This window comes from Dactylosporangium sp. NPDC049742, assembly GCF_040674675.1.
In the GTDB taxonomy this organism is placed as follows: domain Bacteria; phylum Actinomycetota; class Actinomycetes; order Mycobacteriales; family Micromonosporaceae; genus Dactylosporangium; species Dactylosporangium maewongense.
The window spans coordinates 1-54547 of record NZ_JBFANF010000052.1; the positions used below are offsets into that span (position 1 = coordinate 1).

A 54547-nucleotide genomic window follows, 5' to 3' on the forward strand; every position below is an offset into this window, starting at 1 on the left:
TCGCGGCGTTCGCCGGGGTGGCGGCCCAGGCGACGAACGTGGTGAGAGCCGCGGCCGCCGAGACGGCGACAGCGGTGGCGAGCAGACGGCTACGCGTGTTCATGGTGCGCGCGTTCCTCCTCATTTGGGCAGCGTGCGACGAACCGGTCGGCGTCCGGCTTTGACGGGTGTCGATGGCGCCAGTATTGGGCGACCTTCACGGCGGTGTCAAAGCTTTCGAAAAGCGCGTCGTCGACGGTGCCGGCTTCGCACGGGAACCGGTGACGGTCGCGGTGTACCTTTCCCGGCGCCATGGGGAAGCGGTGCTCAGCTGGGCGGCTCCGTCACCGCGTGCGGGCCGCGCACCGCCGGTTCGAGCAGCGACAATGTCCGCTGCCGCGCATCGAGAGCGACACGGATGCCGACCGGCATCGGCAGGTTCGGGCCGGCGTGTCCGAACTCGACGTTGCCGAGCACCGGGATGTCACGGTCGCCGAGCACGTCGAGGACGATCTCGGACAGCGTCGGGGACGCCTCGGGCGAGTCGAGTCCGGCGATCTCGCGCGGAACACCCACGACCATGCCGGCGATCCGATCGAGGATGCCGCCGTGCCGCATCACCTGCAGGTAGCTCCACACGTACGACGCCAGGCCGCCCATCTCCTCCCAGAACAACACGGCACCGTCGAACCGCTCGAGCGGCACCGCGAAGCGCGTCGCCTGCACCAGTGCGATGCGGTTGATCACCCCACCGATCAGCGTGCCTTCGACACGCCCGGCGCGCCAGCACTCCCACGACGAGCTCGCAGGTAACGGACCGATCGGCTCGGTGTCGGTCAGCAGCCTCGAGTACAGCGTCTCGAGCTCCGCCTGGCGCGTCGCCGGCACCGTCTGCCAGTTGCCGCCGAAGCCGGGCACGGCCATGTCGGCATGGAACCCGACCAGGCCCGTGCGCGCGTACAGCACCAGGTGCAGCAAGGAGATGTCGCTGTAGCCGAGGATCGGCTTCGGGTCGGCCCGGATCGCCTCGATGTCGATCAGGTCGAGGTAGCCGAACACCGTCTGGCCGCCGTCGCTCGCGATGATCGCACGCACCTCAGGATCCCGGAGAAGACCGTTGAGCTCCGCTGCGATCTCCGCCGGCGGCGCCGCGCTCCACCACCGGTGCCGCGCTGCTTCCAGCAGCGGGGCCCGGCGCACGCGGAACCCCATCCGCTCGAGCACGACCACCGCCTGCTCGACGTTGCGCTCGTACGCCGCGGGCAGCGGCCCGGACAGCGAGGCGATGACGACGAGGTCGCCGGATCTCAGCGCGCGAGGCCGGAGCAGCTGAGGCGATGCGGAGCCGGTCACCGACGCAGTATCCGCACCCGCACCACAACCCGCGACACGTTTCCAGCAGAAGCCGGCCGAGCGCCCGGCCCGCCGGGGTCTACCTGTACTGCAGCAAGTAACCGAACCGGCGCAACGGCCGCGGCCGCTCACGGTGTGGCGAGGGCGGACCGCGCGGCGGTGATCAGGATCTTCGACATCGGGGCAAACGCTATCCCGTCACGGGTGGGTGTTGGTGAGGACGGCGTCGAGGGGGTGGGGGACGCGGTCGAGGGCGACTGTCTCGACGAGCAGGCCGGCGTAGCGGAGCTTGCGACGGGAGCCGCTGGCGAAGAAGCGGCGCAGCTGCGCCTCGGGCGGGCGGTCGCGCCAGACCGGCTGGTGCTGCATGGTGCGGAACGGGCCGAGGTCGCCGTGCTCGTCCAGGAGGGTCTCGATCGCCGGTACGCCGATCGCGCGGATCAGCTCGTCCTCCAGATCGGCGACGCACACGTGGAACCCCAGCGCCGCCATCTCCGCGCGCGTCGCCGGGGTGCCGATACCCGCTCGGGCGAGGCCGCGGCGGAAGACGTGCTCCTCGCCGGCGTCGCACAGGCCCGCCAGTCGTACACCCTGCGGACCGAACGTCGCCAGGAACCTCGGGACCGCGTGCGCGCCGCCGGCCGGCAGCACCACGACCCGCTCGGCGTCGAGGTCCCGGCCCCGGCGCCTGGCCAGGGCCTCGAGGGCGATCTGGTCGCTGAGGCCCTCCACCAGCAGGATCACCGCGGCGCCCTCGACCTTCGCCAGCGCCCGGGCGGTCGCCACCACGCCGGCCTCAGGGCCGCTCAGCTCCGCGTCGTCCACCTGCTCGATGCAACGCCCGCGGGCGCGTTCCGCGCCACCGAATTTCCGGCGGCGCTCGGTCAGCCCGGCCAGCCGGGCAGGGTCGGCAGGATGCGCTCGGCGATCTGGGTGGCGCGGGCCTCGTCGCCCGGGTCGTGCGACTCGCGGATGATCGCGATCGAGGCGGTGCCGCCGGGGTCGGTGGGGTCCCAGGCGACGAGCAGCGACGCGCTCTTCAGCGGGATGTTCACGATCGGGACGGGGTCGAGGAGCCAGAGCGCCGGGCGGCCCAGCACGGTCCGCGGCTGCGCCTGCTCGAACAGTCCCTGGTAGTCGGCGACCCGCAGCCGGTCGTGCGCCACGTTCAGCCGCAGCGACGCGTACTGCAGCGACACGGTGCACTGGTGGGAGTCGCCGCCCGGGTCGTACGTGGTGCCGATGCCCTTGACCTTCGCCCCCGGCTCGAGGAGGTCCAGGAGCTCGCGGCGGTCGACGAACGGGCACAGCTCCTGCGACTTGCGCATCTCCGGGTCGGTCGAGTCGACCTTCGGCACCACGCCGGCGTCGGCGCGGGTGGGGTTCGGGTCCCAGCGGCCCGTCATGACGCCGCCCGCATAGACGGCGATCGCCACGGTGATGATGGCCGGCGGGATCCAGCCGATGAGGGCGCTGCGTCGCATGGCCGGTGAGCCTACTGGAGGGTAACCTTCAGCCGATCAGGCGGTTGATGATCTCATCCGGGTCGGCGTCCTCGGCCTCCGCCTGCACGTCGATCTCCCAGCTGCGGGCCTCGGCCCTCGCGCCGGGCGCCAGGAAGCGTGAACCGCCCGGCGTCAGCTCCATCATGACGCTGTCATCGCGCCAGTCGGCCGTCACCGTGACGACGCCGCGGTCGCCGTCCGCCATGCACGCCGCCATCCCGCGCAGCACCGTGCACGCCCACAGCAGCGTCGGCAGCCGGAAGTCGGCCCGCGACTCGAACTCGACGACGAGCGCGGCGGTGGCTTCGTCGTACCGCAGCAGCAAGCCATCCTGGACGAGGTCGAGCAGCACGTCGGCGTGGTCGCCGTCGAGCCACGAGTCGCACTCGGCGATCGCGGCGGGCAGCTCGTCCCGGTCCTCCTGCCCATCGGTGACGCCGGCCCACTCCGCCGGCGACCAGGCCGACGCCGGCTCGACCGGCGCGTTCAGGTACGCCCGCAGCCGGGAATGTTCGATCCTGACCGCCGCCGTCACGCAGACTGACTCTGACACGGCGACACTGTAGACCGTTAGGAGATCCCGGTTCGCAACCCCGCTGTCGAAGCCCTCGACGTGTTGGTCGGCCGATGGAAGCTGACGCTGACCGACGCCTGGTTCCTCGAGCCCGACTTCGACCTGACCTTGGACCGGCTGTAGCGTTCGACCGGCTGTAGCGTTTCATTGGCCGGCGTACGGGTCGGCCCAGTCGAACCGGTCGGCGGCATCGAGACGGGCCAGCTGGTCGGCGCTGAGCGTGAGCGCGACGCCGTCGAGCGCCGAGTCGAGCTGGTCGACCTTGCTGCCGCCCAGCATCGGCCGGAGCCCGTGGCTGAGCAGCCACGCCAGCACCACCTGACCGCGCGCGGCCCCGGTCTCGGCGGCCACCGCGTCCAGCACGGCGATTCTCGCGGTGTTGCCCGGGTGGTCGTACACATCGGGAATCGGCTTCATCGGGTTGTCATACGCACCGGACAACAGCGGCGTGTACGCCCACACGTCCATGCCGTGCTCCTTGGCGTAGTCCGCCTGCTCGTCGCTGAGCACCCCGAAACGGTGCACGACCCCCGGCGGCAGCGTGCCGGGCCGCGGCCGCAGGTAGGTCGCGTTGAGCTGCAGCGCGTCGAACGGCTTCCCGCCGGTCGCTTGTGCGTGCGCGCGACCGCGTTCCACCAGCCACGCCGGATGGTTGGAGACCCCGAACCGGTCCGCGGCCAGGCCCTGCAGCGCGTCGACGGTGTCCTCGATGCGCACCGACCGGTCCTCCTGGTGCAGCCACAACAGGTCGACCCGCTCCACGCCGAGCCGCTCCAGGCTCCCGTCGAACGCCTTGCGCACCGCGGCCGGCGACAGCCCCGCCCGCCGCTGCGGCCACGACCCGGGCTCGACCGGCTCGGCGCCGAGCTTCGTCGCGATCCGTACCGTCGTGCCGGGCCGCGCCTTCAACCACCGCCCGATGACCCGCTCACTGTCCCCGCCGTGCCCGCTCTCACTGGCCCAGAACGCGTAGCAGTCCGCCGTGTCGACCCACACCCCACCCCGCTCGACGAACCGGTCGAGCAGCGCGAACGAGGTCCGCTCGTCGATCGTCGTCCCGAACATCATAGCCCCGAGCACCAGCGGCACCTGCGTCACGTCGTCCATACCGCCGACCCTGACACCTGGAGCGCGCTCCAGGTCAAGCCTCGTGCGATCATGCCGCCGTGGGCTTCTTCGGTGGTTTCCTGTACGACGGCCAGTCCTGGACCGAGACCGACCGCTCCGCCGCGCGGGCGCTGACCGGCCCGTGGCTGCACGTCGACATCCACGACAGCGACTTCGCCGCGCTCACGTACCGCCCCGCGGGCCCGGGCACCGGCATCGCCTTCGTCGGCTACACGCCCGGCGTGTACTTCGGCATGCCCGACGCCGGCCCACCCACCGACGCTCCCCGCGAGGCCGCCGGACTGGCCGCCTGGTGGGCGGGTCTTCACCCGTCCGCCCCGGACGCCGACCGCGACACCATGGCCGGCACCCTGCTGCCGTACCTCGCCACCGACGAGCCCCAGGACGCCGACGACTCCCCGTTCGTCGAGGACAAGGTGGACGACTTCCTCACCGCCCTGGGCCTGCCCCCGTTCCGCGGCTGACTCCCGCGATGGCAACCCTGTGGGACGTGCTGACCGACCAGCAGCGCCTCGCCTGGCGTTCACTCCCCTCGAACGCGTGGGCCCGCTGGAGTTCGGCATGACGCATGAGCAGGCCACGGCGGCGCTACGAGGCGTGCTCGAAGTCGGCAGCTCACAGGGCTGGTGGAAGGGCACGCGCCAGGCGGAGTTCGGGTTCGAGAGGTTCATGGGCGCTGCGTTCAACGGGTCGGCCGTCACCGCCTACTACGACGAGACGATCGGTCTGGCGGCCGTCGCCGTCAACGCCCTCTTCGGTCCACAGGTGACGCTGGCCGGAATGCGGCTCGTGGGGCGGACGCCCTCGCAGCTGGAGGACGAGTTCGTCGCGCACGCCCAGGCTTGCGGCGCGCAGATCCGGTACTCGCAGTCCGCCGACCCGTGCTCGCCCCAGCTCGGCGTGGTACTCCGGGTGCAGCGGGCCGGAGATCTGGTCCTGAGCCGCCCTGTCCTGGTCGCGCCGGGGTGGACCGACCGGTGCTGGGACACGAGCGAGTGCCCCATCCCACGCGACGAGTGGACAAGGTTCGACTGGTGATTCCCGCCGCCCACACCTCCGCGTCCAGAGCGGGCCGGTAGCATGCCGCGGATGACGGACCAGCCGGCACCGCAGCACCTGCTGACCCTCGCCCGCGCCGGCGAACTCGAGCCGCTGCTCCACCTCTGCGACGGCGAAGGCGAGGGCGACGTCCTCGCGTACAAGTGGCTCACCATCGCTGCCGAGGCCGGCTACCCGAACGGCATTCAAGACGGCGAAGAACTCGTCGAACAGGCCCGCGGTTCGCTGACCCCGGCCCAGCGGGCCGTCTTCGCCACCGCCTACCCCGAGAAGGTCTGAGTCATGGGCGCGAAGACGGCGGCGCTCGCCTACAGCGACGGCGAGGTGGCGAAGGCGCTGCAAGGCGTGCGGACGGCCGATCCGGATGCGGCCGCCGCGCTGGTACGACGCCTGTGGCCGGACCTCAGCATCGAACCCGGCCCTGACGAGGAGCCGTGGACGTTGGCGGAGGCCATGTATCCGCCGGAGGGGACCGTGTGCGCGCTGGCGGTGCCCGGCCTCGACCTCGTCTGCGACCAGCGGATCGCGGTCGAACGGCCGTCGCTGCTCACCGAGCACCTGGTGGCCGCCGGTGCCGGCCGCCGCATGTACCTGCACGCGATGCACAGCGTCGTCGACTGGGTGGCGTTCGCGGTGTGGGATGACGGGCGGCTCGTGCGCTCCCTGAGCGTGGCACCCGACTTCGGCATCATCGAGGACATCGGCGACCGCCTGCCGTTCGAGGCGCCGTACTGGGCGGGCGCGTACCCGGTCGAGGACTATCCGCTGCCGTTCCACCCGCTCAACCTCGGCGAGCGGGCGCTGGTGGAGTTCTTCGGCTTCTACGCCGAGGGCCTCGAACCGGGCGAGGGCCCGGAGGCCACGGTCGACGAATGGGAGATCGAGGTGCCGGGCTTCCGGATCGTGCAGTAGCGTCGGCCGGCGTGGAGCCGGACTGGATGACAGACACGCGGGCGTCGTACGACACGGTCGCGGTCAGTTACGCGGAGATGCTGAAGGACGCGTTGGACGAGCAGCCCGTGGTGCGGCACGTGCTGGCGATGTTCGCGGAACTGGTGCTGAGCGCCGGAGGTGGCCCTGTTGTCGATGTCGGCTGCGGTACCGGCCGAGTCACCGCCCACCTGCGAACACTGGGCCTCGACGCGTCGGGTGTGGACCTGTCCCCGGGCATGGTCGAGGTCGCGCGGCGGGACCATCCTGGGATCAGGTTCGACGTGGGCTCGATGACGAGCCTCGACCTCGCCGACGGGTCGGTGCAGGGAGTCCTCGCCTTCTTCTCGATCATTCATGTGCCTGACGACGCGGTCCGGCAGGCGTTCAGCGAGTTCCGGCGCGTGCTGCGGGCCGGCGGGGTGGTGCTGGTCGGCTTCTACGTCGGCGACACCACGACACTCAAGACCGAGGGCTACGGCGGCCACCCGATGAAGGTGCACGTCCACCGCCGCCCGATCGAGCGAGTCGCCGCATGGCTGACCGAAGCGGGCCTCCACACCGACATCGAACTGCTGCACCACCTGAGCGACACCGTAACCGGCGGCATGCTCATCGCCCACACCTGACGGCGCACCGGTTGCGTCTGCGGCCGGCAGCGCTCAGCGGCGGCGGAAGAAGCTGCGCTTCGGCTGTACGAGGTTCTCGATGAGCGCGTGGATCGTGTCGAACGTCAGGACGGTCGGGTTCCGGTCGGCTGATTCGAGCAGGCCCAGGCAGCGCAGCACGAACTCGCGGTCGCCCCGCTGGTCGACGGTGAAGACGGGGCCGCCCGCGAACCCGTCGGGCAGCGTCCCCTGCCAGCGCACTACGCCGTCAGGGTCCCGGGCGATCCTGGACGTGGCGATCGCCAGCGGTCGCGCCTCGCCGGGCTCGCCCAGCTCCTGGGTGACGTGGCCCAGGGCGTACGCCCCGCGCGGCTGCGCATCGACGGCGCGGACGTGCTCGGCCTTGGCGACGGCGCCGTCGGTGATCTGCGTGGTCGACCAGGACCAGCCCTTCCTCGCCGCGTGTTCGTGGAGGAACGACGTGCTTGTCACCGCCACCCCGGCGCGCCGCGCCCACATCTGCTCGAAGTCGGGCACGGCAAGGTAGTCCGACGCGGCGCCGGTGGGCTCGACCAGCTCGGGCCGCAGCCGCACCTCGCCCACCTTGGTACGCGTCAACCGGTCGGCGGTCAGCCACCATTCACGGACCTGCTCACCGTCGGGCGTGGACGCCACCAGTTCGTTGTAGAAGAACGCCGTCCCCGGGCTCGTGCGCGACCCCACCGGGAGGGTGCTCGCGCTCCAGTGCTCCAGGACCAGGTCGGCGAGTGGATCATCCTCTGTCACGGCTGACATCCTGCCTGCCGCACGTCCGCGCCGGAACCCCGTGCACCGCGGCTGAAGGTCTGAAGCGGCGGCGCGGTCATGACGAGCGGAGTTGTTGTTCGATGCGGAGGAGCTTGTCGGCGTTGAAGTCGGTCTCGTAGCAGGTTGGTCCTGGGTCGGTGAAGAGCTCCGGGTACACGACGATCCGCCGCTCGCCGTTGAGGTTGGCCTCGATCGTGCCGATGACGAGGATCGCGCCGGGTGGGATGCGGTTGGGCTGGATGACGACGCTGTGCAGGGCTTCGGGGTGGGTGCGGCGGTACTCGAAGCTCTGCAACGCCGTGGCCAGCGTCGACCAGGTGCGGTCGTCGCGGGTGCCGCGCTGGTCGGTCGGGCATTCGCCGGGCTTGTGGCCGGGCAGGACGACGGCGTGGATGCCGGCCTTCCGCAGTGCCTCGGTGGCGCCGGCCGGGTCGCTGGTGTCGTTGATCGTGAACGTCACCGAGCCGTCACCGTTCGGGGTCAGCGCGTACGCGGGCTTCGCGGCGGGCTGGGCGACGACGAGCGCCACGGCGGTCGCGGCGACGGCGGCGGTGGCGACGCCGGTCAGGACCAGAGCCCGGCGCGGGCGCGGCGCGGCTGCGGGCAGGTCGAGAAAGGCGGTCATGACCTGCTCCTTCCGGGCGAGGAGCCGGTCGGTGGGGAAGGCGGGCGGTTCGGGCCTCATCGGAGTCCTCCAGAGATGTCAACAGGTTCGTGTCCGCGGGCGCCGTCCTCACCGATCTCGCGGCGCAGGCGGGCGCGGGCCCGCGACAGCCGGGAGTGGACGGTCCCGACGGGGATGCCCAGCGCCGTGGCCGCGTCCGGCGGGCTGAGCCCCATCCACGCGCACAGCTGCAACACCGCCAGCTCGCGTTCGGGCAGCCGAGCACAGGCCTGCCGTACGGCGGCCATGCGGCGCTCCGCGTCGATCCGGGCGGCGACGTCCTCGACGTGGTCGGGGCTGTCGCGCAGCGGGGGCAGCCGGGCCAGCGCGGCCCGCCGCCGCCGGTTGGAGCGCCACTGGTTGCGCACCAGGTTGTGCGCCACGCCGAGCAGCCACGGCAGCAGGCTGGCCTTGGTGAGCTCGGTCCGGCCGCGCGCCGCCCACACCTCGAGGAAGACCGCGGCGCTCAGGTCCTCGGCGAGCGCGGCGTCCCCGGTCCGCCAGAAGCAGAAGGTGTACACCTGCCGCGCGTGCCGCGTGTACAGGTCACCGAACGCGGCGGCGTCGCCGGCCCGCGCCCGGTCCCACAACAGTCGGTCGTCGTCATCCATCACCAACGTCGTGTCCGCCGCCGCCCTCCGCGTCCCGTTCCGGGATCACGGTCGCATAAACGCCGGGCGGCTGCGGTGTCACAGGGCGGCGGGCTGTCTCGTCCCAGTGAGGAGTACAGAGGAAAGCGGACGAGGAGGACGGTGTCATGCGAGTGTTCGTGGCAGGCGGGACCGGGGTCATGGGGCGGCGGCTGGTGCCGCTGCTGGTGGCGCGCGGGCATCAGGTGACCGCGACGACCACGACTGTGGCGAAGATCGGGCTGTTGGAAGGGCTCGGCGCGAAGGGGGTCGTGATGGACGGGCTCGACGCGGCGGCCGTCGGCGAGGCGGTGGCGGCGGCCGCGCCGGACGCGATCGTGCACCAGATGACCGCGCTGTCGCCCGGGCACTCCGGCAAGCCCAACCCGCGGCGGCCCGACCGGTTCTTCGCGCTCACCAACCGGCTGCGCAGCGAGGGCATCGACCATCTGCTCGCTGCGGCCGAGGCAGTCGGCGGCGCGCACATCGTGGCGCAGGGGCACGCGAGCATGAACGGCGGGCGCGACGGCGGCTGGGTGAAGACCGAGGACGACCCCCTCGTGGTCGTGGAGGGGACCAAGGCGATCAACCACCTCGAGTCGGCGGTCGTCGCGGCCGGCGGCGCGGTCCTGCGCTACGGCGGCTTCTACGGCGCAGGCTCCCACGACGACCAGGTCAACCTGGTCCGCAAGCGGCTCGTGCCGATCGTCGGGCGCGGCACCGGCCACTTCTCGTGGGTGCACGTCGACGACGCCGCGGCCGCCACCGTCCTCGCCGTCGAGCGGCGGGCGCACGGGATCTTCAACATCGTCGACGACGAGCCGGCCCCGGTCGCGGTGTGGCTGCCGTACCTGGCGGAGTGCGTCGGGGCCAAGCCGCCGCGGCGGGTACCGGTGTGGCTGGCGAAGCTCGTCGCCGGGGACATGGCCGTCGGCGCGCTCGTCGAGGGCCGCGGCTTCTCCAACGCCAAGGCGAAGCGGGAGCTCGGCTGGAAGCTGCGGTACCCGTCGTGGCGGCAGGGCTTCAAGGAGGCGGTGGCATGACGAAGGTGGCGGAGTTCGAGGAGCTGCGGCCGCTGCTGTTCTCGATCGCGTACCGGATCCTCGGCAGCGTCGCCGAGGCCGAGGACGCGGTCCAGGAGACCTGGCTGCGCTACGAGCAGACGGGCACCCGGCCCGCGTCGGCGAAGGCGTTCCTGTCGGCGGTGGTCACGCGGATCTCGATCGACGTGCTGCGCTCTGCGAGGGTGCGGCGGGAGGCGTACGTGGGGGAGTGGTTCCCCGAGCCGCTGCTCGCCGACCCGTACGACGACCCGGAACGCGCCGCCGAGCTCGCCGACTCCGTGTCGATGGCGGCGTTGCTGCTGCTGGAGCGCCTGACGCCGCTGGAACGGGCGGTGTTCGTGCTGCGGGAGGTGTTCGGGTTCGGCTTCGGTGAGGTGGCCGCCGCCGTCGGCCGGTCGGAGGCGGCGTGCCGGCAGCTCACCGTGCGGGCCCGCCGCCACATGGACGTCGGACGGCCCCGGTTCGAGGCCGACCGCCGCGAACGCGACGAGCTCGCCGCCCGGTTCTTCGACGCCCTCCACGACGGCGACGTCGACGCGCTGCGCGAGCTGCTCTCCGCCGACGTGCAGATGGTCGGCGACGGCGGCGGCAAGGCACCGGCCCTGGCCAACACGATCTTCGGCGCCGACAAGGTGGCGCGGCTGCTCGCCGCGTACTTCCCGGCGGTGTTCCGCGCCGACCTGGGCGTCGAGCAGTGCGAGATCAACGGGCAGCCCGGCGCCGTGTTCCGGGACCGGAACGGCAACGTCGCCGGCACGGTGTCGCTGGACGTGCTCGACGGCCGGATCCAGACGATCCGCTCGGTGGTCAACCCCGACAAGCTCACGCACCTGGGCCCGGTCGCGGACGTCTGGGCGCTTGCCCGCGAGGTGAAGCGGGCCCGGGCGGCTGGGGTGGAGCAGGCGCTCGACGAGGGCCGTTAGCCCAGTGCGCGCAGGACCATGTCGACCAGGGCGTCGACGTCGGTGGTGGTCATCGGCTCGCCGGTCATGCCCATGCGGTGCAGCAGGGTGCCGACGACGACGTCGATGAAGAACAGGACGCGGTGCTCCGGCTCGTCGAGGGCGTCCTGGAGCACCAGCCGGTACGGGTCCTGCAGGTGGGTGGACAGCACCTGCCGGAGCGCGGGGTCGTTGACGGCGTCGGTGAACACGCCCGCGAACGCGGCGCCGACGCCCGGCTCGCCGATCTTCGCCGCGATCCAGCGGATGGCGTTGGCGAGGACGGCGGACCGGTCGGCGCCGGTCAGCGGCACCGGGCCGAACGCGTCGACCAGGCAGGCGGTGATCAGCGCGCCCTTGGACGGCCAGCGGCGGTAGACGGTGGTCTTCGCGATGCCCGCCGCGGCGGCGATCCGGTCGACGGTCGCGTGCGCGTAGCCCAGCTCGTGGACCGTGCGCAGGGTCGCGGCGAAGACGGCGGCGTCGACGCCGGTGCGGGGGCGGCCGGGCGGTCTGGTGGAAGCGGGCATGGCCAAACCATACCCAGTTGTGCTACTCCTAGTATCGATACTTCGAGTAGCGTAATTGAGGGGGCGTGCCATGAGAGCACCGCTGGGCATCCGGGTGTTGCAGACGCTGCGCAAGGAGCCGGACTGGCTGGCGATGCCGGCCGAGGACCTGGACGCGTTCCGGACCGCGGAGAACCGGCGCCGGTCCGCGCCGCTGATCCGGGTCGTCACCGGCTTCCCCGCCCGCGGCGTGACGATCCACTGGCACCAGTTGCCGCTGCCCGGCAGGTCGCTGCGGATTCGCGTGTACCGGCCGGCGACCGACGACGCCGAGCGTGCGCTGCCGCTCGTGCTCCACGTGCACGGCGGCGGGTTCGTCGGCACCGCCGTCCAGAGCGACTGGATCAACAGCCACCTCGCCGCGCGGCTGCCCGCGGTCGTCGTGTCGGTCGAGCACCGCCTCGCCGCCGCCGGGGTGCCGTTCGAGGCCGCCGTCGACGACGGCTGGGACGCGCTGCGCCACGTCCTGGACCACCCGGCCGCGCTCGGCGTCGACCCCGCCCGCGCCGCCGTCTTCGGCGAGAGCGCCGGCGGGCTCGTGGCCGCCCTCGCCGCGATCCGCGCCCGCGACGCCGGCCTCGCCCTGCGGGCGCAGGTCCTGGTCAACCCGTGCGTCGACCTCACCGAGACCGCCCTGGACTACCCGTCGATGACCGAGCACGCGGACAGCCCCACGCTGACCGTGCCGCAGCTGCGGCTGTTCCGCCGGCTCGCCGTGCCCGAGGGCGCCGACGCCAGGGCCGTGTCGCCGCTGTACGCCGGAAGCCTCGCCGGCCTGCCCCCGGCACTCGTGGTCGTGCCGACCCTGGATCCCGTGGCGGACCAGGGCCGCGCGTACACCCGCCGCCTCCGCGAACAGGGCACCCCGGCGCAGCTCACCGAGCACGCCGGCGCCCCGCACGCGTTCCTCAGCATGCCGGGCGTCGTCCCGCACGCCAGGGCCGCCCGCGCCGAGATCACCGGCTTCCTCCACGGCCGCCTGACCTGACCGCCGTGCAGGAAGCCGGGCCTCACCTCACCACTTCTGGAACATCTGCTTCGTGTTGTTGGGCGCGTTGTTGGCCAGGACGAACCCGACACCGTTCGCATCCGCCCCGGTCTCGACCGCGAGCGACAGCCCGGAGAGGTCGTTGGTGATGCGCCAGATCTGCAGCCCGTTGTCGCGGGTCAGGACCCACCTCTGGCTCGTCGTCGAGTCGCACGGGTTCTGCACCACCGGCGTCCCGGCCGTCGTCGCGAGACCACCCTGCGTGTCGAGGCACTGGTTGCTGTACCGGTTCTGGATGGTGTACCTGTCGCTGCCGAGCGGCGTGAACATCCATCGCCCGTTGTAGGCCATGTCGTCGTACACCGCCGTCACGACCTGCTCGTCGTTCCTGGTGTACGGCGCCGGCACGGCGGCCACCCTGCCGGTGGCGAAACTGCTGAGGCGCTCCCAGTCCCCGTCCGCCGCGTGGGCCGGTGCCGATACCGCCACCACGCCACCGGCGGCGAGGGTCACGGCGTACACCAGTCGCATGCGCTTGCTGACGATCGTCATCGCTGACTTCCTTCCGTCATGCCCGCCTGCGGTGGCGGGTCATGACGGCCACTGTCGGCCGCCGACCTTCGCCGAACCTTCGGCAATCCTTCCGCCGACCCTTGCCCGGCCCGGCGGGATGGCATCATGCGGTGGTGGAGATCGAGGTGGTGCTCGGGGACATCGTCGAGGAGCAGGTGGACGCGATCGTGACCGCGGCCAACGAGTCGCTGCTCGGCGGAGGCGGCGTCGACTGGGCCGTGCACCAGGCAGCGGGGCCGCGGCTGGCGGAGGCGGGCGCGGCGATCGCCCCGTGCGACCCGGGCGACGCGAAGGCCACGCCGGCGTTCGCGCTCGACCCGCCCGTGCGGCACGTCATCCACACCGTCGGTCCGGTCTGGGACGGCGGCGCGTACGACGAGCCCGCCATCCTCGCCTCCTGCTACCGCCGCTGCCTGGCGGTCGCCGACGAGCTCGGGGTCCGCAGTCTCGCCTTCCCCGCCATCGCCACCGGCGTCTACGGCTTCCCGCCCGCCGCCGCGGCCAGGATCGCGGTCGACACGCTGCGCACCACCCGCACGTCGGTCGAGCGCGTGCGCCTGGTCGCGTTCGACGAGGAGGCCAGAGACCTCCTGACCGCCGCCCTCGCCCGGGAGCCGTCGTGACGATCGAGGTGCCCGCGTGGGCGGGGGAGGTCGCCCGCGGGCTGGCGCGGCCGCTGGTGTTCGCGACCGTCAGTGGGGCGCACCTGTACGGGTTCGCGTCCGTCGACTCCGATCTCGACCTGCGCGGCGCGCACCTGCTCGCCGCGGAGGAGGTCGTCGGGCTGCGGACCGGGCCGCAGACGCTGCAGCACGCCGGGGTCCGCGACGGCGTGGAGCTGGACGTCGTCAGCCACGACCTGCTGAAGGTCGCGAAGATGCTCACCAGCCGCAACGGTTACGTCCTGGAGCAGCTGCTGTCGCCGCTCGTGGTCGTGACGACCCCGGTGCACGCCGCGCTCAAGGCACTCGCGCCGGGCCTGGTCACCCGGCACCACGCGCACCACTACCTCGGCTTCGCCGCCACCCAGGAGCGGCTGCACGCGAGGACCGGTGAGCTCAAGCCCGCGCTGTACACGCTGCGGGTGCTGCTGACCGGCATCCACCTCATGCGCACCGGCGAGGTCGAGGCGGACCTGGGCGTGCTCGGCGCCGATCTGCCCTACGTGCCGGACCTGATCGCCGCGAAGCGCGAGGCCGAGCACGGGCCGCTGCCCGACGGTGCCGCCGCGCACCTGGCCGCGGACGTCCCGCGCCTGCGCGCCGAGCTGGAGGCCGCCCGCGACGCCTCACACCTGCCGGACCGCCCGGACCCGGCGGCGGTCGACGCGCTGCACGACCTGGTGGTGCGGACCCGGCTTCAGCCGAACCAGGTCATCGCCTGACCGTGCGCCCTGGTCCACGCGAGGGGCCGCCCGTCGAGGGCCAGCACGTTGTGCAGCGTGTCGTCCGGTTCGTCCGGGATCCGCCCGTACGGCAGGACGTCCGCGCCCTCCACGGCGATCCAGTGGCCGGGCAGCCGCCGTACCACATCCGCGAACGCCAACCGGCGGGCCGACGGCACCTGGTAGAGCACGGAGGTGTGGAAGACGACGAGGGTCGCGCCGGCGGGCGCCTGCGCAGCCAGGCCCGGCAGGTCGTCAACGAGGTCACCGCGGCGCAGCAGGGGCGGGTCGGCGGCGGCGACGGCGGCCGCGGCGCGCAACCGGTCGCGGCGGTGCTGGTGCTCCGGCCAGATCAGCGCCTCCAGCCAGGCGACGTCGGCCGGGTCCGTGACGTCGAGCGGGTTCAGGTCGATGCCGGCCCGCCACGCCACCTCCGGCAGCCGCTCCGGCGGTGCCGTGCCGGTGAGCGCGCAGTCGAGCACCGGACCGCCCTCGCCGATGACGTCGCCGCCGTTGTACCGGTAGCGGTACCGGTCCGGGTAGAGCCCCAGACCCGCCGACGCTCCCACCTCGAGCAGCGCCAGCGGCTGCGGCAGCGTGGCCAGGACCGGCAGCAGCAGCGCGCACCGCCCGGCCTCGTTCGTCTGCGTGGCCCGCCGCCGCAGCTCGGTCTCCACCGCGGCCCAGTTCGCGACCGTGAAGTCGTGGAACGCACCCGGATCGTCCACCGGCCCGCCGAGCAGCCGCACCACGCCGAGCAGCAGGTTCGGCTGCCGCTTCGGCTCCGGCACCGTCTCCAGCAGCGCCACGACCTCGGCGTCCCGCGCGATGGCGTGGCACAGCCGCTCGTACACCGGCGAAACACCCCGCGCTTCCCTCGCCGCGAAGTCGGTGAACCTCGATGCCGTTCGCACAGCGCGATCATCGCACGAACCTGTGGCAACATCGGGGTCGTGGATGACGTGTCGCGGGGACCTGTGCTGGTGATCGGGCTCGACCCCGAACGGATCCCGGGCTGGGACCCCGAGCCCGTCGTGGCGGCGATCGCCCGCGGCCAGGCCCGCTTCGCCGAGCTCGGCATCGAGGCCGACCTGTGCCTCCTCGCCCCCGACGAGGACCCCGCCACCGCGATGACCGAGGCCCTGACCGCCAAGCCCTACACCTGCGTCGTGGTCGGCGGCGGCATCCGCAAGCACGAGCCCCTCCTGCTCCTCTTCGAACAGGCCGTCAACCTGGTCCGCCGGCACGCCCCGGCGGCGGCGATCGCCTTCAACAGCACCCCCGACGACACCGCCGAAGCCGCCCTCCGCTGGCTTCGGTGACCACCTGCTGGTTCCGCCCGCTCGGCGATCCGGGCGAGCATCGCGAGGTGCACCCGGACGACGACCTCGCGGCCGTCTACTACTCCCCGGAGGCAGGCCCGGAGTCGGCCTTCCGCTGCGACACCGCCCCGGCCGCGGTGATCGTGTTCCTCGTCGGCGACGCCCACTGCCTGGTCATGCGAGACACAGGCCAACGGCTTCTCGCCAGAGTCGGCCGAGAACGCCGCCCTCGGCGCGGACCAGTTCGACCTGCCCGACCTCGCCGTCGTCATCCGCGAGATTCACGCCGACGAGTACCTCGGCTGGCAGCTCTACGCGAAGTACAACGCCTGCTCAGGCCCGTTCGGCGACGACGCCGGGCTGATCCGGGCCGCGGTGGCGCGCCGGTTCGACACCTTCCCGGGCGAGTTCGGCGCTGACGACCGCATGCCCCAGCCGTAGGCTGCTGGCGTGGTCGATCTCCCGCCGTGCGACGACGTGTGCGGTGCGCTGGAGGAGCACGTCCGGCGGTTCTTCAGCCCGCGTCGGGTTGAGGTGCTGACGTGGGACGTGGGGCCGATCCGGGCCGTGAACCCGCACTTCCGGGTGCTGCGGGTCGCGCCCGCCGGGCCGGGCGGGCTGTGGGAGTACGTGTCGACGGGCGGCTGGGCGGCCACCGCCGAGCGTGACGACGGTCTGGAGTTCGTCCTCAGTACGCCGGTCGCGACGCCGTGGGCGGTCGAGTTGCTCGCGATGATGGTGTACTACCACCGCGGTGGCCAGCTCGGCCTGGGCCACACGGTCCCGATCGGGGAGCCGTGGCTGCCCGGGTCCCGCTGCGACCACCTGCTGGTCTCCCTGCCGTACCCGTTCGGGCCGGAGCTGGAGCTGTGCGACGTCGGCGAACGCCACGTCGAGTTCCTGTGGCTGCTGCCCATCACCAAGGCGGAGCGCGACTTCAAGGTCGCGCACGGTCAGGAGGAGCTCGAACAGCGCTTCGAGGCGGCGGGCCTCGAGTACTGGGACGTGGACCGCGGCTCGGTCGTCTGATCCGGCAACGCCGCGGACCGGTCCGCTCCTGGCCGGCGCGTCACCGGCCAGGAGCGGGGTCCGTCACCGATCGTCGCGCAGCCAGCGCCAGGCGACCACGCCGACCCAGAACTCGAACGCGAGGGTGCTCACCGCGAGCAGCGGGAACATCGCGCCCGCCACCAGGGTCGCGCTGCCCGCGAGGCTGAGCACGACGATGACGACGCCCGCGCGGACCAGCCACGGGTTCCTGCCGCCGGCCCGCAGCGCGAGCGCGATGGACCCCACGAAGAACACCCGGGCGAACACCGAGAACGCCAGCCCGAACGGCGCGACCGAGTCCCACCCCGCGAGGATCCGCAGGTCCGCCCCGGCGGAGGCGGTCTCGAGGGCCACGTCGTGCAGCATCCCGCCCAGCGGCCAGATCAGCGCCAGCAGCGCGCCGGCCGCGACCGCGACGGTGGCGAGGGCCCCGCTGCCGTCGGCCCGCCGCAGCTGCACGTACACCGCCCCGAGGAACCCGAGCAGCAGCGTGCCCGCGGCCATGAAGGCGAAGTTGCCGATGCGGTACAGCTGCGCGGCGTCGAGGACGTTCTGCCCGCGCTCGATCGCGGGGTCGGTCGGCGAGCCGGCGTGCGGGAGGACGAACACCGTCATCGCCACCATCACGAGCAACTGGCAGACGGTGAAGGCGATCCCGAAGCGGGCGCTGGCGCGGGTCATGTCGGAGGCGGCCGGCGCCTGGAGGCGGCCGGTTTCGGTCAAGGTCATGGCGATTCCTCAGAGTTCGGTGGAGGTCCGCGAGCTGCGGATGCCGCCACGGTACGAACGGCGCCGACCGACCCGCATCGACCCACGGGCTGCTCCGACGATCAGCCCGTGGGATGAGGCCCGTGCCGCTGGCCATGGCTTACGCTCGCGGCGTGAACCCCAGGCTGGACCGGCTGCACGTGACCCGGCTGGACGTCGTCCTGACCGCCGTGCTGACGGTCGCCGGGCTCGTCCAGGCGCTGGCGATGCCGTTCGCCGCGCCGGGGATCGGCGAGCTGTTCGTCGTCGGGTCGACGCTGCCGCTCGCGTGGCGCCGCCGGCACCCGGTCGAGGCGGCCGCGGTGTCCAGCGCGTTCTGGCTCATCACGATGGACGGGTTCCCGCTGCTGGGCTTCGTCACGGTGCTGCTGCAGTTCTACGCCCTCGGCGCCTACGGCGCGCCCCGCGCGGCGGTGTGGGCGGTGTCCGTGTGGGCGTGCGTGACGGGCGTCGTCGGCACGCTGCTCGGCCCGGAGGTGCCGACGGCGGCGATCGGCTCGGTCCTCGTCGTCGTCGCGCCGGTCCTCGCCGGGCGCGTCGTGCGCCGGCAGCGCCAGCAGCACCAGGCGCTGCTGGACCTGGCCCGCGAGCTGGAGGCGGAGAAGCGCAAGGTGCAGGAGGCCGCGGTCAGCGAGGAGCGGGCCCGGGTCGCCCGCGAGCTGCACGACGTCCTCGGCCACGAGCTGACGCTGATCGCCGTGCAGGCCGAGGCGGCGTCTGCGGCGCTGCGGCTCGCCCCCGACCGGGCCGCCGCGCCCGTCGAGGCGATCCGCGAGACCGCGCACCGGACGCTGCGGGAGATCCGTGCCGCGTTGGACGTCGTGGCGCCGCCGACCGACCCCACCGACGCGACCCCGGCCGGCCTCACCGACCTCGCCCGCCGGGCCCGGGACGCGGGGATCGCGAACTCGCTCACCGTCACCGGCACGCCGTGGGCCGGCCACACGTCGGTGTGGCTCGCGGTCCACCGGATCGTCCGCGAGTGCCTGACCAACGCCGGCCGGCACGCCCCCGGCACGCCCGTGACGGTCGACGTGCACTGGACCCAGGACACGGTCACGGTCACCGCGGCGAACGACGCCGGCGCCGGCGCGCAGGCACGGGCCGTCGATGACAGCCGGACCGGCGACCGGGAGGGCCGCGGCCTCGCCGGCATGCGGCACCGGGCCGAGCTGCTCGGCGGCACGTTCGCGGCGACCAAGGGCGGCGGACGCTTCGAGGTACACGTGACGCTGCCGCAATCAGGAGTGGCCGCATGACCAGCGTCGTCATCGCCGACGACCAGGTGCTGGTGCGGCACGGGCTGCGGCTCATCCTGGAGCTGGCCGGGTTCGAGGTGGTCGCGGAGGCGGCCGACGGAGCTGAGGCGGTCGCCGCGGTGGCCGCGCACGGCCCGGACGTGGTGCTCATGGACCTGCGGATGCCGGTGATGGACGGCGTCGAGGCGACCCGGCGGATCGTCGAGGACACCGCGGGACGCACCCGGGTGCTGGCGCTGACCACGTTCGACACCGACCAGCACGTCCTCGACGCCCTACGGGCCGGCGCGGCCGGCTTCCTGCTCAAGGACGTCACGTCCGACGGCCTGAGCGACGCGATCCGCCACGCCGTGGCCGGCGAGCCCGTCCTCGCGCCGAGTGTCCTGACCCGCGTCCTGGACCACTTCGCCGCCCGGCCCCCGGCGCAGCAGCCGCCGTCGTCGCCGCCACCCGGCCTGCGCGAGCTGAGCGACCGCGAGCTGGAGGTCCTCGGCCGCATCGGCGCCGGCCTGTCCAACACGGAGATCGCCGCCGACCTCGTCATCAGCATGGCGACGGTGAAGACCCACGTCCGCCACATCCTCGCCAAGCTCGACGTCCGAGACCGCGCACAGGCCATCGTCGTCGCCCACGACGCCGGCCTTCGCCACGACCCGACCCGCGCCACCCGCGGCGCGTGACACAGACGCGACGGACACGAGGAGCTCGTCAAGCCGAGCCACTTGAGGCGACACCAGGGCGTGGGCAGGGGGACGTTACCGGTGGCGGGATCTCCAGTAGCCGCCGAGGGCGTCGGTGAGTTTGTGGTTCTGGACTGGTTCGTCTTCGTCGGATGTGGTTGGCCAGACCTGGATCAGGTGGTGTTCGATCGGTGTCTCCGGAGTCAGGTCGTATGCGGCGTCGCGGCCTCTGGCGTGCAGCCTGATCCGGTAGCCGCCTGGTCCTTGCCAGGACAGCAGCGGGTAGGAGGTCGTCCGGTCGACGGTTTCGACGATGCGCAGGATGCCTTCGTGCGCCCAGAGGGTGAAGTCGACGACCTCATCCCAGTCGTCGGTCACGAGCGGCGGCGCCGCTTCGTGCAGCTCCAGCGTGAGGCCGACTGGACCGGTTCCCGTGCCGGTGATGACCGCTGCGGCGCCGGGGAACAGATCGACCATGCCGTTGGAGTAGTCAGGGTGCTCCGGGGAGGGGACGTCCTCGGCGATCCAGTAGCGGCTGTCACTGGTGTGCACAGGGCTGCTGGTCACCATCGCCGGTCGGGTCATGCCGCTACCTCCTAAGAGTTCCTAACAAAGTCGTACGACGTGGCGGTACGTGATGATGCAGGTGGCGAGGCCGAGGAACGCTTCGTGCATGTCGTCGCGGCGTTCCCAGCGGATGCGGAGTCGTTTCATGCCGTGGTACCAGGCGATCGTCCGCTCGATCACCCACCTGTACACGCCCAGCCCGGAGCCGTGGGGTGTGCCGCGGCGGGCGATGCGCGGGCGGACGCCCTTGGCACGCACGGCCTTGCGGTACTTGTCGTGGTCGTAGGCGCGGTCGGCGAACACCTCGTCCGGCCGCTGCCGGGGCCGTCCGCGGCGGCCCCGGACCGGTGGGACCTTGTCGATCAGCGGAAGCAGTTCGGTGACGTCATTGCGGTTGCCGCCGGTCAGTGACACGGCCAGGGGGATACCGGCGCCCTCGGTCAGGACGTGGTGCTTCGAGCCCGCTCGGGCGCAGTCGACCGGGCTCGGCCGCTTTGGGCCACGGCGTGCCGCCCGCACGTGCGAGGAGTCGATGACCGCCCTGGACCAGTCCAGCTTCCCCGCACCGTGCAGCTCGGCGAGGAGCAGTTCGTGCAGCCGCTGCCACACCCCGGCGCAGTTCCACTCCTCCAGGCGCCGCCAGCAGGTCATCCCGGACCCGAACCCCAGTTCCTGGGGCAGGAACTCCCACTGGATCCCGGTGTGCAGCACGAACAGGATGCCAGACAACACCTGCCGGTCCGGCACCCGCGGCCGGCCCGGACGCCGTGGGTCACGCTTGGGCTTGGGCAGCAACGGCTCGATACGCTGCCACAGCCCGTCCGGCACGATCCACGGCGGCTGCTCACCACGCCTCACGGCCGAAGATGTTAGATCATCCTCCACAAAGGACGGAAGACCCTCACCCAAATTTGTTAGGACCTATAAGTCCGCTCTTGCCAAGCTTGCCGCCGCCTTGATCGCGTTTACGCTCATGCCGCCGACCGTGCGCGCTGGCCAACTGGACGGCCATCACGGTCCGTAGGCTCGCTTGTCGTCTGCCGCATCTCCTGGACGCTCGCACATGCCGATGGGCGCGCATCGGATCTTCGCCGGTCCGCATCGGGACGGCGAGGAACGCGAATGCTGCTGCCGGCCGGCGCATGCGGTCGGCAGCAGCGGTGCACGCATGGATGCAATGGTCAGGCGGTCGGAGCCTGCTGCAGTGCTTCCGCGAGCGCCTCGGCGTTCTTCTTGTCCACCCGCGGGAAGCTGAGCGCCACACCATCGCCCGGAGTGCCGAACGACAGGCGCAGCAAGCTCACGATTCCCATCTTGACCTCGACCAGCGAGAGCTGTGCCCGGGGCACCTCGCCGAGGACGTTCTTGCCGGGGCCACCCAGGAACGTCTGCGACAGGAAGATCAGTCGGTGGTTGGTGAGGACGACGAACTGCTTGCCGGTCGAAGCCAACGCCGCGCCCAGCAACCCTCCGCCCTCCACGACCACCGCCTGGCTGACGACAGTCCCGAGGCGGCCGGCCGAAAACTTCCCGACCATGGCCCGCGTCGCCACGAGCGGCTGCTCACCGGGCTGCAGGATCGGCGCCACCTGCTCGAACGCCCGGGTCTGAAGCTTCTGTTGCATTGCATCTCCGTTTCCACGCAGCGGGCGGCTGCGATCGCGCCGATGCTAGTGACTCGGAGGCCGATGAAGATCAGACGATCGGTTTGACGTTGCATCTCAAGAACGGCCGCGCCGGTCCGCAGATCGCACGGCAGCTGTGGCCTGCCGCCGGCATTCGTGGCACTCTCTGCGGTCAAACATGATCAAGATCGGCGCGGCGGGTTCATGGAGGAAGCCCCTCACGTCCCGTTTCACTCGCAGACGCAGAGTTGGAGCGGCGAATCTACGCCAAATGGCCGACGTGTCCAGTCGCCGAAGCGCTCGGTGAGCCGAAGGCCGCCGAGCGAGATGAGCAGTGGCAACTCCTGCGGGAAGATGCTCCTGATGTGGAGCGGTGCGACCACGAAGTCCGGCTCGGAGTCGGTCGAGAGGTACCACGTCCCGCGGGTGACTTGCGCGGGCGCATCGTAGATCTCGGAGACATCCACGCCGACGTTGCCGCGGTCAGGATCCATGAACGACAACGACTCCCGGGTCCGCCGTACGCCGTCGGCTCCGGCCAGGAGGCGCACGTTCGGGTTGAACACGTCGAAGACGAACCGTCCTCCGGGCGCGAGGTGTCTTCGGACCGACCGGAAGCAGCTCACCAGATCGTCAGCCTCATGAAGATGCAGCAGGGAATTGGCCGTGATGAACACGAAGTCGAAGGTGCGCTCCAGATCGAAGGCCCGCATGTCGCCCTGCATCCATTCCACCGCGACACCACGCTCGTCCGCCTTACGCCGCGCCTCAGCCAGCATGTCCGACGAAAAATCCAGGCCGACGCACGACCGCCCGTCGGACGCGATGGGGATCAGCTTGTGCCCCGTGCCGCACCCGAGCTCCAATACGCTTCCGCCTTGCCGATCTGCTTCGGCCCGGTAGAAGTCGACCGCGGTTCCGCCGCCCGGGAACATCAGGTCGTACAGCCTCGCGTGCGAGTAGAACGCTTCGCTCATCAAGCACCCTCATTTTCCGACGCCGCCCCTACCCACACAACCACGGCTGTGGGCTCATCCTGGCCGACACCACTGACTTCGCACTTCAGCCACATCGACATGCCCGGTTTCCGGGCGCTGGAGCGGGGGCAGGTGGTCCGCCTCGACTGGGAGTCACCCGGCCAGGACGGCTTCGACTACCGGGCCGTCCGCGTCGTCCCGTGACCGCGCGGCGGGTGCTACGCGGTGGCGAGGTGGAGGTGGTGTTCGACGCGGGCGGCGGTGGCGAGGATGTCCGGGGCGCGCAGGTGGTGGACGCGGGCGTTGTCGGAGGTGGCGCCGTGGCGGGACAGCATCTCGGCCATGCGGGTGCGGACGTCGACGCGGGTGCCGTCCGGGCCGACGGTCTGGTCGGCGTACGTGAGGGTGTCGGCGACCAGGGACAACTCGCGCGGGAACTCCGCCAGCTCGTGGTGCAGGCCGCGGACCTCCGCGACGTAGCAGGCGCCCGAGTGGTGGGCGACCAGGGCGTTGATCCGGGCGGCCCAGCCGGCGCCGCGCAGGAACCGGGCGCCGTCCAGCGGGTGGAAGCCGGTGTCGCGCACGGGGTCGGCGTAGCCGATGTCGTGCAGCCAGGCGGCGGCGACGACCCGGTCGCGGTCGGCCGGGGACATCGCGGGGCCGAGGGCGGCGCACAGCTCGACGGCCCGGGCGGCCACGCCCGCGGTGTGTGCCCAGCGCTGCGGCAGGTCGGTGAGCAGGGCCTCGGCGAGGTCCCTGGCCGCGGCGACGTCGACCCGCTGCCGCACCATGGTCGTCATACCTACGACCGTAGGACGCTGAACGCCCGGTGCCGAGATCCCGAAAGGGAGTTCGCGCCTGCTTCACCTGTTGTTCATCTTTAGGGAGCGAACGAGAACTGGTATACGTGACCATGCGCATTCTCGCGGTCGACCAGGGGACGTCGGGCACCAAGGCCGTGGTCACCGATGGCCGTGGGGCGGTGCTGGCGATCGCCGAGGAGCCGCTGCGGCCGTCGTACATCGGCGGCGGCGGTGTCGAGCAGGACCCGGGCGCGCTGCTGGAGTCGGTGCTCACCGCCGGCCGGCGCGCCGCCGAGGGGCATCGGATCACCGCGGTCGCGCTCGCCAACCAGGGCGAGACGGTCCTCGCGTGGGACCGGGCGACCGGCGCGCCGCTCACGCCGGCGATCGTATGGCAGGACCGGCGCGCGGAGGCGGTCTGTGACGCACGGCGGGCGCACGAGACGACGGTCGCCGCCCGTACCGGACTGGTCCTCGACCCGTACTTCTCCGCGCCGAAGATGCGCTGGATCCGCGAGCACCTCACCACCGACGGTGTCGTCACCACCACCGACACGTGGCTCGTGCACCAACTGTGCGGCGCGTTCGTCACCGACGCGTCCACGGCCAGCCGGTCGCTGCTGCTCGACCTCGACACCGGCGCGTGGAGCGGGGAGCTGCTCGACGTGTTCGGCCTCGGCGGGGAGGCGCTGCCGGAGGTCGTCGCCAGCGACGCGGTCGTCGGCACGACCACGGCGTTCGGCGGCGAGGTGCCGGTGACCGGGCTCATCGTCGACCAGCAGGCGGCGCTGCTCGCCGAGGCCTGCCTGCGGGCCGGGGAGGCGAAGTGCACGTACGGTACGGGCGCTTTCATGCTCGCCCAGCTCGGCGCGGCACCGAGACGGTCGGCGCACGGCCTGTCGGCATCGATCGCGTGGCGACTGCGCGACCGGGTGGAGTACTGCCTCGACGGGCAGGTGTACACGGCCGCGTCCGCGGTGCGCTGGCTCGCCGACCTCGGGCTCATCGACGGCGCCGACCAGCTCGACACCGTCGCCGCCGACGACAACGGCGGGGTGCTGTGCGTGCCGGCGCTGGCCGGGCTCGCCGCGCCGTGGTGGGACGCCGGCGCGACCGCGCAACTCACGGGCATGACGCTCAGCACCGGCCGCGGCCACCTCGTCCGGGCGGTCCTGGAGGGCGTGGCCGCGCAGGTCGCGGCGGTCGCGCGGCTCGCCGGCGACGACCTCGGCACGCCCCTGACGCGGCTGCGGGTCGACGGCGGGCTCACCCGCTCGCGGGTCCTCATGCAGGCGCAGGCGGATCTCGCGCAGCTGCCGGTCGAGGTGTACCCGTCGCCGCACGCGACCCCGCTCGGCGCCGCCGCCTGCGCCGCGCTCGCCCTCGACCCGGCGCTGACCACGGCGGACGTGACCGGCGGGTGGCGGCCGTCCGCGGTCTACGAGCCGCGCTGGTCGCCGGACCGGGCCGCCGAGCACATGGCCCGCTTCCACGCCGCGGTAGCGCAGCGATGACCACCTACGACGTCGCGGTCATCGGCGGCGGCATCGTCGGCGCCGCGATCGCCCGCCTGCTCGGCGGCACGTCGCTCACCGTCGCGCTGGTCGAGGCCCGCGACGACGTCGGCGACGGCACCAGCAAGGCCAACACGGCGATCCTGCACACCGGGTTCGACGCCACCCCGGGCACGCTCGAGGCCCGTCTCGTCGCCCGCGGGTACACCATGCTCGGCGACTACGCGAAGGCCACCGGCATCCCCGTCGAACGCACCGGCGCGCTGCTCGTCGCGTGGACCGGCGAGCAGCTGGATACCCTGCCACGCCTGCGCGAGAAGGCTGAGCGCAACGGGTACCGCGAATGCGAGCTCGTCAGCGCCGCCGACGTCTACGCGAAAGTCCCCGACCTCGGTCCGGGCGCGCTCGGCGGGATGACCGTCCCCGGCGAGTCGATCACGTGTACGTGGACGACCAACCTGGCCCTCGCCACCGACGCCGTCAACCGCGGCGTGACGCTCCTGCTCGGGCACCGCGTCACGGACGTCGACAGCACTCCTGATGCCGTTCGCCTCGTGTGTACGGGCGGCGACGTCACCGCACGCTGGGTGGTCAACGCGGCCGGGCTCGGCGCGGACACCGTCGACCGACTGTTCGGCCACGAACGGTTCACCGTGACGCCGCGCCGCGGCGAGCTGTTCGTGTTCGACAAGGCGGCCCGGCCGCTGGTGCCGTGCATCGTGCTGCCTGTGCCGTCCAAGGTGGGCAAGGGCGTCCTGGTCAGCCCGACGGTCTACGGCAACGTCATGCTCGGCCCGACCGCGGAGGACCTCGACGACCGCACCGCGACCGGCACCTCGCCGGCGGGCCTCGACTTCCTGATCGACAAGGGCCGCGCGCTACTGCCGCGCCTCCTCGACGAGGAGGTCACCGCCACGTACGCCGGCCTGCGCGCCGCGATCGACCGCGACGACTACCTGATCGACGTCGACCCCGCCCGCCGGTACGTGCTCGTCGGCGGCATCCGCTCCACCGGCCTCACCGCCGGGATGGCGATCGCCGAGCACGTCGGCTCGCTGCTGTCCGGCCACCTGGACGTGACGCCCCGCGCCGACCTGCCTGACCCGCCGCGCATGCCGAACCTCGGCGAGGCGTTCCCCCGCCCGTACCAGGACGCGGCCGCGATCGCCGCCGACCCGGAGTACGGGCGCGTCGTGTGCTTCTGCGAGCGGGTCACGATGGGCGAGATCCGCGACGCGTACACGTCCCCGATCCCGCCGGCGGATCTGAACGGCCTGCGCCGCCGTACACGGGCGATGAACGGTCGCTGCCAGGGCTTCTACTGCGGCGCCCAGCTCCGCGACCTGGTCGAGACGCGCGGAGGCACCGGTGGTGGGCATGCGTGAGCACGTCAGGGTCGCGATCGTCGGCGGCGGGCCGGCCGGGCTCACCGCCGCCGCGGCCCTCGCCCGGCGGCTCGGCGACGGGGTCCTCGTCCTGGAGCGGGAGGCCGCGACCGGCGGCATCCCCAGGCACAGCGCCCACCTCGGGTACGGCATCCGCGACCTCCACCGCTTCGTCTCCGGCCCCGCCTACGCCCGCCGCCTCACCGCCGCGGCCCTGTCGGCCGGAGCCCGCCTGGAGACCGAGGCGACCGTCACCGGCTGGACCGGTGACCGCTCCCTCGAGGTCACCTCCCCCCGCGGCCGGCGCGTCATCACCGCCGACGCGGTCATCCTCGCCACCGGCGCCCGCGAACGCCCGCGACCCGCCCGGCACATCCCCGGCGACCGCCCCGACGGCGTGTACACCACCGGCCAGCTCCAGCAGCTCGTCCACCTGTACCGGCGCGACGTCGGCACCCGGGCGGTCATCGTCGGCGCCGACCTCGTCAGTTGGTCCGCCGCCCTCACCCTGCGCCACGCCGGCTGCCGCCCCGCGCTCATGACCACCGAGTCGCCGCACGCGACGCTGCGCGTGCCGGGCCGGCTCGCGTTCGGCGTCCCCGTCCTGACCCGCACCCGCGTCACCGCCGTCAACGGCCACGGCCGCGTCGAGTCCGTCGACATCGAGGACCTGCGCACCGGCCGCCGCCATCGCGTCCCGTGCGACACCGTCGTCCTCACCGGCGACTGGATCCCCGAGCACGAGCTCGCCCGTACCGGCGGGCTCGCCCTCGACCCCGGCACCCGCGGCCCGCGCGTCGACACCACCCTCGCGACGAGCGTCCCGGGCGTGTTCGCGGCCGGCAACCTCCTGCACCCCGTCGACACCGCCGACCTGGCCGCCCTCGACGGCCGCCACGTCACCCCCGCCGTCCTGTCCTTCCTCGCCGGTGCCGCCGCTGATGTACGACCCGTCGCCCTGACCTGCGAATCCCCGCTGCGCTGGGTCGCACCGCAGCGGTTCCACCCGACCGGCCCGCCCCCGGTCCGCGGCCGCCTCCAGCTGTGGACCGACGTCTACCGCCGCTTCCCCCACGTCGTCGCCACCCAGGACGGCCACCGCATCGGCGCCGCGCGCCTCCCCTGGCCCGCCGCCCCGGGCCGCGTCTTCCGCGTCCCGTTCAGCCTCGTCACGGCCGCCGACCCCACCGGCGGCCCCGTGACCATCTCGCTCGACTCCTGACCCGCTTCCGGGCGGGCGTCCGTCAGAGGATCTGGCTGACCTTGGTGACCAGGTCGACCAGGGCCCAGCCGGCGAACAGGGCCAAGGCGCCCCTGGCGGTCCAGACGACCGCCGCCGGCATCCGCTGCCAGATGGTCTGGTCGCTGCCGATCCAGCGGTCGCCGAGCCACGTGACGAGGATCGTGGCGAGCAGCGGGACACAGAGAACGAGGGCGACGGCGACGAGCGGCGGGTCGAGCAGCGTGAAGTCGACACCGTCACTGTGGACCATCATCGACCCGATGACGAGCGTCGCTCCGAGCGGCACGCTGACCCGCCGCCACCACACTGGACCGAAGCGCAGACCCCGGACGGCAACCCAGACCAGCCCGCCGATCGCGCCCAAGATGGTGCAGACCAGCAGGAGGTTGACGGTGCCGGCGAGGGTGAACTGGCCCATGACGAAGCCGTCGTCGCTCAGCACCCCGGTCGCCCTCGGATGGTTCAGCCGGGCCAGCGCGAGCATGAACAGCCGCCCGCCGACACCCCCGGCAACCAGCCCGGCAACGCCACCGGCCAGGACCGCCACCCCCAGCCTGCGGACCCACTCAACCCCACTGGCCAGTGTCGATGTCTGCTCTTGCACGGTCATTCAACGCCTCCGACGCTCAGAGCCAGTGATCGTAGTTGCCTGATCACGGCCTCCGTGTCGCCTTTGCGCACCAACCCCGTCCACTGCTTGACAACCCCACCGCCAGGCTTCATAGCCGAAACAGGCAGCGGGCAAGATGAAAGTAGCCGACCAGAAAGACTGCGTCTCGGTCAGGAAGGATCTGGCCACGTACCGATCAGGCAATGGACTTAATCAGGAATCTGGATCGAGAGGCAGAAAGGATGCCCGGCGGGGTCCAAGAAAATTCGGTACCGGTCTGGAGCGGGTTGACCGGGGAGTAGCTGAGCCCCTAGGCGAACTGCTTCCGCTTCAGCCTCGTCAAGGTCGTCGACCGACAGATCGATATGCATCTGCTTGGGCACAGCAGCGTCGCCCCACGTAGGCGGCCTATAGTCCGGCACCCGCATGGCCGCGATCCAGCCTTGTGTCGTCCGTACCGCAACGAACTCGTCGCCGCTCACGGCTACCTCGCCGCCGACCAACGCAGCCCAGAACTGCGCCAGCCCGGCGGGATCCGTACAGTCGAAAACAATCGAGGCCAATCGAGCGACAGCCATGCGATCACCATATCTTGACCGCCGCGGCTGGTGGTGAGACAGCTCGCGGGACATGCCGCAAAGCAGAAACGCTTTGACGCACCCGGTCATGGAAGACTCGATCGTCGCACCCGCAGGGCTGGGGAGGTCGCATGGCGATTGGCAGTGATCAGCGTCGCCAGGAACGGCGACCTCGGATCATGCGCCACTTCGATCCGCGGGAGGTCGAGGCAGCGCTGGATCTGCTGGCCTTGACCGACATGGCGTGGCACGACTGCTACGGCCCGCACGAGCTTGAGATACCTGCAGATGTTCTCGATGACGTGCTGCTGCTGGCACACGGCAATCTTTCGCACCTCATCCGCGTCGCCCGGGAGGCGGTCGCGGACTTTCGCGACGTCCGGATGGCCGCCGACGAAGAGCGCGCCAAGAAGACCTAGCAGACAACCACGCATCGGCGAAACGAATGCCTCGGCCACGATGTGTCGCTGAAGGTTTGTGACGAGTGCCGCTCGGTCCAGCGCACCAACGGGGGCAGATGTGTGCGGCCCTCTCGGCCAGCGGTGATCAGTGGGTGTCTGCCGCGCGTGTGTTCGTTCGTGGTGTGGAAGCTCCGCGGCTGCGCCGTCGACCCGGAGCAATGCACCGATGCGCTCCGTCGTCGTGGTGCGGCCGGCCGCCGTAGACCATGCGGCCAGATCGGTGGCGAGCTGGGCGTGGTCGGCGGGTGGCTGGGCGGCGCCGGGCGCTCGCAACGTGTTGAAGATCTCGTGGTCGAAGTGGCAGTCTTCCCAGTCTCCGCCGAGGAGGTGCGCGGTCCACGAAGGACCGCAGGGGATGGCGGCGGCCATCTGCGCGCAGGCGGTGTCGGAGATCCAGGCGGCCAGGCCCGGCGCCCCGGTCGCGGCGGCGATCGGGGCCTGCCCGGCCCCGATCGTGCCTCATGAGCGGACGTTCACGGCCTGTCGCTGGGCTCTGTTGTAGGTTGGCCGCGTGAACCGGAGTCCGGTGGTCGACATCCGGGACATCGCGGACCTGCACGTGCGCGCGATGGTCGAGCCGGGCGCCGCGGGCGAGCGGTTCCTGGCCGCCGCCGGGGGTGATGTCGCTACCGGAGATCGCGAATCTGCTGCGGGTACGGCTCGGCCCGGAGGCCCGCAAGGTGCCGACCCGAACGGCATCGGACTGGGCGATCCGCCTCGGCGCGCGGGTGAGCCCTCGCTTCGCGACGGTCGTTCCGGGCCTGGGCGTGGCCCGCCGGGCGTCGAGCGTGAAAGTCCTGGGCTGGCGGCCCCGGCCGATCGAGGAGACGATCCCGGACACCGCGGCCAGCCTGGCCGGCCCGGGCCTGCTCCGAGACGCGTAGCCGGCCCTTCAGCCGGTTGCCACGCTGGTCTGCGTCTCGAGATCGGCCAGGAACCTCTCGGCGCGGCGGGCGAAGAGGTGGGCCCCCCGTTCGCCGGATCGGACCCGGGCTTCGTCGGCGGCGGCTCGTACGACGTCGACGGGTTCGCCGCGGGCGTGCAGCAGGCGCGCGCGCAGCAACAGGAGAAGTCCTTCGGCATAGCGTTGGCCGTGGGCCTTGATGGCCTGGTCGGCCCGGTCGAGGGCGGTCGCGGCCTTGTCGGGCATCTCGGCTGCCAGCCACATTTCGGCGATCAGTCCGTACCAGTAGGCGAGGCCCCATCGTGGCGGGTCGTGCAGGGTCGCGGCCAGGAGATGTTCGGCCTTGGCCGCGTTGCCGGCCGGGTCGTCGCCGGTGAGGGCACGGGCCCAGTACCAGTCCAGCCGTATGTAGGCTTCCTGCGCGACGCCGGGAAGGTCGGCGGCGGCCGCGACCCACCGCTCGGTCGCGTGCATCGCCCAGGCCGCGTCACCGGCCATCGAGGCGGCCATGGTTTGGTAGCGGGTCCAGCCCGACATCTCAAAAGTGTCTCCCTCGGCTTGGTACACCGTGCCGAGCAGGGACCGCGCCGTCTCGACATCGCCCTGCAGCGCGGTGATCACGGCCAGATAACCGACCCACTCATCCGGGATCCGCCAACGTCCGAGGTCATGGCGGCGTCGAATCGGGACGCCCCCGACCTGGCTGGCAAGGTGGTACAGGCTTTCCTGAGCCGGCCCTGGGTGCGGGTCGGCGGAGTTCGCGAGCAGCGATGCAACGTCGTCCGCAGTGGTATGGCCTAGCCAGCTGAAACACTGATACGCCGCGCCGATGTTGCCGATGTCCCATTGGTACAGGCCCCAGGCCTGCCGGCCGTACGCCTGGATGATCGGGTCCGCGGACGCCTGGCCTTGCTCATGCAGGCGGCGAGCCCACATCCCACGGTCTTTCTCGGTGTTGACGTAGGCCCCGGTCATCCGAAAGAAGAGAAACTCGGCGGCGGCCGTGTCGCGGCCGAGTTTGGCGGCAAGATATGCGCCCCGTTCCAGCAGATCGAACGTCGAGCCGCCAAATCCCGGGGGCTCGACGGCGAGGAGGTTGTGCAGCGACAGGACGGACAGTTCCAGCTCCAGCAGCCCTGCGGTCCGGGCGATCTGTACGGCCGATTCCAGGTTCCGATAGGCGGCTGCGAACGCGAGCTTGGTTGCCGCGCGGCGACCGGCGCGCGCCAGTGCCTTCGCGGTGCGACCCGGGTCGGCCAGGGGGCCGGCGCCCCGCAGGTGGTAGGCGAGGCGTTCGGCGACGGACTCGTCGTCCGCATGGATGTGTTCGAGGGCGTCGGCGACGCGTAGATGCAGCTGGACGGCCTGCTGCAGCGCAGTGGTCTCGGTGACCGACTCGCGGACCAGGTCGTGCGCGAAGCGCCACGAGAACGGGTCTTCCGGCTTGGTCTCCAGGAGACCGAGTGCTTGCAGCGGTTCGAGGCGTTCGAGGCAGTCCGCGATGTCGACGCCGATCGCGCGGGCGAGCAGGTCGAGGTCCAGGTCGCGGCCGATGACCGCGGCGATGCGCAGCAGGCCGTGAGCGCTGTCGTCGAGACCGGTCATCCGATCGCGGACGACGTCTCGTACGGTGCCCGGCACCCCGGCCCGTGTTGATGCGCCGCCGTCGCCGAGCGAGCCGCCGTCGCTGAGCAGCCGGGACAGCTCCTGGACGAAGAACGGATTGCCGGCGGTGCGGACATGGATGTCGCGGGCGACCTCGGCACCGGGATCGTGGCCGGTTTCGCGGCGGATGAGCTCGGTCACGTCGGTCAAGCCGAGCGGGCCGAGCCGGATCCTGCGGTGACCGGGCAGCCGGCTGACCTCGGCCAGCACCCGCGACAGGCTGGAGCCGGGTGTGGGTGCGCGATCGCGCAGCGCACCGATGATCACCGTGCCGGCGGGTAAGCGGCCCGCCAGGTGGCCGAACAGCTGGAGCGAGGCGGCGTCGGCCCACTGCAGGTCATCGACGATCAGCAGCATGGGCCGTGGTGTCGAGGCCTGCCCGACGACGGCGACGACCTGCTCGAACAGTCGGAACTGCGCACCGCTGTCGAGAATCGCCGGCGTGGCCGCATAATCGTTGTCTCGCGATTCAAGGAGGCCGCCGACCTCACTGGCGAGCCACTTCTCCCGCAACGGCGCGGGCAGGCCGTCGAGAATCGGGCGGAGCGTCTGTTCCCAGGGCCACATCGACGGTGTTCCGTCGCCCTCCAGACATGAACCCCACACGACCAGCACGCCACGCCGGCTCGCTTCGGTGGCGATCTCTCGCACCAGGCGGGTCTTGCCCACGCCCGGCTCGCCTTCGACGATGCGGAGCGCTGGGCGGCCGGTGAATGCCATCTCGACGGATTGCCGCAGTACGGCGAGTTCCTCGGCCCGGCCGACCAGCCCAGCTGCCGTTCGCACCGACGCGCCGTCACCCCCACCGTCCGTACGCGCCACGAGCGGCGACGCCGAGGGCTGCGACAGCACTCGCAGGTGTGCGGCTTGCAGCTCTGGGCCAGGATCGATACCGAGCTCGTCGGCAAGGCGGGCGCGGAACTCGCGGAACAACGACAGAGCCTCCGTCTGACGTCCCGCCGCCCCGAGAGTGGAGATGAGGCCGGCGTGGACGGGTTCGTGGAACGGCGCCATCGATGCGGCCAGCTGCAACGCCGGCAGCACCCGTGCCGGTCGGCGCAGCGACACGGCAAGTTCGGCCGCTTCAGTGCACGCGGCGTAGAACTCGTCGTCGATGGCGGCGAAGATCGGCAGCGCGGTTGACCTGTGCGTGAACCCGTCGCCCGCACGGCCCCGCCAGAGGCCGAGCGATTCGACATAGCGATCGAGCGCCACTTCAGGGCGTTGCTGTGCGAGGGCCTCCTTGGCCGTCTCGACGAATTCCCGGAAGGTGACGAGATCCAGGGTGCCGGGGGGTGCGGTGAACAGGTAGGCGTTTCCGCGGCGGTGCAGGTAGGAGCCGTGTGTACGGGCGGGGACCGCGGGTTCGAGCAGTCGCCGCAATGCGCCGACGTACTTATGGATGACGTTGAGCGCACTGCTGGGGACCTCGAAGTCCCAGATCAGGTCCATCAGCTCGCTCGTGCTGACCGGCCTGCCCACCCGGGCCAGCAGCAAGGCCAGCAGATAAGCCTGCTGCCGGGGACCGGCATCCACTTCGACACCGTCGCACCACACCCGCAACGGACCAAGGATTTTAAGGTGTACGAGAGTGCCACCGGCCGGCCGATCTTCGTTGCCCGGCCGGACAGGATGACCGGGCAGGGCCACGCCGACTCCCAGGTGATACGACAGATTCCCAGCTAACAAACCGCGAAAATCGCACTCTAGCAGCGCGAACATGCCAGGTCCACAGTCGATGTCGCCTGCGTCGTTTGATCGGCGGCGCGATGATCCCGGCGCCCTGGCCATCATCGCGTTTGGGGGATAGGACCGCCCCGCAGGCGCCATGACCTGGCGACCGGATTGGGACAGACGGCGGCAGATGAGTGCGCGCACGAATCTCGGATGTCAGTCTGGGGTTGGCCATCGATGTCGAGCACGCGTTCCCGAATGAAGACCAAGGTTATGATCGTCGGGGTCTTCCGGATGGGCAGGAGTGCGGATGCGGGTCGGGATCTCCGGGACACACGGGACCGGGAAGACGACGCTTGTCGAGGCGCTGTGCGCGCACCTGCCGGGCCACGTCGGGGCGGATGAGCCGTATTACCTGCTCGAAGAGGAGGGCTACGAGTTCCAGTTTCCGCCGTCGCCGGAGGACTACCGGGCGTTGCTGGCCCGCTCGGTGCGGAGCCTGTGCTCGCCGCCGTCGCCGTCCGGGACGATCTTCGACCGGACGCCGTTGGATTACCTCGCATATCTGGCCGCGACCGGCGCGGACCCCTCGGAGGAAGCCGATGGCGCACGGCTGCGCGCGGCGTTTTCGAGCCTCGATCTGTTGGTCATCACGATGATCACACCCGAGACGGAGCAGATTCTCCCGGCGGTGGAGCTGCCTGGCCTTCGCGCGCGAATGAATGACGCGCTGGTGGAGTTGGTCTACGACGACCCGCTGAACGCCTGGGAGGACACGCCAGTGTTGGAGCTGAGCGGACCGCTCGACGGCCGGCTGGACGCGGTCCTCGCCGCCCTGAAACAGACCTGACGGTAGCGCTCAAGATCGGGCTTGGCGAAACGGTGAGGTGGGCAGTCCGCACCGCAGGCGGCCCGACTTCCTGAACATCGTGACCGCGCTGGCCGCCTACCTCGATCCGGTCCAGCTAGACCGCGCACTTGCCGCCGGCCTCGACGCCGCCGACGAGCAACAGCGCACTGCCATCCTCGTCGCGCTGGCACCCCATCTCGACCACGACCGCCTCGACACCGCGTTGTCGGCGTTGGAGGCCACGTCGGAGCCGGACGCGCGTGCCGACGCGTTGCGGCTCGTCGCCGCCCAGCTGCCAGCCGACACCCGGGCCGCCGCCGTCGGCGCCGCCCTGCGGGCGGCCATCGCGATAGCCGATCCCGACGACCGGGCACTCGCACTCACCAAACTGGCCGATCTCGTCACACCCGAGGAGCGCCCTACCGTGCTGGCCCGCGCCTACACGGCTGCGATGGCTGTCGAGGAGGAGTTCTACCGCCTGATGCGGCTGGCTGGTCTGATTCCGGCCTGCCTGACGGCAGCGCCCACAGCCCCGACTACGCCGACGCGGACAAGCTAGCGCACCCAACTCCACCATCAGCGTCGCTGAACGAAGATCATGTGCGCGCTCATCGGCCACGAGTGCGCACCGGATCATGGCTGTCGCCGAGTACCGAAGGTGACAACTTCCCGTGGCGTTGCGGCGCGCTCGCGGTGACCTACGCGACGCGGGTGGCGCCATATGCGGCGCCGGCCAGGAGCACGGCTCCGCCGATACCCACCATCCAGCGGGTGCTCCCGTCGTCGTTCGGGTCTTCCACCCGGCCGGTCGGGTCCTTCGGGTCGTACCGGACTTCCATCCGCGCGCCCACCTTGACCTCGGTCGCATCGCCCGTGTTCGACACGTCGGCCTGGACGGTCCTTCCGTCGGCGGTGGTGAACCGGACTTCCGCGACAGCGCCGCCCTTGGTGTACGACACCGACACGATGTCGCCCGTGGTGACCAGCCCACGTTGCTGCAGGATCCGATGGTCGTAGTGCATCTGGAGCGCGATGCACGCGAACACCAGCCCGGCGACGGCGGCCAGGACGATGCCGGCCCACTCCTTCGTGTTGGCGTACGGCGAGCTGTGCCGTGGGCGGCGTCTGGGCAGCGTGGGGCGCGTCTTCAGTCTGGTCAACGTCGTCGCCTGATCGTCCGGCCGCAACCGTCGTCGCCGTTTTCGCTTCCCGGCCATGCGCTCATTATGTGTGCCGTCCGCGCGTTACCGACGGCCGTACACTCGTCGCGCTCGGGTACGAGGAGTCGGCGGCCCATCTGAGGAAGGTGCTGCGGGAGCCCGCAGTACAGTGACGGATCGGCAGTGGCGCGCGTCGCCGCGGAACGGAGGGGGAGCGGTGATGACAACCGCGCAGGTGCTGACCTTCGGCGGCGTTGTAGCCCTCGGTGCCATGTCGCCTGGACCGGACTTCGCCGTCGTGATGCGCCGCTCGGCCCTTGCCGGCCGCGCGCACGGCATGGCGACAGCGGTGGGCGTCGCCGCCGGGGTCTTCGCCTGGGCGATTGCCGCCGCCACCGGCGTTGCAGCACTGGTCGCCATGAGCTCCGTCGCCTTCACCATCATCAAGTTTGTGGGCGCGGGCTATCTGGTGTACCTCGGTGTCAACGCACTGCGCTCGGCATGGCGCTCGCGCGACTTCCGATCCGATCCGAACGCCGAGCGCACCGCTGGCTCAGGTCTGTGGGGATCGTTCCGTGACGGTCTGCTGTGCAACGCGCTCAACCCCAAGGCGGCGATCTTCTTTGTCGCGCTCCTGCCCCAGTTTCTTCCGGCCGATGCCGGCCTCGTCCCGCTGCTGACGTTGTCACTGATCGCCGTGGTCATCACGGCCGCCTGGTTCCTCACCGTGGCGAATCTGGTCGCCGCGGCTCGCCGGATGCTCTCCCGACCGGCCGTACGTCGTTTCATCGACGGGATGAGCGGCACGGCGCTGATCGGCCTCGGGGTCCGGCTCGCGTTCACCACCGCCAGGTAGGCCCATCCCAGTCACCCCTGCTCGAAGCTCCGGGTAACCGTGCACCTGCTGGACGGCACGTTGTTCAGCGGCACTTCGACACGGGCACGACCCGCCTGCCCTGAGCGGCCCCGGCCGATACAGTGACCGGCATGCGGTTCCTCATGGCCATCATGGTCGCGGCGGTCGTCCTGTTGTCGGGTGTGGCCTGCGGCGGCGACCCAGACACCCCCGCGTCCAGCGCCGCCGCCCGGACCGGAGGTTCCCCGGGCCCGGAGTGCCGCGGCCTCAAGGACACCGCCGAGCTGTACCTGCCGGCCTTCATCGAGGCCGACGGCAAGGCCCTCGCCGCGATCAAGCGGGGCGACACCGCCGCCGCCACGGCGGCGGCCGCGGAGCAGGACGGCTTGGCGAAGGAGTGGGCGAAGCAGCTGCGCCCGCTGACCGCCACCGTCTCGGACCCGGGCCTCAAGGAGGCCCTGACCCGGCTCGTCGCCGCCCTGGAACAGTTCTCCGCCGCACGCGGCACGCCCAAGACCGGGGTGGTCGACGCCGCCGATGCCGCGAAGACCGCCCTGGACAAGGTCTGCGCCTGACCGGAAGGGCTCTGTTGCGTTGGGCGTGGGCGGGATCGCGGCATGCTTGACGTGAAGCACTCGACCCGTCCCTGCCCCCTTGTTGCCTCCGAAGTCGGCGTTCGCCGGGTTCCGGTTCCCGCCCGAGGTGATTGTGGTCGGGGTGCGGTGGTACCTGCGCTACAAGCCTGTCGTTCCTCGGCGTCACCACGCGATCCGGGGTCGGTGCCGTGGCCGCCATTCGTACAGTTCGTGCCGGCAGGCACCATCGGTGACTGCTGCGCTGTCGAAACGCGCTCGTCCACAATGGTGGCTGTGCCTGCTCACGTCTACAAGGTCACCAAGCGGGATCCGATGACCCACTGGTACGACGACTACGAGCGCAGCGATTGCGGGGACGTGGAGTCCGCCTACCTCGCCGCGGTCGCCGCCTTCGGTCGGGAAACCGGGATCGCCCGACTCGCCATCCGCGAGCCGCAGGTGGCGGGCTGGATCAACTTCGGGCTCGATCCACCTGTTGAGGGCGATGGCCTCACCGGGCTCTTCCCGCCCGACCTCGCCGGCTTTCACGACGGCGCTCAGATCGACCTGCCCGTCGGGCTCGAACTGGTCCGGGTGATGCTGCGGGAAAGTGGTGCATGGTGCCGGCTGGAACTCGACGACCGGTTCCTCGTCCACGTCGGCTACGACCAGTACATGTACGTCGGTAGCGAGGTGCCGTGCCCGGTCGCCGTGGCCGAGGCGCGGGAGCTCGGACTCTTCGTGGAGCCGATCTCGGATTCGCCGTGGGCCTACGAGTTCGAGGACACCGACGAGCGCCGGCCGGCCGACGACGCGTTCTGGACGGAGGTGGGCGAGCGGGCCGAGGCGCACGGGTCGCTGCTGCTCGAGGCGACGGCTGTCATCAACCGGCCGGCGTTTCACCGGCTCACCCCCGGTGACCTCGCCGCCGTGCGGGACCGGCTCGCGCCCAGAACGATGCTGGCCGTATGGCCGGACCTGTCGCCCGACGTCGACGCGGTCCTGGGCGATCTGCCCGACGGCCTGTTCACGATTGTCTGGCAAGACGAGCAGGGCCGGATCATGCAACAGGCATGCGATGATCGTCTGCACGACGAGCTGCGCGCCATAGTGTCCGGTGCCCGGGCGGCCATGGTCATCCATACCGACGGCATCGCCATGCTCGCCCGGGCGATCGCTCCCGACGCGGACGGTGTCGTCCGCGCCCGATGGGCTTTTCACGCTGAGGACTGACCTCGCCTCCTGGGCCCGTCGAGCACGCGGGGAAGAACGCGGCGAGATCGCGACGCGCTCGGTGCCGTGCAGGGCTTCGCGGGCGTAGGCGAAGATCTGCGCCATCGCTGCCCCGGCGACTGCGGTCAGGCCTGGAAGGACGCGTGCCGCGCTGCAGCGGGAGATGCGCTTGCGGGCGCGGTTCGGGTCGGCGGACGTCGCGCGGGCCCGCCGACCCCTGCGTAGGTGACGCGTCAGGTCAGGGTGGCCGTGTCGATCACGAACCGGTACCGCACGTCGGAGGCGAGGACCCGTTCGTAGGCGTCGTTGACCTGGTCGATGCCGATGACCTCGATCTCGGCGCCGATGCCGTGCTCGGCGCAGAAGTCGAGCATCTCCTGCGTCTGCGGCAGGCCGCCGATGATCGAGCCGGTGAGGATGCGCCGTTGCAGGCTCAGCGAACCGGCGTGCACCTGCATCGGCTCGGGTGGTCCGCCGACACTGACCAGAACACCGTCGACGACCAGCAGCGAGAGGTAGGCGTCCAGGTCGACCGGGGCGCTGACCGTGTTGATGATCAGGTCGAACGTCCGGGCCAGGGCGGTGAACGTGTCCGGGTCGGCGGTGGCGTAATAGCCGGACGCCCCGAGCGCCAGGCCGTCCTCGCGCTTCTTCAGCGACTGCGACAGTACGGTGACGTCGGCGCCCATCGCGTGGGCGAGCTTGACCGCCATGTGCCCCAGCCATCGCGCAGTTCGATCGGGTGCGGCCTGAGCGGTTCGGTGGCGGACAGCGCGGCGTAGGCGGCGACGGTCGTAGGCATGACGAACGGAACTCCAATGAACTCGACAAACGACGGTGGCCGGCGTGCGATGGCCGACCGCTGGGCTTCTTCCAGGAAACCCGGGTCGGCGCGGCGGTGGCAGAGTCTGCGAGAGGGGTACTGCCAGTGGCTCCTTCGCCGACTGCCGACCTCGTACCGTGGATGACGTGGGAGAACCCAAGAAGGTCGCCGCCGACGTGCGCCAGCAGCTGCGCGAGTTCCTGGCCACCCGCCGGGCACGGCTCACGCCGGACCAGGCGGGCCTTCCCTCCGCCTCCTCGCCAGCTGGGCAGCATCCGAAGCGCCTATCGACCACCCAGCGCCCACCAACCGCAGCACCAGGACCGAGCGCGGCTGACCAACCGGCACCGCCCACCAGCCCTTGCTGTCCCTTCCAATTAACTTCAAGCAAAGAGTAAAGCCAGGTTGGAGATGCTTCACGCTTGGAGTATGTTGGGGTGATGGACGACGCCCCGGAGGTCGCAGAGCCGCAGTGGCTCGACCCCGATGAGCAGCAGCACTGGTATGCGTTCGCCTACGTGCTGACCCAACTGCCCGCCGCGCTGGAGGCGCAGATGCAGCGGGACGCGGGCATCTCCCACTTCGAGTACGTGGTGCTGTCCGCGTTGTCGATGGCTCCGGAGCGCACGCTGCGGATGAGCGAGGTCGCCCGGTACGTCGGCAGCACGCTGTCCCGGCTGTCGAACGTGGTGATCCGGCTGGAGAAGCGCGGCTGGGTGAGCCGGCACCCCGACCCGGCCGACGGGCGCGCCACCCTGGCGACGCTCACCGACGACGGCATGGCCAAGGTCGCGCTCGCCGCACCCCGCCACGTCGCCGCCGTGCGCCGGCTGGTCATCGACCCGCTGACCAAGGCACAGCAACGTCAGCTCGGCGCCGTCTCCCAGCGGCTGCTCGCCGCCCTGAACGCGCCGCGCCCCACCGAATGGGCACCGCCCGGCGCGGCCGGGCCGGGCGAGCACGGCTGACCCGCCCGCGTCGCGCATTCTCACTCACCCGGCCGTCCGGCCGGGGCTACACCTTCTGAAGGAGCTTCGCCATGCCCACCATCGCCATCGTCGGAGCCGGGCCGGGTCTCGGTCTGTCCATCGCCAAGGTCTTCGGCGGCCACGGATTCGATGTCGCCCTCATCTCGCGCAGCAAGGACAAACTCGACGTCCTGGTCGCCGAACTCAACACCGTCGGGATCACCGCGGAGGGGTTCCCTGCCGACACCGCAGACGCCGCCCAGGTCACCGCCGCGCTGCAGCACGCGATCACGCGGTTCGGGCGGATCAACGTGTTGGAGTTCTCCCCGCACGCGGGCCTGACCATGACCGCACCCAAGGACGTGACCGTCGAATCGCTGCGCCAGCCGATCGACAGCCTCCTGTACGGCGCGGTCGCCGCGGTCCAGGCGGTGCTGCCCGCCATGATCGTGGCCGGATCCGGCACGGTGCTGTTCACCACCGGCGGCGGCGCGATCAACCCGTACCCGATGCTCGCCGACCTCAACATCGCCCAGGCCGGCCTGCGCAACTGGGCCATCAACCTGCACAACACCCTCGCCGGCCAGGGCATCTACGTGGCGAACGTGGCCATCAACCTGCTGATCGGCACCCAGGCCCCAGACGGCGTCCCCTACCGCGCGCCGGACGAGATCGCCCTCGACTACTGGGCCTTGCACACCACCCGCACTCAGGCCGAGCACTTCATCGGCGCCTGACCACCGTCCTCCTGTCGGTCCCGATCCTGCTCGACCGTTCACTGTTGCGCTGGGCGGCCTTGCCGGGTTCCGCGTGGCCTTCAGCGGTTGCGGAGAGTGGTGGATGGTGCCTGGCCGTAGGCGGCGTGGTAGAGGGCGGTGAATCGGCTGTGGTCGGGGATGCCCCAGCGGGTGGCGATCTCGCCGACGGTGGTGGCCGGGTCGGCCGCGGCCAGGTCGCGGTGGGCGCCGGCGAGCCGGGCGCGGCGGCGGTCAGGTGGTTTCGGACGGTGCGGCGGTGCGGTGGCGGGCGAGGAAGGCGGCGATGGGGAGCGCGGCGGCGACGCCGCTGAGGAGGATGGCGGCGAGGGCGCCGAGGATGGCCGGTGAGTTGTCGAAGGCGAGGCTGACCGCGGCGAGAGCCGGGCCGATGTTGCGGACCGCGGCGACGCCGCCCATGGTGGTGCGCCGGCGTGGGGGGCCGGTGGACAGCAGCGTGCCGAGGCCGAACGACGCGGCGGCGAACAGGAAGCCGGCCAGCAGGGTCCGGGTGCCGAGCAGGGCGACGACGTCGGCCCAGTTGCCCAGCAGCATGCCGGTGAGGACCATCAGGAACGTCACGTCCGACACCTTGACCGAGGCGGGGTGCCAGGCGAGGGCGGTCGGCGGCGCGTACCGGCGCATCGTCAGGCCGACCGCGAACGGCACCAGCTGCAGGAGCGCGACGCTGCGCACGAGCGCGCCGACGTCCAGGGCGGCGCCGGTGCCGACGTGGGCGAACCCGAGCAGTGCGTTGGCGGTGAAGCTGAACGTTACGCTGCCGACGGCGGCGAGCAGGACCTGCATCGCGGCGGCGGTGGTGACGTCGCCGGCCTGGATCATGCCGAGCTTGACGGCGAACGGTCCGCCGGGTGACGACGCGGTCAGCAGCAGGGCGACGAACGGGGCGGTGGCCAGGCCGAACAGCGCCGCCAGGCCCCAGCCGAGCAGCGGGACGGCGACGAGGTTGGCCAGCAGCACGAGCAGCAGCAGCGGCACGTCGCTGAACACCATGCGTAACGCCGGCAGGGTCGCGCCGAGGCCGGCTGCGAACATGGTCGCGGCGATGAAGACGACGGTGACGGCGTTGAGGAGCTGATGCAGGTCCACGGCCGCGCCCTCAAGCCCGCCGCTCGCCGAGCCAGCGCAGCGCGGTGAGGCTGGGCAGGAACGCGTACTCGCCACCGCGGGTGGTGACGAAGTTCGGCACGCCGCGCAGCTTGCGGCGCACCGGACGCCGCAGGATCGTGGAGTCCGCCGCGCCCGGGCCGCCGGTGGCGGCGATCGGGTGGCGGGCGTCGCCGGCGCCGAAGAAGACGCCGTTGTTGAGCCACTCGGTCTGCACGAACTCGAACTGGCGCCCCAGGTGCGCGCCGACGAACGCGAACAGCAGGCCCCGGTCCGCGCCGTCGTCGTCGAGGACGCCTTCGGGCAGGGGCGGGCCGTAGGCGGTACCGCGGCGGATCATGCGATGCAGCCGGACCTCTCCCGCTACGGCCGAGTCGCGCGGGTCGGCGCGGCGGATGTGGCTCCCGCCGCGGTCCTGACCGGCGAGCACCAAGGCGTCGGCACGGCACAGCGCCAGGGCGTCGCGTTCGGGCGCGAGTGCCAGCGGTGCGCCGCCGCGCCACCGGCCCATGAGCTCCTCGCCGTGCGTGTCCGAGCTCGCCCGCAGGAAGCGGCGGAACGCGGCCACGTCCTGCCGGAGCTTGCGGAACGCGACGTAGCTGCCGTTGCGGCCGAGGACGTCCGGGGTGGTGGTCTGCACGCCGCCGAGCTCGTCCGGGTACCCGAGCACGACCTCGCCGGCCTTGAGCGGCGTCTCGAACGGGTTCGACCCGGGGATGCCGCTGCCCTCGACGGCGGGGTGGCTGATGCCGTCGCGGACGCCGAACGGCTCGGTCCCGGCCGGCGGTGCGTGGCAGTCCTGCCGCCAGATCGCGGTGACGCCGGGCAGCCGCTCGTACGCGGGACGGGCCCGGTCGATCGCGGCGTCCAGCATCGCCGTGTCCGGCGCGAGGGCGACGAGGACGACGTGCACGGCCGGCGACCCGAGCGGCGTCTCCCACACGTCCGGCGCGCTCGCCCCGGTGTCCCCGAGGGTCGTCGCGCGGGCCGCCATGCCCTGGCGGAACTCCCACGCCATCGAGTCGAGGGACTTCTCCGGTACGCCCAGCGCCCGCAACCCGTGACAGGTGACGGCGGCGCTGACCCAGGTCTCGCCGAGCAGGTCGGCCGGGTCGGCGGCGGAGGTGACGACGGTCGCGGCGCGGCGCATCAGCTTCCGGCCGGCGGCGCGGTCGTCGATGCGGAACGCGAGGTACGCCGCCGCGTACTGCGACGGGCGAGGGCTGAGCACGCCGCGCTGGATGTCGTGCAGGTCCATGGTCGCGGTCTCCCCGTCACCCGGTGACGAGGTGGGCGAGCCCGAACGCCGGCAGCGTGTCGGTGTCCTCCAGCACCCGCTCGTCCAGTGGCGTCACGTCCCCGGGCTGGTCGACGCGCTGGTACACCGCCGCCGGCCTGATCTCCATGCGTCCCTCCGGTCACGTCCCCCCGGCTTCCCGAGCGCGACCTATGCCCCCGACCGCCACCCACAAACCGACGACACCGCGCTTCGCCCCCCGCCCCACCACGTTGTGCCTGGCTGGTCGGTGCGAAGGCGTCCTTTTGCCGGATGGCGTCGGAGTGTTCCGTCCGTACGCTTGCCGTATGCCGCGCCCTGAGCAGATCCCGCCGCCCGCTGAGGACGCTGTGACGTTTCGCCCCGGGTTCTGGCGCACGTTCGGTGCCGGCCTGGCGATCTCTATGGCGGCATGGGTGGGGTTCTCGCTCATCATGCTGGCCGTGACACTCTCTCCGCCGCCCACCCGGAACCTGTTGATGTTGGGCGGCAACGCCGTTGTCTCGAGTTGTGCCTACGCCGCAGGGTTCGCCACCTTCCGGTGGCGGTGGTGCCGGGACTGGGTGCGCATCTCCAGCGCGGGCCTGGAGCTGGCCTCCCGCGGCTCGTCCCCGATGATCGTGCGCTGGCCGGCGGTGGAGTCGGTGCGCTTCACCCGCCGCTGGGGCACGCCGCTGCTGGAAGTGACACCGACCGGGCCGCACGGCGTCGCGGTGCTCACCGCCGGCGCGTCGATGCCCCCGATCCGTGTCCGCGACGGCCGCGACACGTTCGAAGTCGAGATCTGGCTCACCCGCCCCGGCCGCGCCGCGCTGCGCTCAGCCCTGGCGGATCACCTGCCGTCCGAGCATCCTGTACTGGCCGCGACCGGCCCGACCCGGTAGGTCCGATTGCCGCCGCCGCGCTTCCCAGCCGCCACCGCGCCCCCTACGCTGCCCGGATGATCTCCGCGATCCTCGCCGGCGTCGCGCGTCACCCTCGCTGGGTGCTCGGCGGCGCGGTAGCCCTTGCCGGCGTGCTCGTGGGCGTGCACCTGCTGTCGGCACCGGACAGCGACCTCAGGTACGCCATACCGGTGTTGCCGCCCCTGCTCGGCCTCGCGGCACTCGTCCTGGCGAGCGTCGCGCTGACCCGGCGGCGACCGGCGGCGTTCACCGTCGATGCCGGCGCGGGCGTGTTCCGTACCCCGCCACCTGCGAACCACGTCCTGCAAGCCGCCGGCTCGGCCTTCATGGCCACGACCATGATCATGGCCGCGGCCAACTCCCGCACGATGCAACGCGACTGGCCGTCCCCGGACCCGGCAGTGCGGTTCACGGACGACGTGATGGTCGTCCTGGCCTGCCTGCTCGTCGTGTTGATCGTCCCGCAGATCGCCGCGGTGTGGCGGGGCATCGGTGTGGAGCTGGGACCAGACGGCCTGAAGGACCGCAGCGCGCTCGGCACGCTCACCGTTCCGTGGGACGCCCTGACGACGGCCTCGCTGCCGCCCACCACACCATCGGCGCTGTCGCTGCGGCTCACGTACGCCAGGCCCGACCTGGTCCGCGCCGCCGGCCTGCCCCTGACCCGGCGCCGGATCAGCACCGACACCGTCAACGCGCTGTTCCTGGCCCACGCTGTGCACTACTACCTCGTGCACCCCCAGCGTCGCCAGGGCATCGGCACATCGGCCGGATACGCCGAGCTGATGACCGCGCTGTACGGCCACCGCACTGATCTCAGCCGTTCCTGAGGTCCCGCACCAGCCGGCGGTACATCGGCCGCAGCTCGACGTCCGTCGCCGCGGACTCTTCAGGGTCGGCCGCCAGCGTCGCCGGTGTCTCGGTGAGCATCTCGAAACGCCGGCCGAGCGGGGGCGTGACGGCGAAGGGGGATGCGGTGCGGGCCACGTCGGCGTCGCACAGCTCGGGCATCGACGGCGCGTGCTTCGCAACGAGGACGGCGGCGAGGGCGGGCCAGCCGGCGACGACCACCTCGGGTTCGTCGCGCCGGACCGCACCGGAGCGGTCACCGGCCCGGGCGTCGCGGCGCAGCACCGTCACCATCGGCTCCACGAGCAGCCGCGTGGCGAGGACCGACCGGACCTGCGGCGTGCCCGCCACCGCGGCCGCCCGGGTGTCGGCGGCCAGGACCGCCCGAAACGCCTCGGGTTGCAGCAGCGTCAGGTAGCCGAGCCGTACCAGGCCGAACACGCCGTGCAGGAGCGCCACGAACGGCCGTACCAGGTCGCCGGCGAGGTTCGTGTACGACTGCGCGTGCTGCTGGCCGATCCGCGTCGGGTTCGCCGCCATCATCTTGGTGACGTCTTCTTCGCGGCCGGCGTGCAGCAGCTTGTCCGCGCCGGGTTCGAAGATGGCGACCATCGTCGCAAGGGTGCGTTCGACGGTGCCGGTGAGCGCGGCGCGGCTCGGGTCGCCGCCGCCGAACCGGGCCAGCTCCAGAGCCACCAGCGCGGTGCGCTGCGCGGGGTCGAGCACCGCCCAGAGCGGTGCGCCGATGCGCAGGTACCGGCGCCGCAGAAGGCCGGCGTGGCCCGAGTTGGCGGCGAACCGGTCGTCCAGCACCACGAGGTGGGGCCGGGGCACGCCCAGCGCGGCGGCGACCCGGTCGACCAGCGCGTGCAGCGCGGGCGTGTCGGCGCGGCGGGCGGTGACGACGTCGCGCGGCAGGGTGGCCGGCCGGGGCAGGGTCAGCACGCCGAAGAGGACCAGCACGGCGCCGGGGAGAAGCGCGACGCTGGGGAATCGCACCGTGCACAGCCATGCACCGCACACCAGCGTCGCGAAGGCACCCGCCTGCACGACGGCGGCGACGGCCGCGGTGGCGGCCCGGCGCAGGCGACTCGGTGCCGGTTCGGTGCGGACCAGCCGGCGGGCCCGCCGGTGCAGCCGCACGTCGAGCCATCGCCATCCGACGATGCCGTCCGCACTGTCCGTCATGAGTGAATTATGTGCCGTCGCCGTCAGAAGCGCCGCCCCGCGCGCCACGTCTGCTGCCAAACGCGGAACCGTCGGCCATGATGAGGAATGGCCAGGCGCCAGTCGGGAAATATCGTGGACCGGCATCCGACGATCGTGGTGTTGCCGCTCCTGCTCATGACGGCAATCTGGGTGAGCATTGATGCCCAGAGGCTGACCGCGGCGATGTCGGAGCGCGGTCGGTCGATGGTCACAGCGACGGTCGCGGGCGCGGCGCTCGGGGTCGTGAGCGTTGCCTTCCTCTTCTGGTGGGGCCGCAGGCAGCACCGGCTTCGATGACGGGAACACGTGCCGGAAGCCGCCGTCGGCGAGGATCTCGGTCGCGATGACCGTGGCGACGCCGAGGTGTTCGGCGAAGTGCGTGACGTGCGGGGCGAAGCCCAGCGACACGATCGCCTTGGCCGCGCCCGCGCCGATGTCGGCGCGCCGGCCGCAGGTCCCTGCTCCGCCACGCGGAGCCGCGCCGGGAGCAGCGGCCGCTGCCTAGGCGTTCGGGGCTGGAGTGCGTGGGAGCAGGACGGCCAGGATCAGGCCGGCGACCGCGAGGATGACGAGGACTGCGAGTGATGCGGCGTAGGGGTGGCGGCCGGGGTGGGCGGCGGAGACGATCACGGACCCGGCGAGTGCGGTGCCGAGGGATGAGCCGAGGTTGGACACGGCGCGGGACAGGCCGGAGATGTCGCCCTGGTCGCGGTCGGGGAATGTGGACTGGACCAGGTTGACCGAGGCGGTGAGCATGGTGCCCAGGCCTACGCCGGCGAGGAGCAGGCCAGGTACGGTGCGCCAGATGCCGGTGCCGCCGGCGACCAGCGCGAGCAGCGTGACCATGCCGGTCACGGTGAGGATGAAGCCGGCGAGGATCAGGGTGCGTTGGCTGCGATGGCGGGCGAAGCGTTCGGCGGCGGCGGAGGAGGCCAGGATTCCGGCCGTGGCCGGGGTGAGGGCGAGACCGGTCATGATGGCGCTGTAGCCGAGGGCGTTCTGCAGGTAGACGGCGGTGACGAAGAACGTGCCCTGCATGATCAGCCACTGCACCGCCTGCGTGCCCAGACCGAGGTTGGCGGCCCGGTTGCCGAACATGCGCAGGTGCAGCAGGGGTTCGCGGCCGGCGCGCTCGGTGCGGCGTAGGTGCAGCACGAAGGCGGCGAGGGCGACGACGCCGAGGGCGAGCGACGGCCAGACCGGGGAGACGCCGCCCTGCGCGATGAGGACGTGGCCGGCGACGGCGAAGTCCGTGCGGGCGGCGCCCCAGCCGTACCTGGTGGACAGCAGCACGCCCAGCACGACGAACAGCAGCCCGATGGCGGACAGCGCCGCGCCGGTCACGTCGAAGTGCGGGGCCGGGCCGGGGCGGGCGGGATCGGGCAGGCGGCGGATGAGTACGACGATCCACGCGATGACGATGACCTGCAGCAGGAACGACGCACGCCAGCTGACGAGGCTGGTGATGAGGCCGCCGATGAGCGGGCCGGTGGCGGCGCCGAGCGCGCCGGCGCCGCTGACGATGCCGAAGTACTTCGCCCGGATGGCCACGTCCGGGGACGCGACGGTGATCAGGATGTAGATCGGCGGGATCATCAGGGCGGAGCCGATGCCCTCCAGCAGCGCGTTGCCGAGGAGCATGACACCGAGGCCGGGGGCGATCGCGGCGAGCAGGGCGCCGGTGCCGTACAGCAGCAGCCCGGCGACCAGGCAGCGCTTGCGGCCCCACACGTCGGTGAGCTTGCTGCCCGGGATCATCAGGGCGGCCATGGTGAGCGTGAAGAGGGTGATGGTCGTCTGCACGCCGAAGACGGTCGTGTGCAGGTCGTGGGCCATCGGTGTGATGGCGACGTTCATCGCGGTGCCGGCATAGCTGCAGATGAACTGGGCCAGCGCGAGGGGCAGGATCATCGTCCGCGCGGCGTCCGCGGGCTGGCGGGTCGGCACCTGTCGATCGTCGGGTGTGCCGGGGGCCTGTCGCGCCATCCGCGCGGGACGATCCGGATCATGCCGGGCGGGTGAGCCCGCGCGCTGGTGGTCGCCGAACGGTGGAAGCCGAGGCATGCCGGTTCCAAGGGGGGACGATGGCGACCACGCACTGGTACCAACGCGGTGCCCGGAAAGACCGGTCTTCGGTGTTCGCCGAGGACTATCTGCAGGTGCTGATGCTCGGCGTCGTCACGGCGCTGTTCGGCCTGGCGGTGCTCGTGTGGCCCGGGCAGACGCTGCGTCTGCTCGGCGTCGTGGCCGGGATCTGGCTCATCGCGCTCGGCGTGACGCGGGGGGTGACGGCGTTGCGGTCGGACACCAGCTTCTCGCGCCGGATGCTGGCCGGTGTCATGGCGGTGGTGCTGCTGGTGGCCGGGATCACCTGTGTGAGCAACGCGAGCGGCGGGGTGGTCGTGCTGGCGACGCTGGTCGGCCTGGCCTGGCTGTTGAGCGGCTTCGCGGTGCTGCTTGTCGCGATGCCGGCGAAGGAGTCGACGCGGGGGTGGCTGAGTGCGCTCGGCATCGTCTCGGTGCTGGTCGGCGTCGCGTTCATGCTGTGGCCCGGGCCGTCGCTGACCATGTTGGTGCTGGTCAGCGGCATCGGCGCGGTGCTGATCGGTGTCGGTGAGGTCGCCCTCGCACTGCGGCTACGGACGGTCGAGTCCGGCCTGTCGCCGGATGCGCGGGCTCAGCCGCGGTCATGAAACCGCCGACGGGGTCTCTGGCGGTGAGCTGGGCCCGCGCCGAATCCACCGTCCCGGGTGTGGTTCCGTCCGTCCCGGCGGCGGTTCGGGTGGCCGGGGTGGGGTCAGGTGAGGGCGCCGGTCATGGCGACGACGATGGGCCCGAGCAGCGGCAGCACGATGTTGGACAGGGCGTAGACGACGGTGTAGCTCATCAGCGGGGTGGTGCAGAGCCGCTCAACCACGGAACTCACCTCGCCTCATCGCCACGGCTCCTCCGCCGAGGGCGAGGCGAGCGTCTTCGGCGTCGATGAGGCTGGACCGTACGCACGTGGCGACGGCAGGGGGGTTTGTCGTGGACCGGTACCCGGACATCAGTGACCATGGGCTCATCGGCGACCTGCAGACTGCCGCGCTGGTCAGCGGCGACGGGTCGGTGGACTGGATGTGCTGCCCGCGGTTCGACTCACCGAGCGTGTTCGCCGCGCTGCTGGACGCCGAGCGAGGCGGGTACTTCCGGATCGCACCTGACACCGACGACTACGTGAGCCGCCAGCTTTACCTGCCGGACACCGGGATGCTGATCACGCGGTTCATGACCCCCGACGGTGTCGGCGAGGTCACCGACTTCATGCCCATCGCCGGGGTGGTGGCCACCGACCGGCACCGCCTGGTGCGGATGATGCGGACGGTGCGCGGCACCATGCGTTTCACCATCGACATCAGGCCCAGGTTCGACTACGGCCGCATGCCGCACAAACTCGAGCTGTCCAGCGACGGCGCGGTCTTCGCCGCCAACGGCCTGGAGCTGACCGTGCACCCGGTCGGCGTCGCGGAACGCGACCGTGACCTTCAGCGCGACGGCGACGATCTGCACATCGCCCGAACCCTGCAGGAAGGGCAGATCGCCGGTGTGGTGCTCGAGTCCCAGGGCGGTCGTCCGACCCGGCTGCCGGTCGCCGAGCTCGAGCGGCTCGGCGCCGACACCGCCCGGTACTGGCGCGACTGGGTCAACGCCTCCACCTACCGCGGGCGTTGGCGGGAGACGGTCGCCCGGTCCGCGATCACACTCAAACTGCTGACCTACGCACCGACCGGCGCACCGGTCGCCGCGCCGACCGCCGGGCTGCCCGAGCTCACCGGCGGCGAACGCAACTGGGACTACCGCTACACGTGGATCCGCGACGGGTCGTTCTCGGTGCGCGCGCTGCTCGGCCTCGGCTACGTCGAGGAGGCGGCATCGTTCCGGCGTTGGCTGCGTGACCGTACCGTCGAGAGCTCGGGCACCTCGTCCGGCCCGCTGAAGATCATGTACCGGGTCGACGGGTCGTCGGACCTGACCGAGGAGACACTCGATCACTTCGAAGGCTGGCGGGGCTCCCGGCCGGTCCGCATCGGCAACGACGCCGCCGACCAGCTGCAGCTCGACGTCTACGGTGAGGCGCTCGACGCGCTGCATCGGGCCGACAGCCAGGGTCACGGGATGGCGTACGAGGGCTGGATGAGCATCGCCCGGATCATCGACTGGCTCTGCGAGCACTGGGACCAGCCCGACGAGGGTATCTGGGAGACCCGCGGCGGCCGTAAGGACTTCACGTATGGCCGCTTCCAGTGCTGGGTGGCGTTCGACCGGGCGATCAGGCTCGCCGTCGGCCGGGGCCGACCGGGAGACATCGCACGCTGGACGACCGAACGCGACAACGTCTATCGCCAGATCATGAGCCAGGGCTGGAACCCGCGGACCGCCAGCTTCACCCAACACTACGGCTCGGACGTGCTCGACGCGTCGCTCCTGCTCATGCCACAGCTGGGTTTCATCGCCCCCACCGACCCGAGGTGGCTGTCCACGCTGGACGCCATGGACCGGGAACTGGTCTCCGACAGCCTCGTCTACCGGTACAACCCCGCCGCGTCGCCGGACGGCCTGCTCGGCCACGAAGGCACCTTCTCGCTGTGCACCTTCTGGTACGTCGACGCGCTCACCGACGCCGGCCGGCTCACCGAGGCACGGCTGGTGCTCGACAAGATGCTCACCTACGCCAACCCGCTCGGCCTGTACGCCGAGGAGATCGGCCTCACCGGCGAGCAACTCGGCAACTTCCCGCAGGCGTTCAGTCACCTGTCGCTGATCAACACCGCGGTCCGCCTCAACCACCGACTCGACCACGGTGTCCACGCCACCGTCGCATGACCGGCGCCGGCAATGAGCCCCGCCGGGGCGCAGGAGCCGGAGGTGCGCGGCGGCTGGTGGTCGCGGCTGTTGCCGGCCTCGCAGCGCAAAACGGTCGGCGAGCTGGCCGACCAGGTCGACCTCGGCAGCGGGGACCGGGCTTCGAAACGGTCGGCGTTCTGGTCGATGCTGGTCCTCTCGGCGGTGATCGCCGGCGCCGGAGTGCTGGCCGACTCGACCGCGACCGTCATCGGCGCAATGATCATCGCGCCGCTGGCCAGGCCGATCATGGGCATGGCCCTGGGCATTGCGACGGCCGACCGGCGCCTGCTGCTGCGCTCGGCCGGTGTCGTCGCGCTCGGTCTCCTCGTCGTCGTCGGTGTCGGTGTGATCGCCTCACTCGCGGTACCGGGCGGCGTGAACCTGCTCGCCAACACGCAGGTGTCCGGGCGCACGTCGCCACGGCTCGCCGACCTGGTCGCCGCGATCGCCACCGGACTGGCCGGGGCGGTAGGGCTCTCCCGGCGCGACGTCGGCGACGTGCTGCCGGGTGTCGCCATCGCCATCTCGCTGGTGCCACCCCTCGCGGTGGCCGGGATCTGCCTCGGCCAGGGTGAGCTCGCGCTCGCTGCCGGCGCATCGGTGCTGTTCGCGTCGAATGTGCTGGCCCTGGTCCTGGCCGGCACGGCGGTGTTCGCCGGCTACAGCGACGCCTGGCAAGCCGCCCGGGTCACCCGGGCCTACGCGACCATGGCGCTGCTCATGGTGCTGGTGCTCGTCCCCCTCGGTGCCAACACAGCGGCCAACCTCCTGGTCAATGCATGGACGAACCGGATCACCGCTGCCGCCACCGACTGGGTCGCGGCCGTCCCCGGCGCCGAAGTCCGCACGGTCACCATCGCCGCGCACACCGCGACGATCGACGTCCTCGCGCCGCAGCAGCTCCCACCGGTCGGCAACCTGCTCAACGCGCTCCACGATCAAGTGCCCGCGGGAATCCGGATCGTCGTCAATCTGGCCGACGGCCAGCGCATCGACGCGGGCTCCGTCCGCTGAGCAGCCGACGGGACGGCTGCACCCTCGGGACGCAGTGCGCTGCCGACCCGGTATGAGACAGGCAGCGCGATCGGGAGCCGCGAGTGTCAGGTCGCCAGGTCTTCCTGCTGGTAAACATCAGGGATGCCGTCGGCGTCGAGATCGAGTTCCTCGATCTTGCGCAGGCGCCGGTAGTGGGCGTTGCGGATGCGCAGCACGACCGCGGCGAGGGTCGCGGCGGCCAGCGACCCGAGCAGGATGCCGATCTTGGCGTCGGCGTCGCGTTGCGTGCCGACACCGAACGCGAGTTCGCCGATCAGCAGCGACACCGTGAATCCCATCCCGGCGAGGATCGACAGTCCGAAGACGTCCCACCAGCTCAGCTCGGCCGCGAGCCGGGCGCGGGTGAACCGTTGTACCACCCAGGTCGTGCCGAGCACGCCGACCGTCTTGCCCAGCACCAACGCGGCGATCACGCCGAGGGTGACCGAGTTGGCCAGGCGGGCGCCGATCGGGCCGTGGCCGACGACGGTGACCCCGGCGGCGAAGAACGCGAACACCGGCACGGCGACGCCGGCGGACACGGGCCGCCAGCGCCGCTCGAACTGTTGCGCCAATTCGCAGCCGGTACCGTCGGCGCGGCGCCGCACCGGGACGGCGAAGCCGAGCAGGACCCCGGCGATGGTGGCGTGGACGCCGGAGGCGTGCATGAGCATCCAGGTGGCGCCGGCGAGGGGCAGCAGCACCCACCACGCGCGGACCTGCCGGTGGGTGAGCCACGCGAACAACCCGAGCGGGACCAGCATCAGCACCGCCGGGACGATCCGCAGGTCGTCGGTGTAGAAGAGGCCGATGACCGTGATGCCGAGCAGGTCGTCGACGACCGCGAGGGTCAGCAGGAACGTCCGCAGCGCCGCCGGCAGGTGGGTGCTGATGACACCGAGAACGGCGAGCGCGAACGCGACGTCGGTCGCGGTCGGCACCGCCCACCCGGCGAGCGCCCCCGGCACGCGGGCGTTGACCACCACGAAGATCAGCGCGGGGCCGATCATGCCGCCGACCGCGGCGAGGACCGGCAGCATCGCCCGCCGCGGGTCGCGCAGGTCCCCGGCGACGAACTCCCGTTTGAGCTCCAGCCCGGCCACGAAGAAGAACACGGCGAGCAGCCCGTCGGCCGACCACTGCGCCAGGGACAGGTCCAGGTGCAGCGAGTGCGGGCCGACCGTGACCGCGCTCAGCGTGTGGTAGGCGCCGCGCCACGGCGAGTTCGCCCAGGCCAGTGCCACGACCGCCGCGACCAGCAGCAGCGCGCCGCCGACCGTCTCGGTGCGCAGGATGTCGCCGATCCGGCTGACCTCGCCCCAGCTGCCACGGCCGAGCAGTAGCAGTCGCGGTCGGCGGCGGTCCGGTGCGGGGTGCATGCGGCTCCTGAGGGAAGGGTCGGCAAAACCATCGCCGACCAGACTTCCCGGCACACCTGACGCAAGGGTACGCGAGCGTCCGGTACGGCGAGGTCGCCGTCCCACGAACGGCAAGATCCTTCCCGGGCCGGCCGGGACGGAGTACGTTGCCGTGCGGAGCGCCGGGAAGTCTGGTCGGCAACGTCATCATCGTGCCCACCTCTTCATCCAGCTGCTGGTCCTGGCCGGGCTCCTGCAGAGTGTCTGGCCCATCGTCGGCGACGGCCCCACACCTCGTTGAGCCGCGGCCCTACCCAGGTGCTGCCAAAGCATCAGCACAAGGCGCAACGCGGCCCGCCGGCGCGCAAGCCCAGACCGCTCGCTCCCGGGTCCACGGCATCGAACGAAATCATGACGTCCCTTACCGGACCGGTGTTGCCGGGTTCCGGAAACACCGGTGGTCGATTGTCCGCCGGATCCCGACCTGGAAGTGCGGGGCGGCGACGGCGACGATGTCGGTATGACGAGCGACATCGCCGTGCACACCGAGGGCTTGACGAAGTTCTACGGTGCGCGTCGCGGCATCGAGGGCCTCGACCTGGAGGTCCGGGCCGGGGAGGTGATGGGGTTCCTCGGCCCGAACGGGGCGGGCAAGACCACCACCATCCGGCTGCTACTGGACTTCCTGCGCCCGACTCGCGGCCGGGCAGTCGTGCTCGGGCTCGACCCGCGCCGCGACAAGGCGGTCCTGCACCGCCGGATCGGGTACCTGCCCGGCGAGCTGGCGTTTCCGGGCCGGGGCCGGGCCGACGAACTGCTGCGGTTCTTCGCCGACGCGCGCGG

60 protein-coding genes and 1 pseudogene (1 of these 61 cut by a window edge) are annotated in these 54547 nt (G+C 71.6%); 33 read left to right on the forward strand and 28 right to left on the reverse strand.

Annotated features, from left to right (window positions below; all coding sequences use genetic code 11):
• Window positions 1-306: 306 nt before the first annotated feature.
• The 5 genes from AB0J72_RS42750 to AB0J72_RS42770 form a co-directional block, all read right to left on the reverse strand.
• Window positions 307-1464 carry an LD-carboxypeptidase gene (locus AB0J72_RS42750; RefSeq protein WP_363410355.1) on the reverse strand — a complete coding sequence of 386 codons (1158 nt, stop codon included), beginning with the start codon at window positions 1462-1464 and terminating at the stop codon, window positions 307-309.
• A gap of 66 nt (window positions 1465-1530) precedes the next feature.
• Window positions 1531-2157, reverse strand: coding sequence for a TOPRIM nucleotidyl transferase/hydrolase domain-containing protein (locus AB0J72_RS42755; RefSeq protein ID WP_363410358.1), 627 nt, complete (start codon window positions 2155-2157; stop codon window positions 1531-1533).
• A gap of 59 nt (window positions 2158-2216) precedes the next feature.
• Window positions 2217-2816, reverse strand: coding sequence for a hypothetical protein (locus AB0J72_RS42760; protein ID WP_363410361.1), 600 nt, complete (start codon window positions 2814-2816; stop codon window positions 2217-2219).
• Between the two features lie 28 nt (window positions 2817-2844).
• On the reverse strand, window positions 2845-3390 hold the full coding sequence (locus tag AB0J72_RS42765; protein WP_363410364.1) for a hypothetical protein: 546 nt from the start codon (window positions 3388-3390) through the stop codon (window positions 2845-2847).
• Between the two features lie 165 nt (window positions 3391-3555).
• A complete protein-coding gene (locus AB0J72_RS42770; protein WP_363410367.1) occupies window positions 3556-4518 on the reverse strand; it encodes an aldo/keto reductase in 963 nt (320 codons plus the stop codon).
• Window positions 4519-4577: 59 nt separating this feature from the next.
• On the opposite strand from AB0J72_RS42770, the gene AB0J72_RS42775 reads away from it, so the two are divergent.
• From AB0J72_RS42775 to AB0J72_RS42795, 5 genes are all read left to right on the forward strand, one after another.
• Window positions 4578-5003, forward strand: coding sequence for a hypothetical protein (locus AB0J72_RS42775; RefSeq protein WP_363410370.1), 426 nt, complete (start codon window positions 4578-4580; stop codon window positions 5001-5003).
• A 97-nt stretch (window positions 5004-5100) separates the two neighbouring features.
• Entirely contained in the window at window positions 5101-5577 is a 477-nt protein-coding gene (locus AB0J72_RS42780; RefSeq protein ID WP_363410373.1) for a hypothetical protein, read from the forward strand.
• A gap of 51 nt (window positions 5578-5628) precedes the next feature.
• Window positions 5629-5877: a hypothetical protein gene (locus tag AB0J72_RS42785; protein WP_363410376.1), complete on the forward strand. Its 249-nt coding sequence runs from the start codon at window positions 5629-5631 to the stop codon at window positions 5875-5877.
• 3 nt (window positions 5878-5880) lie between these two features.
• The gene (locus AB0J72_RS42790) at window positions 5881-6510 is read left to right on the forward strand and encodes a hypothetical protein (protein WP_363410379.1); all 630 of its coding nucleotides are present in this window, start codon (window positions 5881-5883) and stop codon (window positions 6508-6510) included.
• A 26-nt stretch (window positions 6511-6536) separates the two neighbouring features.
• Window positions 6537-7157, forward strand: coding sequence for a class I SAM-dependent methyltransferase (locus AB0J72_RS42795; RefSeq protein WP_363410382.1), 621 nt, complete (start codon window positions 6537-6539; stop codon window positions 7155-7157).
• Window positions 7158-7190: 33 nt separating this feature from the next.
• Here AB0J72_RS42795 and AB0J72_RS42800 read toward each other — a convergent pair whose 3' ends face one another.
• The 3 genes from AB0J72_RS42800 to AB0J72_RS42810 all read right to left on the reverse strand — a co-directional run bounded on the left by AB0J72_RS42800 (window position 7191) and on the right by AB0J72_RS42810 (window position 9218).
• Window positions 7191-7922 carry a hypothetical protein gene (locus AB0J72_RS42800; RefSeq protein ID WP_363410385.1) on the reverse strand — a complete coding sequence of 244 codons (732 nt, stop codon included), beginning with the start codon at window positions 7920-7922 and terminating at the stop codon, window positions 7191-7193.
• 76 nt (window positions 7923-7998) lie between these two features.
• Window positions 7999-8568, reverse strand: a complete 570-nt coding sequence (locus AB0J72_RS42805; RefSeq protein ID WP_363410388.1) for a hypothetical protein — start codon at window positions 8566-8568, stop codon at window positions 7999-8001.
• A 56-nt stretch (window positions 8569-8624) separates the two neighbouring features.
• A complete protein-coding gene (locus tag AB0J72_RS42810) occupies window positions 8625-9218 on the reverse strand; it encodes an RNA polymerase sigma factor (protein WP_363410391.1) in 594 nt (197 codons plus the stop codon).
• 146 nt (window positions 9219-9364) lie between these two features.
• Here AB0J72_RS42810 and AB0J72_RS42815 point away from each other — a divergent pair, with 146 nt between their 5' ends.
• Together AB0J72_RS42815 and AB0J72_RS42820 are read left to right on the forward strand one after the other, a co-directional pair.
• Window positions 9365-10279, forward strand: a complete 915-nt coding sequence (locus AB0J72_RS42815; RefSeq protein WP_363410394.1) for an NAD(P)-dependent oxidoreductase — start codon at window positions 9365-9367, stop codon at window positions 10277-10279.
• Window positions 10276-11223, forward strand: a complete 948-nt coding sequence (locus tag AB0J72_RS42820; RefSeq protein ID WP_363410398.1) for an RNA polymerase sigma-70 factor — start codon at window positions 10276-10278, stop codon at window positions 11221-11223. Before AB0J72_RS42815 ends, AB0J72_RS42820 begins: the two co-directional genes overlap by 4 nt.
• Here AB0J72_RS42820 and AB0J72_RS42825 read toward each other — a convergent pair.
• Window positions 11220-11771 carry a TetR/AcrR family transcriptional regulator gene (locus AB0J72_RS42825; protein ID WP_363410401.1) on the reverse strand — a complete coding sequence of 184 codons (552 nt, stop codon included), beginning with the start codon at window positions 11769-11771 and terminating at the stop codon, window positions 11220-11222. The two genes, AB0J72_RS42820 and AB0J72_RS42825, sit on opposite strands and share 4 nt — an antisense overlap.
• Before the next feature lie 70 nt (window positions 11772-11841).
• Here AB0J72_RS42825 and AB0J72_RS42830 point away from each other — a divergent pair, with 70 nt between their 5' ends.
• A complete protein-coding gene (locus AB0J72_RS42830) occupies window positions 11842-12798 on the forward strand; it encodes an alpha/beta hydrolase (RefSeq protein WP_363410404.1) in 957 nt (318 codons plus the stop codon).
• A gap of 27 nt (window positions 12799-12825) precedes the next feature.
• On the opposite strand, the gene AB0J72_RS42835 is transcribed toward AB0J72_RS42830, so the two are convergent.
• Window positions 12826-13350, reverse strand: coding sequence for an RICIN domain-containing protein (locus AB0J72_RS42835; RefSeq protein ID WP_363410407.1), 525 nt, complete (start codon window positions 13348-13350; stop codon window positions 12826-12828).
• Between the two features lie 131 nt (window positions 13351-13481).
• Between AB0J72_RS42835 and AB0J72_RS42840 the strand changes: the two genes are divergently transcribed.
• Window positions 13482-13994 carry a macro domain-containing protein gene (locus AB0J72_RS42840; protein WP_363410410.1) on the forward strand — a complete coding sequence of 171 codons (513 nt, stop codon included), beginning with the start codon at window positions 13482-13484 and terminating at the stop codon, window positions 13992-13994.
• The gene (locus tag AB0J72_RS42845) at window positions 13991-14755 is read left to right on the forward strand and encodes a nucleotidyltransferase domain-containing protein (protein WP_363410413.1); all 765 of its coding nucleotides are present in this window, start codon (window positions 13991-13993) and stop codon (window positions 14753-14755) included. The genes AB0J72_RS42840 and AB0J72_RS42845 overlap by 4 nt, the downstream gene beginning before the upstream one ends.
• On the opposite strand, the gene AB0J72_RS42850 is transcribed toward AB0J72_RS42845, so the two are convergent.
• Entirely contained in the window at window positions 14731-15669 is a 939-nt protein-coding gene (locus AB0J72_RS42850; RefSeq protein WP_363410416.1) for a DUF2332 domain-containing protein, read from the reverse strand. The genes AB0J72_RS42845 and AB0J72_RS42850 overlap by 25 nt on opposite strands.
• A 39-nt stretch (window positions 15670-15708) precedes the next feature.
• Here AB0J72_RS42850 and AB0J72_RS42855 point away from each other — a divergent pair, with 39 nt between their 5' ends.
• On the forward strand, window positions 15709-16077 hold the full coding sequence (locus AB0J72_RS42855) for a hypothetical protein (protein WP_363410419.1): 369 nt from the start codon (window positions 15709-15711) through the stop codon (window positions 16075-16077).
• Window positions 16078-16527: 450 nt separating this feature from the next.
• Complete coding sequence (locus tag AB0J72_RS42860; RefSeq protein ID WP_363410422.1) at window positions 16528-17106, forward strand: suppressor of fused domain protein; 579 nt, start codon at window positions 16528-16530, stop codon at window positions 17104-17106.
• A 63-nt stretch (window positions 17107-17169) separates the two neighbouring features.
• Here AB0J72_RS42860 and AB0J72_RS42865 read toward each other — a convergent pair whose 3' ends face one another.
• On the reverse strand, window positions 17170-17856 hold the full coding sequence (locus AB0J72_RS42865) for a hypothetical protein (protein WP_363410425.1): 687 nt from the start codon (window positions 17854-17856) through the stop codon (window positions 17170-17172).
• Between the two features lie 152 nt (window positions 17857-18008).
• Here AB0J72_RS42865 and AB0J72_RS42870 point away from each other — a divergent pair, with 152 nt between their 5' ends.
• Both AB0J72_RS42870 and AB0J72_RS42875 read left to right on the forward strand, forming a co-directional pair.
• A complete protein-coding gene (locus tag AB0J72_RS42870; RefSeq protein WP_363410428.1) occupies window positions 18009-19154 on the forward strand; it encodes a histidine kinase in 1146 nt (381 codons plus the stop codon).
• Window positions 19151-19834, forward strand: a complete 684-nt coding sequence (locus AB0J72_RS42875; RefSeq protein ID WP_363410431.1) for a response regulator transcription factor — start codon at window positions 19151-19153, stop codon at window positions 19832-19834. The genes AB0J72_RS42870 and AB0J72_RS42875 overlap by 4 nt, the downstream gene beginning before the upstream one ends.
• Window positions 19835-19909: 75 nt before the next feature.
• Here the strand turns inward: AB0J72_RS42875 and AB0J72_RS42880 are convergent, their stop codons facing one another.
• The 5 genes from AB0J72_RS42880 to AB0J72_RS42900 all read right to left on the reverse strand — a co-directional run bounded on the left by AB0J72_RS42880 (window position 19910) and on the right by AB0J72_RS42900 (window position 23803).
• Entirely contained in the window at window positions 19910-20419 is a 510-nt protein-coding gene (locus tag AB0J72_RS42880; protein WP_363410434.1) for a hypothetical protein, read from the reverse strand.
• Window positions 20420-20440: 21 nt separating this feature from the next.
• Window positions 20441-21259 (reverse strand): IS5 family transposase, encoded by an 819-nt coding sequence (locus AB0J72_RS42885; protein ID WP_363410437.1) that lies wholly within the window; start codon window positions 21257-21259, stop codon window positions 20441-20443.
• A gap of 323 nt (window positions 21260-21582) precedes the next feature.
• Window positions 21583-22026: a hypothetical protein gene (locus AB0J72_RS42890; protein WP_363410440.1), complete on the reverse strand. Its 444-nt coding sequence runs from the start codon at window positions 22024-22026 to the stop codon at window positions 21583-21585.
• Between the two features lie 230 nt (window positions 22027-22256).
• The gene (locus AB0J72_RS42895) at window positions 22257-23003 is read right to left on the reverse strand and encodes a class I SAM-dependent methyltransferase (RefSeq protein WP_363410443.1); all 747 of its coding nucleotides are present in this window, start codon (window positions 23001-23003) and stop codon (window positions 22257-22259) included.
• A gap of 218 nt (window positions 23004-23221) precedes the next feature.
• A complete protein-coding gene (locus AB0J72_RS42900; RefSeq protein WP_363410446.1) occupies window positions 23222-23803 on the reverse strand; it encodes an HD domain-containing protein in 582 nt (193 codons plus the stop codon).
• Between the two features lie 113 nt (window positions 23804-23916).
• Here AB0J72_RS42900 and AB0J72_RS42905 point away from each other — a divergent pair, with 113 nt between their 5' ends.
• The 3 genes from AB0J72_RS42905 to AB0J72_RS42915 are packed head-to-tail and all read left to right on the forward strand — an operon-like array spanning window position 23917 to window position 27927.
• The gene (locus tag AB0J72_RS42905; RefSeq protein ID WP_363410646.1) at window positions 23917-25320 is read left to right on the forward strand and encodes an FGGY family carbohydrate kinase; all 1404 of its coding nucleotides are present in this window, start codon (window positions 23917-23919) and stop codon (window positions 25318-25320) included.
• Window positions 25317-26705 carry an NAD(P)/FAD-dependent oxidoreductase gene (locus AB0J72_RS42910; RefSeq protein WP_363410449.1) on the forward strand — a complete coding sequence of 463 codons (1389 nt, stop codon included), beginning with the start codon at window positions 25317-25319 and terminating at the stop codon, window positions 26703-26705. The genes AB0J72_RS42905 and AB0J72_RS42910 overlap by 4 nt, the downstream gene beginning before the upstream one ends.
• The gene (locus AB0J72_RS42915; protein WP_363410452.1) at window positions 26698-27927 is read left to right on the forward strand and encodes an FAD-dependent oxidoreductase; all 1230 of its coding nucleotides are present in this window, start codon (window positions 26698-26700) and stop codon (window positions 27925-27927) included. Before AB0J72_RS42910 ends, AB0J72_RS42915 begins: the two co-directional genes overlap by 8 nt.
• Before the next feature lie 22 nt (window positions 27928-27949).
• On the opposite strand, the gene AB0J72_RS42920 is transcribed toward AB0J72_RS42915, so the two are convergent.
• Window positions 27950-28558 carry a hypothetical protein gene (locus AB0J72_RS42920; protein ID WP_363410455.1) on the reverse strand — a complete coding sequence of 203 codons (609 nt, stop codon included), beginning with the start codon at window positions 28556-28558 and terminating at the stop codon, window positions 27950-27952.
• 209 nt (window positions 28559-28767) lie between these two features.
• The gene (locus AB0J72_RS42925) at window positions 28768-29136 is read right to left on the reverse strand and encodes a VOC family protein (protein WP_363410458.1); all 369 of its coding nucleotides are present in this window, start codon (window positions 29134-29136) and stop codon (window positions 28768-28770) included.
• A 131-nt stretch (window positions 29137-29267) separates the two neighbouring features.
• Here AB0J72_RS42925 and AB0J72_RS42930 point away from each other — a divergent pair, with 131 nt between their 5' ends.
• Entirely contained in the window at window positions 29268-29555 is a 288-nt protein-coding gene (locus AB0J72_RS42930) for a hypothetical protein (protein ID WP_363410461.1), read from the forward strand.
• A gap of 662 nt (window positions 29556-30217) precedes the next feature.
• Window positions 30218-30481, forward strand: coding sequence for a hypothetical protein (locus AB0J72_RS42935; protein ID WP_363410464.1), 264 nt, complete (start codon window positions 30218-30220; stop codon window positions 30479-30481).
• An 8-nt stretch (window positions 30482-30489) separates the two neighbouring features.
• On the opposite strand, the gene AB0J72_RS42940 is transcribed toward AB0J72_RS42935, so the two are convergent.
• A complete protein-coding gene (locus AB0J72_RS42940; RefSeq protein WP_363410466.1) occupies window positions 30490-33888 on the reverse strand; it encodes a BTAD domain-containing putative transcriptional regulator in 3399 nt (1132 codons plus the stop codon).
• A gap of 262 nt (window positions 33889-34150) precedes the next feature.
• Here AB0J72_RS42940 and AB0J72_RS42945 point away from each other — a divergent pair, with 262 nt between their 5' ends.
• On the forward strand, window positions 34151-34690 hold the full coding sequence (locus AB0J72_RS42945) for an AAA family ATPase (protein ID WP_363410469.1): 540 nt from the start codon (window positions 34151-34153) through the stop codon (window positions 34688-34690).
• Window positions 34691-34727: 37 nt separating this feature from the next.
• The gene (locus AB0J72_RS42950) at window positions 34728-35249 is read left to right on the forward strand and encodes a hypothetical protein (protein WP_363410472.1); all 522 of its coding nucleotides are present in this window, start codon (window positions 34728-34730) and stop codon (window positions 35247-35249) included.
• A gap of 139 nt (window positions 35250-35388) precedes the next feature.
• Here the strand turns inward: AB0J72_RS42950 and AB0J72_RS42955 are convergent, their stop codons facing one another.
• The gene (locus AB0J72_RS42955) at window positions 35389-35850 is read right to left on the reverse strand and encodes a DUF3592 domain-containing protein (protein ID WP_363410475.1); all 462 of its coding nucleotides are present in this window, start codon (window positions 35848-35850) and stop codon (window positions 35389-35391) included.
• 220 nt (window positions 35851-36070) lie between these two features.
• Between AB0J72_RS42955 and AB0J72_RS42960 the strand changes: the two genes are divergently transcribed.
• From AB0J72_RS42960 to AB0J72_RS42970, 3 genes are all read left to right on the forward strand, one after another.
• On the forward strand, window positions 36071-36706 hold the full coding sequence (locus AB0J72_RS42960) for a LysE family translocator (RefSeq protein ID WP_363410478.1): 636 nt from the start codon (window positions 36071-36073) through the stop codon (window positions 36704-36706).
• Between the two features lie 131 nt (window positions 36707-36837).
• Entirely contained in the window at window positions 36838-37281 is a 444-nt protein-coding gene (locus AB0J72_RS42965) for a hypothetical protein (protein WP_363410481.1), read from the forward strand.
• A 294-nt stretch (window positions 37282-37575) separates the two neighbouring features.
• The gene (locus tag AB0J72_RS42970; protein WP_363410484.1) at window positions 37576-38514 is read left to right on the forward strand and encodes a hypothetical protein; all 939 of its coding nucleotides are present in this window, start codon (window positions 37576-37578) and stop codon (window positions 38512-38514) included.
• A 233-nt stretch (window positions 38515-38747) separates the two neighbouring features.
• Here AB0J72_RS42970 and AB0J72_RS42975 read toward each other — a convergent pair.
• Window positions 38748-39236 (reverse strand): annotated as a pseudogene (locus AB0J72_RS42975) (zinc-binding dehydrogenase); the annotation flags it as partial.
• Window positions 39237-39777: 541 nt separating this feature from the next.
• Between AB0J72_RS42975 and AB0J72_RS42980 the strand changes: the two are divergent.
• Both AB0J72_RS42980 and AB0J72_RS42985 read left to right on the forward strand, forming a co-directional pair.
• Complete coding sequence (locus AB0J72_RS42980) at window positions 39778-40305, forward strand: MarR family transcriptional regulator (protein ID WP_363410487.1); 528 nt, start codon at window positions 39778-39780, stop codon at window positions 40303-40305.
• A 71-nt stretch (window positions 40306-40376) separates the two neighbouring features.
• Window positions 40377-41042 carry an SDR family NAD(P)-dependent oxidoreductase gene (locus tag AB0J72_RS42985; RefSeq protein ID WP_363410490.1) on the forward strand — a complete coding sequence of 222 codons (666 nt, stop codon included), beginning with the start codon at window positions 40377-40379 and terminating at the stop codon, window positions 41040-41042.
• 252 nt (window positions 41043-41294) lie between these two features.
• Here AB0J72_RS42985 and AB0J72_RS42990 read toward each other — a convergent pair whose 3' ends face one another.
• From AB0J72_RS42990 to AB0J72_RS43000, 3 genes are read right to left on the reverse strand one after another with little or no spacing between them, the layout of a single operon-like run.
• Window positions 41295-42170 carry a hypothetical protein gene (locus AB0J72_RS42990; protein WP_363410493.1) on the reverse strand — a complete coding sequence of 292 codons (876 nt, stop codon included), beginning with the start codon at window positions 42168-42170 and terminating at the stop codon, window positions 41295-41297.
• A 10-nt stretch (window positions 42171-42180) separates the two neighbouring features.
• Entirely contained in the window at window positions 42181-43446 is a 1266-nt protein-coding gene (locus AB0J72_RS42995; protein WP_363410495.1) for a hypothetical protein, read from the reverse strand.
• A gap of 16 nt (window positions 43447-43462) precedes the next feature.
• Complete coding sequence (locus AB0J72_RS43000; protein WP_363410498.1) at window positions 43463-43594, reverse strand: hypothetical protein; 132 nt, start codon at window positions 43592-43594, stop codon at window positions 43463-43465.
• 178 nt (window positions 43595-43772) lie between these two features.
• On the opposite strand from AB0J72_RS43000, the gene AB0J72_RS43005 reads away from it, so the two are divergent.
• Both AB0J72_RS43005 and AB0J72_RS43010 read left to right on the forward strand, forming a co-directional pair.
• Entirely contained in the window at window positions 43773-44348 is a 576-nt protein-coding gene (locus AB0J72_RS43005) for a hypothetical protein (protein ID WP_363410501.1), read from the forward strand.
• 56 nt (window positions 44349-44404) lie between these two features.
• Window positions 44405-45199, forward strand: a complete 795-nt coding sequence (locus tag AB0J72_RS43010; RefSeq protein ID WP_363410504.1) for a hypothetical protein — start codon at window positions 44405-44407, stop codon at window positions 45197-45199.
• Here AB0J72_RS43010 and AB0J72_RS43015 read toward each other — a convergent pair.
• The gene (locus AB0J72_RS43015) at window positions 45186-46406 is read right to left on the reverse strand and encodes a M48 family metallopeptidase (RefSeq protein ID WP_363410507.1); all 1221 of its coding nucleotides are present in this window, start codon (window positions 46404-46406) and stop codon (window positions 45186-45188) included. The two genes, AB0J72_RS43010 and AB0J72_RS43015, sit on opposite strands and share 14 nt — an antisense overlap.
• Window positions 46407-46520: 114 nt before the next feature.
• Between AB0J72_RS43015 and AB0J72_RS43020 the strand changes: the two genes are divergently transcribed.
• Entirely contained in the window at window positions 46521-46724 is a 204-nt protein-coding gene (locus AB0J72_RS43020) for a hypothetical protein (RefSeq protein ID WP_363410510.1), read from the forward strand.
• A 204-nt stretch (window positions 46725-46928) separates the two neighbouring features.
• Here AB0J72_RS43020 and AB0J72_RS43025 read toward each other — a convergent pair whose 3' ends face one another.
• Window positions 46929-48374 (reverse strand): MFS transporter, encoded by a 1446-nt coding sequence (locus AB0J72_RS43025; RefSeq protein WP_363410513.1) that lies wholly within the window; start codon window positions 48372-48374, stop codon window positions 46929-46931.
• A 137-nt stretch (window positions 48375-48511) separates the two neighbouring features.
• Between AB0J72_RS43025 and AB0J72_RS43030 the strand changes: the two genes are divergently transcribed.
• From AB0J72_RS43030 to AB0J72_RS43040, 3 genes are all read left to right on the forward strand, one after another.
• Window positions 48512-49120 (forward strand): DUF308 domain-containing protein, encoded by a 609-nt coding sequence (locus AB0J72_RS43030; RefSeq protein WP_363410516.1) that lies wholly within the window; start codon window positions 48512-48514, stop codon window positions 49118-49120.
• A gap of 334 nt (window positions 49121-49454) precedes the next feature.
• Entirely contained in the window at window positions 49455-51290 is a 1836-nt protein-coding gene (locus AB0J72_RS43035) for a glycoside hydrolase family 15 protein (protein WP_363410649.1), read from the forward strand.
• A gap of 12 nt (window positions 51291-51302) precedes the next feature.
• Window positions 51303-52325, forward strand: coding sequence for a TIGR00341 family protein (locus AB0J72_RS43040; protein WP_363410519.1), 1023 nt, complete (start codon window positions 51303-51305; stop codon window positions 52323-52325).
• An 86-nt stretch (window positions 52326-52411) separates the two neighbouring features.
• Here AB0J72_RS43040 and nhaA read toward each other — a convergent pair whose 3' ends face one another.
• A complete protein-coding gene (gene nhaA, locus AB0J72_RS43045) occupies window positions 52412-53725 on the reverse strand; it encodes a Na+/H+ antiporter NhaA (protein WP_363410522.1) in 1314 nt (437 codons plus the stop codon).
• 499 nt (window positions 53726-54224) lie between these two features.
• On the opposite strand from nhaA, the gene AB0J72_RS43050 reads away from it, so the two are divergent.
• Window positions 54225-54547 carry the 5' portion of an ABC transporter ATP-binding protein gene (locus tag AB0J72_RS43050; RefSeq protein WP_363410525.1) on the forward strand. Its footprint extends 616 nt past the window's final position, so only the first 323 of its 939 coding nucleotides appear in the window; its start codon is at window positions 54225-54227; its stop codon lies beyond the right edge, outside the window.

Bases quoted from the DNA above. Each gene is read 5' to 3' on its own strand.
- AB0J72_RS42895 (WP_363410443.1), bottom strand. From the start codon at position 23,003: ATGAGCGAAGCGTTCTACTCGCACGCGAGGCTGTACGACCTGATGTTC.
- AB0J72_RS42915 (WP_363410452.1), top strand. From the start codon at position 26,698: ATGCGTGAGCACGTCAGGGTCGCGATCGTCGGCGGCGGGCCGGCCGGG.
- AB0J72_RS42790 (WP_363410379.1), top strand. From the start codon at position 5,881: ATGGGCGCGAAGACGGCGGCGCTCGCCTACAGCGACGGCGAGGTGGCG.
- AB0J72_RS42940 (WP_363410466.1), bottom strand. From the start codon at position 33,888: ATGTTCGCGCTGCTAGAGTGCGATTTTCGCGGTTTGTTAGCTGGGAAT.
- AB0J72_RS42795 (WP_363410382.1), top strand. From the start codon at position 6,537: ATGACAGACACGCGGGCGTCGTACGACACGGTCGCGGTCAGTTACGCG.
- AB0J72_RS42875 (WP_363410431.1), top strand. From the start codon at position 19,151: ATGACCAGCGTCGTCATCGCCGACGACCAGGTGCTGGTGCGGCACGGG.
- AB0J72_RS42900 (WP_363410446.1), bottom strand. From the start codon at position 23,803: ATGACGACCATGGTGCGGCAGCGGGTCGACGTCGCCGCGGCCAGGGAC.
- AB0J72_RS42965 (WP_363410481.1), top strand. From the start codon at position 36,838: ATGCGGTTCCTCATGGCCATCATGGTCGCGGCGGTCGTCCTGTTGTCG.
- AB0J72_RS42920 (WP_363410455.1), bottom strand. From the start codon at position 28,558: ATGACCGTGCAAGAGCAGACATCGACACTGGCCAGTGGGGTTGAGTGG.
- AB0J72_RS42905 (WP_363410646.1), top strand. From the start codon at position 23,917: ATGCGCATTCTCGCGGTCGACCAGGGGACGTCGGGCACCAAGGCCGTG.
- AB0J72_RS42980 (WP_363410487.1), top strand. From the start codon at position 39,778: ATGGACGACGCCCCGGAGGTCGCAGAGCCGCAGTGGCTCGACCCCGAT.
- AB0J72_RS42785 (WP_363410376.1), top strand. From the start codon at position 5,629: ATGACGGACCAGCCGGCACCGCAGCACCTGCTGACCCTCGCCCGCGCC.
- AB0J72_RS43005 (WP_363410501.1), top strand. From the start codon at position 43,773: ATGCCGCGCCCTGAGCAGATCCCGCCGCCCGCTGAGGACGCTGTGACG.
- AB0J72_RS43000 (WP_363410498.1), bottom strand. From the start codon at position 43,594: ATGGAGATCAGGCCGGCGGCGGTGTACCAGCGCGTCGACCAGCCCGGG.
- AB0J72_RS42880 (WP_363410434.1), bottom strand. From the start codon at position 20,419: ATGACCCGACCGGCGATGGTGACCAGCAGCCCTGTGCACACCAGTGAC.
- AB0J72_RS42930 (WP_363410461.1), top strand. From the start codon at position 29,268: ATGGCGATTGGCAGTGATCAGCGTCGCCAGGAACGGCGACCTCGGATC.
- AB0J72_RS42910 (WP_363410449.1), top strand. From the start codon at position 25,317: ATGACCACCTACGACGTCGCGGTCATCGGCGGCGGCATCGTCGGCGCC.
- AB0J72_RS42945 (WP_363410469.1), top strand. From the start codon at position 34,151: ATGCGGGTCGGGATCTCCGGGACACACGGGACCGGGAAGACGACGCTT.
- nhaA (WP_363410522.1), bottom strand. From the start codon at position 53,725: ATGCACCCCGCACCGGACCGCCGCCGACCGCGACTGCTACTGCTCGGC.
- AB0J72_RS42805 (WP_363410388.1), bottom strand. From the start codon at position 8,568: ATGACCGCCTTTCTCGACCTGCCCGCAGCCGCGCCGCGCCCGCGCCGG.
- AB0J72_RS43015 (WP_363410507.1), bottom strand. From the start codon at position 46,406: ATGACGGACAGTGCGGACGGCATCGTCGGATGGCGATGGCTCGACGTG.
- AB0J72_RS42925 (WP_363410458.1), bottom strand. From the start codon at position 29,136: ATGGCTGTCGCTCGATTGGCCTCGATTGTTTTCGACTGTACGGATCCC.
- AB0J72_RS42780 (WP_363410373.1), top strand. From the start codon at position 5,101: ATGACGCATGAGCAGGCCACGGCGGCGCTACGAGGCGTGCTCGAAGTC.
- AB0J72_RS42960 (WP_363410478.1), top strand. From the start codon at position 36,071: ATGACAACCGCGCAGGTGCTGACCTTCGGCGGCGTTGTAGCCCTCGGT.
- AB0J72_RS42995 (WP_363410495.1), bottom strand. From the start codon at position 43,446: ATGGACCTGCACGACATCCAGCGCGGCGTGCTCAGCCCTCGCCCGTCG.
- AB0J72_RS42825 (WP_363410401.1), bottom strand. From the start codon at position 11,771: ATGCCCGCTTCCACCAGACCGCCCGGCCGCCCCCGCACCGGCGTCGAC.
- AB0J72_RS42890 (WP_363410440.1), bottom strand. From the start codon at position 22,026: ATGCAACAGAAGCTTCAGACCCGGGCGTTCGAGCAGGTGGCGCCGATC.
- AB0J72_RS42830 (WP_363410404.1), top strand. From the start codon at position 11,842: ATGAGAGCACCGCTGGGCATCCGGGTGTTGCAGACGCTGCGCAAGGAG.
- AB0J72_RS43030 (WP_363410516.1), top strand. From the start codon at position 48,512: ATGGCGACCACGCACTGGTACCAACGCGGTGCCCGGAAAGACCGGTCT.
- AB0J72_RS42985 (WP_363410490.1), top strand. From the start codon at position 40,377: ATGCCCACCATCGCCATCGTCGGAGCCGGGCCGGGTCTCGGTCTGTCC.
- AB0J72_RS42935 (WP_363410464.1), top strand. From the start codon at position 30,218: ATGTCGCTACCGGAGATCGCGAATCTGCTGCGGGTACGGCTCGGCCCG.
- AB0J72_RS42770 (WP_363410367.1), bottom strand. From the start codon at position 4,518: ATGGACGACGTGACGCAGGTGCCGCTGGTGCTCGGGGCTATGATGTTC.
- AB0J72_RS43040 (WP_363410519.1), top strand. From the start codon at position 51,303: ATGAGCCCCGCCGGGGCGCAGGAGCCGGAGGTGCGCGGCGGCTGGTGG.
- AB0J72_RS42760 (WP_363410361.1), bottom strand. From the start codon at position 2,816: ATGCGACGCAGCGCCCTCATCGGCTGGATCCCGCCGGCCATCATCACC.
- AB0J72_RS42865 (WP_363410425.1), bottom strand. From the start codon at position 17,856: ATGACCTTGACCGAAACCGGCCGCCTCCAGGCGCCGGCCGCCTCCGAC.
- AB0J72_RS42810 (WP_363410391.1), bottom strand. From the start codon at position 9,218: ATGGATGACGACGACCGACTGTTGTGGGACCGGGCGCGGGCCGGCGAC.
- AB0J72_RS42820 (WP_363410398.1), top strand. From the start codon at position 10,276: ATGACGAAGGTGGCGGAGTTCGAGGAGCTGCGGCCGCTGCTGTTCTCG.
- AB0J72_RS42835 (WP_363410407.1), bottom strand. From the start codon at position 13,350: ATGACGATCGTCAGCAAGCGCATGCGACTGGTGTACGCCGTGACCCTC.
- AB0J72_RS42815 (WP_363410394.1), top strand. From the start codon at position 9,365: ATGCGAGTGTTCGTGGCAGGCGGGACCGGGGTCATGGGGCGGCGGCTG.
- AB0J72_RS43010 (WP_363410504.1), top strand. From the start codon at position 44,405: ATGATCTCCGCGATCCTCGCCGGCGTCGCGCGTCACCCTCGCTGGGTG.